At 42.6% G+C, this 57,671-nt stretch carries 50 protein-coding genes and 1 tRNA gene (2 of these 51 only partly in view); 29 read left to right on the forward strand and 22 right to left on the reverse strand.

The features are described 5' to 3' along the window. A protein-coding gene (locus tag FO440_RS20170; protein ID WP_144250103.1) for an arylsulfatase crosses the window boundary here: on the forward strand, positions 1 to 1,571 show its 3' portion. It extends 10 nt beyond the left edge of the window; 1,571 of the gene's 1,581 nt are visible here — the last part of the coding sequence; the start codon falls outside the window, past its left edge; its stop codon occupies positions 1,569 to 1,571. 36 nt (positions 1,572 to 1,607) lie between these two features. Here FO440_RS20170 and FO440_RS20175 read toward each other — a convergent pair whose 3' ends face one another. Next, complete coding sequence (locus FO440_RS20175; protein ID WP_262711498.1) at positions 1,608 to 2,696, reverse strand: acyltransferase family protein; 1,089 nt, start codon at positions 2,694 to 2,696, stop codon at positions 1,608 to 1,610. Between the two features lie 230 nt (positions 2,697 to 2,926). Here FO440_RS20175 and FO440_RS20180 point away from each other — a divergent pair, with 230 nt between their 5' ends. The 4 genes from FO440_RS20180 to FO440_RS20195 all read left to right on the forward strand — a co-directional run bounded on the left by FO440_RS20180 (position 2,927) and on the right by FO440_RS20195 (position 11,468). After that, on the forward strand, positions 2,927 to 4,087 hold the full coding sequence (locus FO440_RS20180; protein WP_144250105.1) for an acyltransferase family protein: 1,161 nt from the start codon (positions 2,927 to 2,929) through the stop codon (positions 4,085 to 4,087). A gap of 112 nt (positions 4,088 to 4,199) precedes the next feature. After that, on the forward strand, positions 4,200 to 6,422 hold the full coding sequence (locus FO440_RS20185) for a beta-N-acetylhexosaminidase (RefSeq protein ID WP_186292731.1): 2,223 nt from the start codon (positions 4,200 to 4,202) through the stop codon (positions 6,420 to 6,422). A 254-nt stretch (positions 6,423 to 6,676) separates the two neighbouring features. After that, positions 6,677 to 9,820: a SusC/RagA family TonB-linked outer membrane protein gene (locus tag FO440_RS20190; RefSeq protein ID WP_144250107.1), complete on the forward strand. Its 3,144-nt coding sequence runs from the start codon at positions 6,677 to 6,679 to the stop codon at positions 9,818 to 9,820. 37 nt (positions 9,821 to 9,857) lie between these two features. Next, complete coding sequence (locus FO440_RS20195; protein WP_186292732.1) at positions 9,858 to 11,468, forward strand: SusD/RagB family nutrient-binding outer membrane lipoprotein; 1,611 nt, start codon at positions 9,858 to 9,860, stop codon at positions 11,466 to 11,468. 361 nt (positions 11,469 to 11,829) lie between these two features. Here the strand turns inward: FO440_RS20195 and FO440_RS20200 are convergent. Then, positions 11,830 to 11,903 (reverse strand) — tRNA-Arg (locus tag FO440_RS20200). Between the two features lie 244 nt (positions 11,904 to 12,147). On the opposite strand from FO440_RS20200, the gene FO440_RS20205 reads away from it, so the two are divergent. Then, positions 12,148 to 13,005: an N-acetylglucosamine kinase gene (locus FO440_RS20205; protein ID WP_144250109.1), complete on the forward strand. Its 858-nt coding sequence runs from the start codon at positions 12,148 to 12,150 to the stop codon at positions 13,003 to 13,005. Between the two features lie 123 nt (positions 13,006 to 13,128). Here FO440_RS20205 and FO440_RS20210 read toward each other — a convergent pair whose 3' ends face one another. Then, positions 13,129 to 13,818 (reverse strand): NUDIX hydrolase, encoded by a 690-nt coding sequence (locus tag FO440_RS20210; RefSeq protein ID WP_144250110.1) that lies wholly within the window; start codon positions 13,816 to 13,818, stop codon positions 13,129 to 13,131. Positions 13,819 to 13,946: 128 nt separating this feature from the next. Between FO440_RS20210 and pfkA the strand changes: the two genes are divergently transcribed. From pfkA to FO440_RS20230, 4 genes are all read left to right on the forward strand, one after another. Then, on the forward strand, positions 13,947 to 14,933 hold the full coding sequence (gene pfkA / locus FO440_RS20215) for a 6-phosphofructokinase (RefSeq protein WP_144250111.1): 987 nt from the start codon (positions 13,947 to 13,949) through the stop codon (positions 14,931 to 14,933). Next, positions 14,933 to 15,781, forward strand: coding sequence for a hypothetical protein (locus tag FO440_RS20220; protein WP_144250112.1), 849 nt, complete (start codon positions 14,933 to 14,935; stop codon positions 15,779 to 15,781). Before pfkA ends, FO440_RS20220 begins: the two co-directional genes overlap by 1 nt. Before the next feature lie 6 nt (positions 15,782 to 15,787). Beyond that, the gene (gap, locus tag FO440_RS20225; RefSeq protein ID WP_144250113.1) at positions 15,788 to 16,783 is read left to right on the forward strand and encodes a type I glyceraldehyde-3-phosphate dehydrogenase; all 996 of its coding nucleotides are present in this window, start codon (positions 15,788 to 15,790) and stop codon (positions 16,781 to 16,783) included. A 186-nt stretch (positions 16,784 to 16,969) separates the two neighbouring features. Beyond that, on the forward strand, positions 16,970 to 18,049 hold the full coding sequence (locus FO440_RS20230; protein WP_144250114.1) for an alpha/beta fold hydrolase: 1,080 nt from the start codon (positions 16,970 to 16,972) through the stop codon (positions 18,047 to 18,049). A gap of 83 nt (positions 18,050 to 18,132) precedes the next feature. Here FO440_RS20230 and FO440_RS20235 read toward each other — a convergent pair whose 3' ends face one another. The 5 genes from FO440_RS20235 to FO440_RS20255 form a co-directional block, all read right to left on the reverse strand. Further along, complete coding sequence (locus tag FO440_RS20235) at positions 18,133 to 18,519, reverse strand: YtxH domain-containing protein (protein ID WP_144250115.1); 387 nt, start codon at positions 18,517 to 18,519, stop codon at positions 18,133 to 18,135. Between the two features lie 207 nt (positions 18,520 to 18,726). Beyond that, entirely contained in the window at positions 18,727 to 18,921 is a 195-nt protein-coding gene (locus tag FO440_RS20240; protein WP_091380246.1) for a cold-shock protein, read from the reverse strand. A gap of 95 nt (positions 18,922 to 19,016) precedes the next feature. After that, positions 19,017 to 20,177, reverse strand: coding sequence for a diaminopimelate decarboxylase (lysA, locus tag FO440_RS20245; protein WP_144250116.1), 1,161 nt, complete (start codon positions 20,175 to 20,177; stop codon positions 19,017 to 19,019). Between the two features lie 70 nt (positions 20,178 to 20,247). After that, positions 20,248 to 21,558, reverse strand: a complete 1,311-nt coding sequence (locus FO440_RS20250; RefSeq protein ID WP_144250117.1) for an aspartate kinase — start codon at positions 21,556 to 21,558, stop codon at positions 20,248 to 20,250. Between the two features lie 398 nt (positions 21,559 to 21,956). Next, a complete protein-coding gene (locus tag FO440_RS20255; RefSeq protein WP_144250118.1) occupies positions 21,957 to 22,463 on the reverse strand; it encodes a DUF892 family protein in 507 nt (168 codons plus the stop codon). A gap of 102 nt (positions 22,464 to 22,565) precedes the next feature. Here FO440_RS20255 and FO440_RS20260 point away from each other — a divergent pair, with 102 nt between their 5' ends. Further along, positions 22,566 to 23,510: a Smr/MutS family protein gene (locus tag FO440_RS20260; RefSeq protein ID WP_144250119.1), complete on the forward strand. Its 945-nt coding sequence runs from the start codon at positions 22,566 to 22,568 to the stop codon at positions 23,508 to 23,510. A gap of 85 nt (positions 23,511 to 23,595) precedes the next feature. Further along, positions 23,596 to 24,387 (forward strand): SGNH/GDSL hydrolase family protein, encoded by a 792-nt coding sequence (locus FO440_RS20265; protein ID WP_144250120.1) that lies wholly within the window; start codon positions 23,596 to 23,598, stop codon positions 24,385 to 24,387. 34 nt (positions 24,388 to 24,421) lie between these two features. Here the strand turns inward: FO440_RS20265 and FO440_RS20270 are convergent, their stop codons facing one another. Beyond that, entirely contained in the window at positions 24,422 to 25,444 is a 1,023-nt protein-coding gene (locus tag FO440_RS20270) for a glycosyltransferase family protein (RefSeq protein ID WP_144250121.1), read from the reverse strand. A 246-nt stretch (positions 25,445 to 25,690) separates the two neighbouring features. On the opposite strand from FO440_RS20270, the gene FO440_RS20275 reads away from it, so the two are divergent. The 5 genes from FO440_RS20275 (at position 25,691) to FO440_RS20295 (ending at position 32,082) form a co-directional block, all read left to right on the forward strand. Beyond that, positions 25,691 to 26,740 carry an acyltransferase gene (locus tag FO440_RS20275; protein WP_144250122.1) on the forward strand — a complete coding sequence of 350 codons (1,050 nt, stop codon included), beginning with the start codon at positions 25,691 to 25,693 and terminating at the stop codon, positions 26,738 to 26,740. Between the two features lie 257 nt (positions 26,741 to 26,997). Further along, positions 26,998 to 29,745 (forward strand): glycoside hydrolase family 2 TIM barrel-domain containing protein, encoded by a 2,748-nt coding sequence (locus FO440_RS20280; protein WP_144250123.1) that lies wholly within the window; start codon positions 26,998 to 27,000, stop codon positions 29,743 to 29,745. A gap of 208 nt (positions 29,746 to 29,953) precedes the next feature. After that, the gene (locus tag FO440_RS20285) at positions 29,954 to 30,736 is read left to right on the forward strand and encodes an ABC transporter ATP-binding protein (RefSeq protein WP_144250124.1); all 783 of its coding nucleotides are present in this window, start codon (positions 29,954 to 29,956) and stop codon (positions 30,734 to 30,736) included. Between the two features lie 9 nt (positions 30,737 to 30,745). Then, positions 30,746 to 31,495, forward strand: a complete 750-nt coding sequence (locus FO440_RS20290; RefSeq protein WP_144250125.1) for an ABC transporter permease — start codon at positions 30,746 to 30,748, stop codon at positions 31,493 to 31,495. Between the two features lie 284 nt (positions 31,496 to 31,779). Continuing rightward, entirely contained in the window at positions 31,780 to 32,082 is a 303-nt protein-coding gene (locus FO440_RS20295) for a hypothetical protein (protein WP_144250126.1), read from the forward strand. Between the two features lie 102 nt (positions 32,083 to 32,184). Here the strand turns inward: FO440_RS20295 and FO440_RS20300 are convergent, their stop codons facing one another. The 6 genes from FO440_RS20300 to FO440_RS20325 form a co-directional block, all read right to left on the reverse strand. Then, positions 32,185 to 33,816: an ArnT family glycosyltransferase gene (locus tag FO440_RS20300; protein WP_144250127.1), complete on the reverse strand. Its 1,632-nt coding sequence runs from the start codon at positions 33,814 to 33,816 to the stop codon at positions 32,185 to 32,187. A 78-nt stretch (positions 33,817 to 33,894) separates the two neighbouring features. Continuing rightward, the gene (locus tag FO440_RS20305) at positions 33,895 to 34,110 is read right to left on the reverse strand and encodes a hypothetical protein (RefSeq protein WP_144250128.1); all 216 of its coding nucleotides are present in this window, start codon (positions 34,108 to 34,110) and stop codon (positions 33,895 to 33,897) included. Positions 34,111 to 34,134: 24 nt separating this feature from the next. Then, complete coding sequence (locus FO440_RS20310; RefSeq protein ID WP_144250129.1) at positions 34,135 to 34,602, reverse strand: VOC family protein; 468 nt, start codon at positions 34,600 to 34,602, stop codon at positions 34,135 to 34,137. 110 nt (positions 34,603 to 34,712) lie between these two features. Continuing rightward, positions 34,713 to 35,237, reverse strand: coding sequence for a hypothetical protein (locus tag FO440_RS20315; protein ID WP_144250130.1), 525 nt, complete (start codon positions 35,235 to 35,237; stop codon positions 34,713 to 34,715). An 80-nt stretch (positions 35,238 to 35,317) separates the two neighbouring features. Next, positions 35,318 to 35,929: a DUF2238 domain-containing protein gene (locus FO440_RS20320; RefSeq protein ID WP_144250131.1), complete on the reverse strand. Its 612-nt coding sequence runs from the start codon at positions 35,927 to 35,929 to the stop codon at positions 35,318 to 35,320. Positions 35,930 to 35,970: 41 nt separating this feature from the next. After that, positions 35,971 to 36,207 (reverse strand): hypothetical protein, encoded by a 237-nt coding sequence (locus FO440_RS20325; RefSeq protein WP_144250132.1) that lies wholly within the window; start codon positions 36,205 to 36,207, stop codon positions 35,971 to 35,973. Between the two features lie 186 nt (positions 36,208 to 36,393). Between FO440_RS20325 and FO440_RS20330 the strand changes: the two genes are divergently transcribed. Beyond that, positions 36,394 to 38,898 carry a PAS domain S-box protein gene (locus FO440_RS20330; protein WP_144250133.1) on the forward strand — a complete coding sequence of 835 codons (2,505 nt, stop codon included), beginning with the start codon at positions 36,394 to 36,396 and terminating at the stop codon, positions 38,896 to 38,898. A gap of 9 nt (positions 38,899 to 38,907) precedes the next feature. On the opposite strand, the gene FO440_RS20335 is transcribed toward FO440_RS20330, so the two are convergent. Both FO440_RS20335 and FO440_RS20340 read right to left on the reverse strand, forming a co-directional pair. After that, a complete protein-coding gene (locus FO440_RS20335) occupies positions 38,908 to 40,110 on the reverse strand; it encodes a sensor histidine kinase (protein ID WP_144250134.1) in 1,203 nt (400 codons plus the stop codon). Between the two features lie 141 nt (positions 40,111 to 40,251). After that, positions 40,252 to 40,803, reverse strand: coding sequence for a ferritin (locus FO440_RS20340; RefSeq protein WP_144250135.1), 552 nt, complete (start codon positions 40,801 to 40,803; stop codon positions 40,252 to 40,254). A gap of 91 nt (positions 40,804 to 40,894) precedes the next feature. Here FO440_RS20340 and FO440_RS20345 point away from each other — a divergent pair, with 91 nt between their 5' ends. The 9 genes from FO440_RS20345 to FO440_RS20380 all read left to right on the forward strand — a co-directional run bounded on the left by FO440_RS20345 (position 40,895) and on the right by FO440_RS20380 (position 49,223). Next, complete coding sequence (locus FO440_RS20345) at positions 40,895 to 41,200, forward strand: DUF4342 domain-containing protein (protein ID WP_144250136.1); 306 nt, start codon at positions 40,895 to 40,897, stop codon at positions 41,198 to 41,200. A gap of 32 nt (positions 41,201 to 41,232) precedes the next feature. Beyond that, a complete protein-coding gene (locus FO440_RS20350; protein WP_144250137.1) occupies positions 41,233 to 41,874 on the forward strand; it encodes an SGNH/GDSL hydrolase family protein in 642 nt (213 codons plus the stop codon). A gap of 204 nt (positions 41,875 to 42,078) precedes the next feature. Beyond that, positions 42,079 to 43,620 (forward strand): carbohydrate-binding domain-containing protein, encoded by a 1,542-nt coding sequence (locus tag FO440_RS20355; protein WP_144250138.1) that lies wholly within the window; start codon positions 42,079 to 42,081, stop codon positions 43,618 to 43,620. 139 nt (positions 43,621 to 43,759) lie between these two features. Beyond that, positions 43,760 to 46,087 carry a S9 family peptidase gene (locus FO440_RS20360; RefSeq protein WP_144250139.1) on the forward strand — a complete coding sequence of 776 codons (2,328 nt, stop codon included), beginning with the start codon at positions 43,760 to 43,762 and terminating at the stop codon, positions 46,085 to 46,087. A gap of 454 nt (positions 46,088 to 46,541) precedes the next feature. Beyond that, positions 46,542 to 46,871: an ArsR/SmtB family transcription factor gene (locus FO440_RS20365; RefSeq protein WP_144250140.1), complete on the forward strand. Its 330-nt coding sequence runs from the start codon at positions 46,542 to 46,544 to the stop codon at positions 46,869 to 46,871. A 32-nt stretch (positions 46,872 to 46,903) separates the two neighbouring features. Beyond that, positions 46,904 to 47,482, forward strand: a complete 579-nt coding sequence (locus FO440_RS20370) for a DUF6428 family protein (RefSeq protein ID WP_246104282.1) — start codon at positions 46,904 to 46,906, stop codon at positions 47,480 to 47,482. Next, entirely contained in the window at positions 47,483 to 47,608 is a 126-nt protein-coding gene (locus FO440_RS25000; protein WP_262711500.1) for a hypothetical protein, read from the forward strand. Between the two features lie 10 nt (positions 47,609 to 47,618). Next, on the forward strand, positions 47,619 to 48,035 hold the full coding sequence (locus FO440_RS20375; RefSeq protein ID WP_144250220.1) for an arsenate reductase ArsC: 417 nt from the start codon (positions 47,619 to 47,621) through the stop codon (positions 48,033 to 48,035). Between the two features lie 54 nt (positions 48,036 to 48,089). Then, on the forward strand, positions 48,090 to 49,223 hold the full coding sequence (locus FO440_RS20380) for an acyltransferase family protein (protein WP_144250141.1): 1,134 nt from the start codon (positions 48,090 to 48,092) through the stop codon (positions 49,221 to 49,223). A 9-nt stretch (positions 49,224 to 49,232) separates the two neighbouring features. Here FO440_RS20380 and FO440_RS20385 read toward each other — a convergent pair whose 3' ends face one another. From FO440_RS20385 to FO440_RS20405, 5 genes are all read right to left on the reverse strand, one after another. Then, a complete protein-coding gene (locus FO440_RS20385; RefSeq protein ID WP_144250142.1) occupies positions 49,233 to 50,357 on the reverse strand; it encodes an FAD-dependent monooxygenase in 1,125 nt (374 codons plus the stop codon). Positions 50,358 to 50,417: 60 nt separating this feature from the next. Beyond that, entirely contained in the window at positions 50,418 to 51,236 is an 819-nt protein-coding gene (locus tag FO440_RS20390) for a helix-turn-helix domain-containing protein (RefSeq protein ID WP_144250143.1), read from the reverse strand. 56 nt (positions 51,237 to 51,292) lie between these two features. Further along, entirely contained in the window at positions 51,293 to 52,453 is a 1,161-nt protein-coding gene (locus tag FO440_RS20395) for an FAD-dependent oxidoreductase (RefSeq protein WP_144250144.1), read from the reverse strand. Positions 52,454 to 52,494: 41 nt separating this feature from the next. Continuing rightward, positions 52,495 to 53,313: an AraC family transcriptional regulator gene (locus FO440_RS20400; RefSeq protein WP_144250145.1), complete on the reverse strand. Its 819-nt coding sequence runs from the start codon at positions 53,311 to 53,313 to the stop codon at positions 52,495 to 52,497. A gap of 116 nt (positions 53,314 to 53,429) precedes the next feature. Then, complete coding sequence (locus tag FO440_RS20405; RefSeq protein ID WP_144250146.1) at positions 53,430 to 54,371, reverse strand: sugar phosphate isomerase/epimerase family protein; 942 nt, start codon at positions 54,369 to 54,371, stop codon at positions 53,430 to 53,432. Between the two features lie 296 nt (positions 54,372 to 54,667). Between FO440_RS20405 and FO440_RS20410 the strand changes: the two genes are divergently transcribed. Next, complete coding sequence (locus tag FO440_RS20410; RefSeq protein ID WP_144250147.1) at positions 54,668 to 55,456, forward strand: hypothetical protein; 789 nt, start codon at positions 54,668 to 54,670, stop codon at positions 55,454 to 55,456. 35 nt (positions 55,457 to 55,491) lie between these two features. Continuing rightward, positions 55,492 to 57,671 carry the 5' portion of a hypothetical protein gene (locus FO440_RS20415; protein WP_144250148.1) on the forward strand. It continues 91 nt past the right edge of the window, so the window shows 2,180 of its 2,271 coding nt (coding positions 1-2,180); it begins with the start codon at positions 55,492 to 55,494; the stop codon falls past the right edge of the window.

Raw genomic sequence — 57,671 nt, forward strand, 5'->3', positions numbered from 1 at the left:
CGTTCTGCATTTTTATTTTAAGCCTGATGTTGACGGCCAGTTTTTCGCTGGCGCAGACAGCTAAAACCAAACCTAACATCGTCATCATTTTGGCTGATGATATGGGCTTTGCCGATATAGGCAGTTTTGGGTCGGAAATACAGACTCCGAACATAGACCGCCTTGCCGCCAATGGGTTAAAAATGACCCAATTTTACAACGCTGGCAGGTGCTGCCCGTCGCGTACTGCTTTGCTTACCGGTTTGTACCCGCATCAGGCGGGTGTTGGTGATATGGTTGCCAACAAGGGTTTCCCGGCTTATCAGGGCTATTTAAACGAACATTGCGCCACCATAGCAGAATTGCTGAAAGCAGAAGCCGGGTACACCACTATCGTATCGGGTAAATGGCATGTAGGTTTGCAGCCATCGGCGCTGGCTTATAACAGGGGTTTTGATAAGTCGTTCACCATGCTAAATAATGGCAGCAGTTATTTTAACTCGAAGCCATTGTACAACGATGGCAGTAAAATAACCTTCATGCTGAATGATAAAGAGATAGTGCGCAATGACACTTCAAAATACTTAACCCAGGCCATTACTGATTTTGCTATCGGCTCGCTTGAGCAGATCAAGGATCAGAAAAATCCTTTTTTCTTATATGTTGCCTATAACGCGCCGCACTGGCCCATACAGGCGTTGCCACAGGACATTGCCAAATACAGAGGTAAGTACCTTAACGGCTGGGATGCTTTGCGATATGCGCGATATAAAAAGCTTTTAGCCGCAGGCATTATCAAAAAAGAATGGGCGCTTTCACCAAAATATGAAAGCGTACCTGACTGGGATAAACTTAGTGCAAATGAAAAAGATAAGTGGGATACCCGCATGGCCATCTACGCCGCTATGATAGACCGGATGGATATTTGTATCGGCGAGATCTTAGACAAGCTTAAACAAATAGGGAAGGATAAAAATACCATCATCCTTTTTGCGTCAGACAATGGCGGAAGTGCTGACGAAGTTAAATCGCTTTCAACCGTGATCCAAAAATCGGGTACTCCCGGCTCGGTTGAATCTATCGACAGTTATGAAAAGCCGTGGGCCAATGTGAGTAATACGCCTTTTAAATTATTTAAGCGCAATACTCATGAAGGCGGAATTTCTACACCGTTCATAGCTTATTTCCCAGGCGTGATTAAAGCCGGGTCGACCAATACGCAGGTAGGCCACTTTATAGATATTTTACCTACTTGCTTAGACCTGGCGGGTGTTACTTACCCTGAGCAATTTAGGGGTCGCAAGCTTACCCCGGTTGAGGGTAATAGCCTTGCAGGTTTGTTTAAAGGCAAACCTTATAAAGACCATGACGCAATTTACTGGGAGCATGAAGGCAGCAGGGCCATCAGGAAAGGAAAATGGAAACTGGTAGCAGAAAATAATACCCCATGGGAGCTTTACGATATGGAAAGCGACCGCTCTGAACTTAATAACCTGGCCGCGAAATATCCTGACAAGGTGAAACAACTGGAAACAACCTACTTAGCCTGGGCCAACAAAGTCGGCGTACAGGACTGGAATAAAATTAAGTGATCAATGAATTTAGATCGTTGTCAGCTTTAAAAAATATCAAGCCTCATCAGTTTTGGTGCTTTTTTGTGAGTGAGGTGCAGATTTAAGATTTAATTTCCGGCGAAAATATTGTCCGAGTTTAATGGACGGTAATTCTATGATCTTGTAATATAAGTAAGAAACAATAAAAATAATTACAAACGCCGGGATTGCTTTAACGAATGCCAGGTATGACTTAGGAGCCAAAATATTAAACCACAATAGCATTTTAAATAAAGGTGGTTCATGCAGTAAATAGATACTGTAACTGCACAAGCCTATCGCTATTAAAATTTTTAAGGTATAAGCTTTGGTGTTTATTTGTGCATGTAATACCCACTCAAAAAAAGCTAACCATGCTATTACCGAGATCAGGGCGCTTAAAGCAGGCGAAACGTAGAAACCGGCCAAAATTATCAGGACAAAACCGGCAAATGCAATTACTCCTCTGTGTTTTTTGAATAATATTTTGTTGTTAAAATATCGTTCGGCTAATAGTGCGCCCAATGCCCATATACCCCAATAGTTTAAAACAAAGTTTGACTGTGCAACCTTTGATCCGCTCATTATGAAATAAGTTATACCATAAGATACGGGCATGATCAACCAGATTATGAGCGTAGTTTTATTAATACCATATTTTTTCCGGAGCCATAATAACAATGGGTATAAAAGGTAGAGCTGCATCTCGAGCGCCAAACTCCAGTACACACCATTTATGGAGTAATAAAATCGGTCGAATAAATTATGGATTAAAAACAGGTGTGCAAACAGGTCCTTTAAACCTTCACGCGAGTGGGTATAATAATTTATTCCTGCCCCGGTAAAACAAAATATCAAAAGCGATAACAGGTATGGTGGATAGATTCGCCAAAATCGTTTACTGTAAAAAACAGAGAGATTAAATTGCTGATTGCCGGATAAAAATCCCAGGTGGATAACGAAACCGCTGACCAGCAAAAACAATTCAACTCCTGTCCAGCCGTAGGCTGTCGGCAGCAAATTTAATAATCCGGTTTTGCCGGTGTTATCGCCTAATTTGAACTTCGGAAAGAGGAACTCTTGCGCGTGAAATAGAAACACACATATAATTGCAATACCACGCAATATATCAACCCTGTCTATATGTTTTTTAGTTTCGATGACTGTGCAATTGGTAAGTGTGGCCTTATCAAAGATATTAATATTTGTGTTTTGTAAAAATGTACGATACTTAGGGCAGTCGAAGCTTCAGAACCTATTCTTAAATGACAAATAACGTTGCGTATCGATTATATTTTTTTATTAATTACATTTAAGTTTATTATAATGCTTAATTTAAGGTCATTAACTGATGTATGGAGAATCAAGCAAAAGGACAATCGTCCCGTTTATTATCACTCGATGTTTTGCGTGGTGCAACCATGGCTGGTATGATACTGGTGAATAACCCCGGCGACTGGGGCCATGTCTATCCCCCACTGGACCATGCTGAATGGAACGGCTGCACTCCAACAGATCTTATTTTTCCATCCTTTCTTTTTATGGTGGGCGTATCTATTGTATTCGCTATGGAGAAACGGCTTACACAAACCGCGGATCATGGCAAACTGATAGCACATGCTTTTAAACGTATGATCACTTTATTGCTGATCAATTATGGCGTTGATATTTTCTTTACATTTCTTGATGGTAATTTTAATATCCTTTCCATCCTGCACGATATCCGTATACCGGGGGTGCTGCCGCGCATTGCGGTGGTGTATTTTATTTGCACAGTTATTTATCTGAAGACCACGCCTAAAACACGTGTATGGCTATTTGCAGGCGCGCTGGTTGGTTACTTCATTATAATGACCTGCATACCGGTTCCGGGAGTAGGCTACGCTAATTTGCAGCCTGCCATTAACCTGGGCGCATGGTTAGACAGGTTGGTATTCGGCACCAACCACTTATGGAACCAGTCGCACGTATGGGATCCTGAAGGCATATTAGGTACCTTGCCGGCTATAGCTACCGGTTTGTTTGGTATAAGGGCAGGTACGTGGCTGAAGAGCAAAAATATTGAAGACAGTAAAAAAGTGGTCTGGATGCTGGTATATGGCTTGGGTGCTGTATTGATTGCTATTTTTTGGGATATATTCTTTCCTATCAACAAAAAATTATGGACAAGCTCTTTTGTTTTATATACCGGCGGCCTGGCTACAATTGCCCTGGGTACTTTATATTGGCTGATAGATGTAAATAATTATAAACGTGCCGCGCCATTTTTCGTGACTTTTGGTATGAACTCCATCACTGCTTATGTGCTGGCAGACCTTGTGCCGGGCATTATGGGCGCAATAAAATTTAATCATAACGGTAAGCCGGCAAACCTTTACGGATATATTTATCAAACGGTATTTGTGCCCTATTTTAATCCCTTTAATGCATCGCTGGCAGCAGCTATCGCATTAGTGCTTTTGTTGTGGTTGTTAATGTACCCTTTATATAAATACAAGGTCATTATAAAGGTATAGTTCAAAGAAAAGCAATCAGTTACGCTATGAAATGTCGATTCATTATATGAACAATCATAATCATCCTTTCAGATCAGATTGTTTGCTAAAACTATGCTTGACTACAGCATTAATGCTATTTTATTGCACGAGCGTTGTTGCCCAATTACATATTATCCCACAACCGGTAAGTGTTGTTGAACATAAGGGCCAATTTGTATTAAAAAATTCGGCCGTTATAGCTGTTACTTCCGAAAACGAGATCGTTGCAAACTATTTTCAACACTACCTTTTAACTACTTACGGGTTAAAATTAAGGGTAAAACTATATAAAGATGTCCCCGCCAATGCCGCTATCAGGATTTACGCTACTAATGACAGTGTTAAGAGTGCCTATAATTTACAGGTATCGCCAAAGGCAATAATAGTTAAAGGAAATGGTGCCGGCGCTTTTTATGGCATACAATCGCTTATACAATTGATCAACGGTAACCATGGCGAAAAATTAGTTATTCCTTTATGTGATATTAAAGATTATCCCCGTTTTGGTTGGCGTGGCCTAAGCCTTGATGTAAGCCGTCATTTTTTTACCGTTGATGAGGTGAAAAAATATATCGATATCATGGCTCATTATAAACTGGATGTACTGCACTGGCATTTAACCGACGATGAAGGCTGGCGGATACAGATCAAACAATACCCATTGCTGACAGAAGTAGGCTCAAAAATGGCCTATTACTCAAAGATCGGCAAATTCAGAAAGTTAGATAATTTAATAGACGAAGGGCGCGATGGTTTTTATACTCAGGACGATATCAGGTCGGTAGTGAAATACGCGCAGGATAGGTTCATTGACATATTACCTGAAATTGAAATGCCCGGCCATAGCGCGGCCGCAGCGTTTGCATACCCTGAATTACGCTGTAAAGATTCAACAGGACTACGCCCAACGACAAGCATGCTTGACCCGAGTGAATACACTTTTACATTTTATGAGCATGTTTTAGGCGAGGTAATGCAATTGTTCCCCAATAAATATATACACATAGGTGGCGATGAGGCCGAAATGACCGACTGGCTAAAAAGCCCTACGGCTATTGCTTTAATGAAGCGGGAACATTTTACCGATTTGCGCCAAATACAAAGTTATTTCATTAAAAGAATAGAGCGCTATCTGCTGGCGAATAAAAAAAAATTGATAGGGTGGGACGAGATCTTAAAAGGAGGGCTGGCACCATCCGCTACGGTAATGAGCTGGGAGGGCGAGGAAGGCGGGATAATAGCAGCTAAAATGCACCATGATGTTGTGATGACGCCCTTGCCGCAAATGTATTTTGATGCACCGCAGGCCAAAGACGAAAATGAACCTATTGGCTGGAACGACCCCGTAACCTGGCAAATGGTTTACAATTACGAGCCGCAATCTATTCGTTTATCACCGCAGGAAGCAACTTATATATTAGGTGCCCAGGCTAATATCTGGACTGAGAAAATTGGCACTTATAAGCATTTGGAATACATGATATATCCCCGGTTGCTGGCCGAGGCCGAATTGACCTGGTCGCCGGTTGCCGATAAAGATATTAACCGGTTTGAGCAGGCCATGTATGCGCATTATCGCTTATTTAAGTTATGGGGCGTTAACGCGCGTATCCCTGATGTATATGGGCTGGAAGGCGTGCTGACCAATAAAAGTATCTACACGCAAACCCTGACTTATCCTTTGCCCGGCGCCGCTATCCGATATAATCTTAATAGAAAGTTACCGGATACTAACGCCACAGCAAGCGCATTCCCGGTGGCGATCAAAACTCCTGTTGTTGATAGTTTGATCATCAAAGCCTATGTAACTTACCCCGGTCAGCAACGCATTATACAATCTGCTGCTTTAAAACACATCGATATTGCACCACCACTGTCTGTCAACACAGCTACGCTGAATTCGGGACTCAATTGTTTAATTTATAAAACAACGCTTAGTAATTTACCTGCGCTTGATACCGGGCGAAATTTCATAAATACGGTATTGACGGAAAACGGGCATATAAAGCCGTTTGTTGGCTTATACAACACCTGGGTTAAATTTAACGGCTATCTCAAGATCGATACCGAAGGGGATTATAAAATAACCTCGGGCTTTGAAATCAGCCCGATCATGTTCTTGGGCAAGGTCATTATTTTGAGTAATCAAAACAAATATGTAGAGCCGCAAGCTGTCATTTTACATCTGCAAAAAGGTCTGTACCCGCTTTTGGGATATTATTTGGCTGATGATACAAATAGCCGGCAATCATTAATTAACCTAACTACTGCCGATGGCAAATCATTAAACGCAGCCGGCTTCTTGTTCCATTGATCGAATAATGTTCCGGCCTCGTCATGTTTGATTTTTGCAGGATACCCCGGGGCTTTAGTTAATAGTATATTTTTTAATTAAAAAGTTAAATTTTAGTCTGTATTGAGTTTTCAATATTAATTTAATGTTGTAACTTACTATCGGATTCCAAAATCTGCCCCTGATACCTTTATTCTTTTGATGTTTTATCCTTAAAATATTCAAAAAATGTTTTTTTCCTATGGTTAAATTACTCTTTAATTAAAATTCAAAGTATGAAAAAACACCTTTACACAACAAAAGTTAATACCATTTTAAAAGCCGTCACGCTGAATTTAGTGGTCCTATTATTGTTAATTGGCAGGGCTGCTGCACAGGATGGTACACCCATCAGCATAACCGGAACGGTTACTGATGCCGTATCAAAGGAATCTGTGCCTGGTGTAACGGTTATGCCTAAAGGAGCCACTACCGGCGGGGTAGCCTCTGATGCGTCGGGTAAATACACCATCACAGCAAGCAGTACGTCGACCCTCGTTTTCTCGGCAATCGGCTATGAGAGTTACCAGGTTTCCGTGGCTGGCAAAACCCAGATCAACATAAAACTACAGCCATCTGTTCAGGAATTGAAAGAAGTAACGGTCGCGTTGGGGTTCTCTAAACAGCGGCAGGCTGTAGGATATTCTGTTTCACAAGTAAAGGGGGCATCAATTACCGAAGCGCGGGAGAATAGTTTCGTAAATAGCTTGGAAGGCCGCGTTGCCGGGGTAAATGTAAGCGGCGTCGCTTCGGGACCGAATGGCTCAACCAATGTAGTTATACGGGGCCTTACCAGCATGACCGGGAATAACCAGCCACTATACGTTTTAAATGGCATCCCATTGGTTAATAATAACTATGCGCAAACCGGCAACGATGGTTATGGCGGTAAAGATGGCGGTGATGGCATCGGCGATATTAACCCTGATGATATTGAAACCATATCAATACTAAAAGGCGCATCTGCAACGGCGCTGTATGGGTATCGCGGTGCAAATGGAGTGGTATTGATCACCACCAAAAAAGGCAGAGCGGGTACAGGCCTTGGGGTTGAAATAAATTCAAACTTTGTGCGTGAAAATATCATTGATGAAACTGATTTTCAAAATGTATACGGGCAGGGGTATAACGGGGTAGCACCTATCAGCCCGGCAGATGCTTTGGGTTCGATGGAAGCAAACTGGGGCGGCAAACTGGACGGGCATAACGCCTACCAGTTTGACGGAAAAATGAGACCCTATTCAGCTGTTGCCAATGGAAACCTTTCGCGCTTTTACCGTGCGGGCGGCACCTTTACCAATACTGTATCTTTCAGTAAAGGCTTTGGCGACGATGGAGCTACACGTTTTTCCGTAAGCGATCTGCACGACCAAAGTTATGTGCCTAACGCAGGGCTGCAACGTCTTACATTTGGCCAGAACACTAACCTGAAATTCGGGAAGCATTTAACGCTCGATCTTTTTTCACAATACGTATCTGAATATACTAAAAACCAACCCAATCTTTCTGACGCGGTGGGCAACTTAAACTGGGGGCCAATGTTTGTGCCGAGAAATATTAACATCACCACCTTGGCGGGCGTTAACGGAACCGGTACCCTGGCAGATGGCCGCACCGAATTAAATCCCTTTGCCGACCCATATACAACCAACCCATATTTTGCCGCTTATGAATTACAAGGGGCTATTCACCGTAATCGCTTTACAGGTTCGGCAAACGCCAAATATACATTTGACAGCGGCTATTTTATTGGTTTACAGGTTGCTGATGATTATAGCAGTGACCGGAATACAAACATTGAGCCGCCGGGTACAGGTTACCTGATAGATTCAGGAATAGCCGGCGACATGACCGAACAAAATGTAAAGCAAACCGAATTAAACATTGACCTTACAGCCGGAAAGAATTTTAAGTTCGGCGATGTTGGGATGAATATTTTACTGGGTGGTAACTACCGTAAATCCGCACAAGAATATCTTACAGCAGGCGGTAATACTTTCGCTATTCCCAACTTATATAATGTAGGTAACCTTGTCTATCCGTCAACGTCTTTGCAAACCAATAATGAAGAGTATCAATCGCTTTATGCAAGCGCCGACTTTAACTACAAAGACTTTTTGTACTTAACGGTAACCGGCCGTAATGATTGGTATTCAACTTTATCGCCAGGCACCATCAATTATCTTTATCCGTCGCTAAGCGGCTCATTCGTGTTTTCAAACTTGTTACATATTGAAAACATGGATCTGGGCAAATTAAGACTAAGCTATGCCCAGGTTGGTGGTGCGGCCGAATCGCCTTACCAAACCTACCAGTTGTATGGTATCAGCGGCACTTTTACACCTGGTAACGGCGGAATATTCCCGATAGGCACAGCAGGGAACGGAACGATACCGAACTCCTTATTAACACCTTCAAAAAGAAAAGAATTTGAGGTTGGTACGGAAATAGATATGTTTAAAAACAGGCTAAGGTTTGACCTGGCGGTTTATCATAAACAAGTAATAGACGATATAATCCCGGTAAGTATTGATTACACTTCGGGCTATAATTCGGCTTTGCTGAATGTCGGAACGATTACCTATAACGGCGTTGAACTTGCGGTTGGCGGTACGCCTGTTAAAACCAGTGATTTTAGCTGGGATATTGATTTGAACGGCACTTATACTAAAGGTAAGGTAGTTTCACTTGGCGGTCAGCCTAATATTAACTTGGGTTCAGAAGCATCTGATTGGGGATCAACAGCTTACCTGCAGGACATTGTCGGAAAAGAACCCCTGCAAATAATTGCAGAAGCACCCGCGCGTGATGCAAACGGAAAAGTTATCATTAACCCGCTGCTGGGTACGCCGGATCCGGCAGATTCGCAACCCCAAAGTTTTGGGTCGGGAGAAAACCCATGGTACGGCGGTATTACCAATGCTTTCAAATACAAACACTTTACCTTATCGTTCCTTGTGGACGGAAAATTCGGCGGACATGTGTTTTCTAACACTAATATCATAGCTTACCAAGATGGCCTTTCCAAACTTACCGTAAGTGGCAGGGAGCAATTTTACGGAAGTAACAAAGATCAGAACGCCCAAACTTACTACCGCAATCTGGCCTTCTCAAACCAGGGGCAATTTGTGTACAGCGATAGTTTTATCAAATTCAGGCAGGTGATATTCGGCTATGATTTCCCAACAACCATATTCCATGGCGCAATACATGGTTTACGTTTGAGTTTTGTGTGTCATAACGTATTTACGATCATGAAAAAGATACCAAATGTTGATCCTGAATCGGGTTACACCTCGTCTGTATTATCACAGGGGCTTGAAGCGCCTTCTGTTCCTTATTCCAGGACGCTTGGTTTAAACCTTAATGTCAAATTATAAGTAAATGCATGTGTATAAATATTATAAAAACTTCAGCATGAAAAATAAGACCTTATATATATTAGCAATATCAGCCGCTGTTATGATAGCTTTAGGTTCGTGTAAAAAGGACCTGGCAAAAACAAACATAGATCCTGACCATATTGATGGTGCCCAGGTAGATCCTAATTTCTTACTAACTACCGTTCAACTATCCTACACCGGATCTTCAACTCCGGGAGGGAGTTCATGGTCAACCAAATGGGGGGGAGTAGGCTGCTTTGTTCAGCACGTAGCATCAACAGGTGGTTTTTATTACGGCGATAAGTACCAGAATAATACTGGCGGGATGGGTGCGTTTTTTCAGGATAGTTATACCGTGACTGTTCAGCCGGCCGTAGAACTTTACCAACTTACGTTAAGTAAACCCCAGTACAAGAATCTGCATCAAATGGCCCGGATAATGAAAGCCATGATATTTGAGCAATTAACAGATCTTTACGGTGATATTCCCTATTCTCAGGCCGGGCTTGGTTATTATTCACACATATATACGCCCGTGTATGATAAGCAACAGGATATTTATAACGATTTGCTAAAAGAGGTGTCGCAAGCTACCGACAGCCTTGACGATGCCGCCGATCACCCTACCGGTGATGTGATTTATTCGCAGTCAGGCAACCAGATCGCTGAATGGAAAATGTTTGGTAATTCATTATTACTGCGCATGGCCATGCGTCTTACCAAAGTAGATCCCGCAACTGCTCAAAAATATGTAAAACAGGTTATTGGGAAAACAATGGCAAGTAATGATGATAACGGTATTATTCAACACATTCAAAGTTCTAATGCTTTGACAGCAAACCAGGACGCGGCACAAATTTTTAGCCAGGACAGTACGGATATCAGGTTGTCAAGCACCCTTGTGAGTAATATGAAAAAAAATGCTGATCCCCGCTTGCCTGTCGTCGCCTGGATTGCCTATGGCGTAACAGGCGATGATCCTGACAACCTGGTGTTCCCATCGTTTACGGACAGTACCGCGACCGCGCAAATTGGTTTGCCGCCCGGCTATATTATCGGTGGTTTAAGCCCGGCGACAAATTTATTGATCGTTGCTAAAGATTCCTTGCCTGATCAGGTGCTGGGCGGGTATTCACGCATCAGCAATAACTTGCTGTCGTTAAGCGCGCCAAGCCTGATCCTTACTTATGCTGAAACGGAACTCTTGTTGGCCGATGCTTCTTTGCGATGGGGGATTGGCGGCGATGCCCAAACCCATTTCAAAAATGGGGTAGAGGCTGCTATTAACCAGTACTCGGCTTATGGCGATTTTCCGACAATTAGTGACGACGCCGCTGATAATTATTATCAAAGCTTTGTAAATAACTATGGCAGCGTAAATCTTTCGCAGGTTAATATGCAATACTGGCTTGCCTCGCTTATGGATGAGTATGAAAGCTGGAGTAATTGGCGCCGCAGTGGCGACATGCCCCATTTAAAGCCAACTAACTATCCCGGTAATGTAACCGGCGGTACTATACCACGCAGGTTAAACTATCCGGTAAGTCAAAAAAATACCAATTTGGCTAACTACAATAAAGCCGTAGCTAACCTTACCGGTGGCGACAGGATAACCAGCCGGGTATGGTGGGATGTTGCAAAATAAACATAGCAAAAAGAGGCTGCATCAGTATGATCAGCCTCTTTTTAATTAAACTCTTAATTATGCGGTCTACCCTACATTTTACGCAACGTCTGTTTCACGCGAGTGTGTAACAGATGAAACACTTGAAACAAGATTTTTAATTAAATATTTGATAAATAGATATTTAATAAAATCCAGTGAAACAAAATGAAACAAAAAACTGACAATATAGCGCCACCAAAAATATCAGTAAAGTAGTTTAAAATGAGCGGTCTTTATAAGGCAAAAAAAAACGGCAAATGCCCGGATATATGCTTACAGGCGAATTACATAAAAAACAAAAAAGTCTCAAACCTTTCGATTCAAGACTTTTAGCTTTCTGTGATCCCATTTGGATTCGAACCAAAGACCTACAGATTAGAAATCTGTTGCTCTATCCAGCTGAGCTATAGGACCATCACTACCTTCTTTCATGATCATGTAATCATTAGGAAGGATTTAGCGGTGCAAAGATGCAAAAATATGGCTAAAAAATAAATTAGAAAATTACTTTTTATTATTACTAAAGCTGTGGTTATAATTAAAACCTTAACTTAATATTAATATAAAACGTATATCAGCGCATATTTTTTTTGATATAAAGTGCTGAATTACGAGAAGAAATTATACTTTTAGCGGACAATTTCAAAAACTCAAAGCTATGATCATAATTGCTGACGGCGGCTCGACTAAAACGAACTGGTGTTTACTAAACGAAGAGGGTGTAAAGGTGTACTTTAATACAGAAGGATATAACCCTTACTTTTCAAGTATTGCATATATTGTTAATTCACTAAATGAAAATTTACCTACTGATCTTGAAAAAGACAAGATCACCGAAGTGAATTATTATGGTGCAGGCTGTTCTACCGCCGAGAAGCGTAAGCAGGTTGAAGATGCTATGGCTGCTGTTTTTACCAATGCTAAAATAAACATAGGCCATGATCTGCTTGCAGCGGCCCGTGCGTTGCTGGGCAGAAATGCCGGTTTTGCGGCTATTTTGGGTACAGGTACAAATACCTGTATTTATGATGGTAAAGACATTGTTAATAATATTGATTCGGGTGCCTATATTTTGGGTGATGAAGGTAGCGGTTGCTACATCGGTAAAAAATTGTTAACCGACTATATCAGGGGATATATGCCTGAGGTTGTTCGTACGCTTTTCTGGGAAACTTTCCAGCTTACACCTGATGATGTGAACGAGCAGGTTTATACCAAACCTTTAGCTAACCGTTTCTGTGCGGGTTTCAGCAAGTTTGTATATGACAATAACGTTCATATTGAATATTCAAGGAATTTGGTTAGAACATCATTTGAAGATTTCTTTAAAAACCTGGTAACTCATTACCCTGATTATCAAAAATATACTTTTAACTGCATTGGTTCTGTTGGTTATAACTTCCGTAATGTCTTAGAAGAAGTTGCAAAAGAAAACGGAATGGTAGTGGGTAACATCATCCGCTCACCTATAGATAGCCTGGTTAAATTCCACCAGGAATTGGCTACAGAAGCATAATAGTGATTAGAGATTAGTGATATCTCAAGCTATACAAGTAAATAGAAAAGGCGATAAGTTTCAATACTTATCGCCTTTTCTATTTCGCCGTTGACAGGCCAATTTCTAATCTCTAATCACCAATTACGCCGTCAATTCATTCTGAAAGATCTTAGCGTACTTGCGCCTGTCAAATTTGTAAAGTTTTGCTGCGCGATAGGATACTCCTTTTTGTTTTTCAACCAGTTCCTTTAAGAATCCATAACTCAGCATTTTTTTGCGGAAATTACGTTTATCCAGCTTTTTATTCAGGATGGCCTCATATAAACCTTGCAGTTGTGTCAACGTAAATTTCTCGGGTAGCAGATCAAACGCGATAGGCTGGTGGTTTAACCTCCTGCGAATTTTGCCGAAACCATTGTTAAAGATCTCGGTATGATCAAACGCTAATTTGGGTAAATTATTAACCGGGTGCCAAATGGCTTTACGGGCGTATTGATTTATCGGCCTCAATTCCTTTTGTCCGTTAATACGGATCAAGGCATAGTATCCTACGGTAATTACACGGCCCTGCGGGTGGCGGTTTACCTCGCCAAAGGTGTGAAACTGCTTCATCTGCAGATCGCGCAGGCCCGTAAGCTCATATAATATGCGGTCTGCCGCATCGTCAAGGCTTTCATCTTGTTTTACAATATATCCGGGTAGGGCAAACCAGCCGCTAAAAGGCTCTTCATTACGTTCAATTAGCAATATTTTCAGCTCGCCGGCCTCATAGCCAAAAATTAAACAATCAATAGAGAATACGGACTCAAACGTGGGTAATTTCTCTTCCAAAGTAGCGTTATAATTAAGTTTGTAATTTATTAAGATAGATGCTTTCCTGCATCAAAAATAAATAAAAATAAATTTAACGGTGTAATTTTCACACCTTATATTCGTGCAAAATTTTTTGGGAGAAGAAGATGCGTAAAATTTCGAAAATTGGGGTACTTACATCAGGTGGCGATGCGCCGGGAATGAACCCGTGTATCAGGTCTGTTGTGCGTACGGCTATATACAACAACTTACACGTTGTGGGTATAAAGCAGGGGTATAAGGGCATGATCGAGAATGATATGTATGACATGGGCACCCGTTCTGTAAGTAACATATTAAATTTAGGTGGTACCATATTAAAGACAGCACGTTGCCTGCCTTTCCGTACAGATGAAGGTATGGAAACAGCTTATCAGAATATAAAAGCGCAGGGTATTGATGGTTTGGTAGTAATAGGCGGCGATGGTACATTTACCGGCGCGTTGCGCTTTTCACAAAAATATCCCGATGTATCTGTAATAGGTATACCGGGCACTATTGATAATGATCTTTACGGTTCAACCTATACTTTGGGTTTTGATACCGCTACAAACACGGTTATTGAGGCTATCGATAAGATCCGCGATACTGCGGATTCGCACGATCGTTTGTTTTTTGTTGAAGTGATGGGGCGCGATTCGGGCGCTATCGCGCTGCGTGCGGGTATTTCATGCGGCGCGGAAGCGATTTTATTGCCTGAAAAATCAACAGCTATTGATGAGTTGATCGCACAACTGAAAAGCGGAGAATCAAATAAAAAATCATCAAGTATAGTTATTGTTGCCGAAGGCGATAAAACCGGCGGCATTTATGACCTGGCCAAAGCAGTTCAGAAAGAAGTTACCAATTACGATATTAAGGTTACTGTACTGGGCCACCTGCAAAGGGGAGGAGCGCCAAGCAGCTTTGACCGTGTGTTAGGCAGCCGTTTAGGCTTTGCCGCAGTTAACGCGTTAATTGCAGGCCATAGCCAAAAAATGGTAGGTTTAGAAGCTAACCATATTAAACTTACACCGCTTGAAGAAGCGCTTAGCCATCATGACTTTAAATTAGAGGCAGACCTTTTACAAATGGTGGAGGTACTTTCCATATAATGATCGCGGTTGTATATAGCGGATCAAACCATGCAGACTGGCGTTTGTCAGATAAAGGAAAAACTATTGCTTCTTTTAAAACCAATGGTATCAATCCCTATTTTAACGATGAGAAACATATCGTACAACTGTTAAATAAAAATATTAACCTGATCCATCACGCTGAAGAAATGAAGCGGATCTATTTTTTTGGAGCAGGATCATCCTCTAAAGAATTACAAAGCATTGTTTGCAACGCATTTGCTACCTTCTTTAAGTTTGCTAAAATAAGTGTGGCGCATGATATTGAAGGCGCTGCCATTGCCTGTTGCCGCAATACGCCGGGTATTATAGGCATTTGCGGCAGCGGATCAAATGCGGCATGGTATGATGGCCGTAAGGTTAGGCCTAACAATTACGGATTAGGGTACATCCTGGCCGATGAAGGATCAGGTAACTGGTTAGGCAGGCAGTTGATAAAAGGATTTATGAACGAAACTTTGCCTGAAAATCTTCGCAAAAAATTTGCGCATAAATATGAGGCCGACCGCAAGACTTTACTTGAAAAAGTGTATCGCCAAAAACAAACCGCTTTGTATCTGAGCTCGTTCAGTGAGTTTTTTATAGAGAATAACGGCGATGAATATCTGAAAAGCGTCATAAAAGACGGATTTAATAGACTAATATCCACATACTTGTTACCTTTACATAAGCAACACCCGCAGGCACCTTTACATTTTGAAGGTTCGGTGGCTTTCGCGTTCCAGGATCACCTGCGCGAAGCAACTGCCGAAGCCGGGCTTGAAATTGCGGGCATTATAAAAGAACCTATAAATAATCTATTAACGTATTATTCAAATAAAAATTAAAAAATCATGAAAATAGGAATTAACGGTTTCGGCCGTATTGGACGCCTGGCATTCAGAGCTGCAATTGACAGACCAGATGTTGAAATTGTTGGTATTAATGACCTTGTTGAGCCTGATTACATGGCTTACATGTTAAAATACGATTCAACTCACGGTCAGTTTACCGGCACTATTGCTGTTGAAGGCGGCAATCTGGTTGTTAACGGTAAAACCATACGCGTAACTGCTGAAAAAGACCCTGCTAACCTTAAATGGAATGAAGTAGGTGCTGAGGTTGTTATCGAGTCAACCGGTTTATTCTTGACTTTAGAGAGCGCGCAAAAACACATTGACGCAGGTGCTAAAAAGGTTGTAATGAGCGCACCGGCAAAAGATGATACTCCTACATTTGTAATGGGTGTTAACCATAAATTATTAAGAGCTGATCAAAATATCGTATCAAACGCTTCATGTACTACAAACTGTTTAGCACCTATCGCTAAAGTATTGAATGATAAATTTGGTATCGAAGAAGGTTTGATGAGCACTATCCACGCGGTAACTGCAACTCAAAAAACAGTTGACGGCCCATCGGCTAAAGACTGGAGAGGTGGTCGCGGTGCTTACCAGAACATCATCCCTTCATCAACAGGTGCTGCTAAAGCAGTTGGTTTGGTATTGCCTGAATTGAAAGGTAAATTAACAGGTATGTCATTCCGTGTACCGGTTGCAGACGTATCTGTAGTTGATTTAACTGTACGCTTAAAAACTCCTGCTACTTATGAGGATGTTAAAGCAGCAATGAAAGAAGCGTCAGAAGGTGAACTGAAAGGTATTTTGGGTTACACTGAAGATGAAGTTGTATCTGAAGATTTTAAAGGTGATGCACGTACTTCAATTTTTGATGCAAAAGCAGGTATTGCTTTGAACAACAACTTTGTAAAAGTTGTATCATGGTATGATAACGAGTGGGGTTACTCAAACAAATTGATCGACCTTGTTCAGGAATTAGGTAAATTATAATTTTACACATGAATATAGAAAGCCTCCGATGTTCGGGGGCTTTTTTTGTGAAATTAAATAGGATGTCACCCTGAGGTTCTCGAAGGGTGAGCGTCGGCCTTTACCCGCATGCTTCGAGCGCCTCAGCATGACATCCGTCCCTCAAAAAGCGTATATTAGTCATATATATATATTAACTGAAGCCCAATGATTAAAAAAACGTTACTCATTCTGCTACTTGGCATTGCAATCAGTACTAAAGCCCAAATCAATTATCCAGAACCTGTAGAAAGTGACTACATAGCCAAAGATTTTACTTTCGAAAGCGGCGAGAAATTGCCCGAGCTACGTATCCATTGCATAACCGTAGGCAAACAACACAAAAATGTCAATGGACAAACCGACAACGCCGTGCTGATCATGCACGGCACGACCGGCGATTCAAAAGGATTGATCGGTATAGAACGTTTCTCAAACACACTGTTTAGCCCTGGGGCAGTGCTGGATGCTACCAAATATTATATTGTATTTATTGATGGTATTGGCCATGGTAAGTCAAGCAAGCCGAGCGACGGCCTGCATATGAAGTTCCCGAAATATACTTATAACGATATGGTGAAGGCACAATACCTGTTGGTTACACAGCATTTAGGTATTAACCATTTGCGTTTGGTAATGGGTACATCAATGGGGGCTATGCATACCTGGGTTTGGGGCTATACCTATCCTGATTTTATGGATGCGCTTATGCCATTGGCCAGTAACCCGGTAGAAATTGCCGGAAGAAACCGCATGATGCGCAAATTGGCTATTGATATGATAGAAAATGACCCGGCCTGGATGGGCGGCGAATATAAAGAACAACCTAAAGAGGGTTTGTTAGGCGCTACGGCAAGTTTGCTGTTTATGGGCAGCAGCTCTTTACAAATGCAAAAGGCCGCCCCAACCCGCGAGCAGGAAGATGCCCTGTTGCAAAAAATAGAAGAGCGGTACTATAAATCGTTAGATGCCAACGATGTGATCTACGCTTTCGACGCGTCGCGGTATTATAACCCGTCGCCATATCTTGAAAAGATCAAGGCACCCCTCTTCGCCATTAATTCGGCTGATGATGTGATAAACCCACCTGAATTGGGGCTGATAGACAAAGAAATTAAAAGAGTACCTAAGGGTAGGTATATTTTATTGCCGATCACCGATAAAACGTCGGGCCACGGCACACATTCAAACCCCACCATCTGGGGCGATTATCTAAAAGAGCTGATGGCGATATCAGAACCAAAATAAAAAATCAGCAACTGCGTTTAAATGCAGTTGCTGATTTTTTTTAATCTATCTCCAAAAGTTCCCCTTCAGGGGGCGGAGGGGGCTTAAGCTTGCTGAATAGAATCGTTCAGGTCGTCAGCAGCACTTTTTACTTTTGACTTTGCCTTATTAACATGATCCTGGGCAGCGTCGGCAACATCATCAGCTTTTGATCTGATCTCGTCGCTTACACCATCCCTGTAGTTATACAGGTCATTAACAGCATCACTGTATTTTGATTTAACTCGGTCTACCACGTCATTACCATAACCTCTGATATTGTCGCCGGCAGAACGGGCTTTGTCTTTTGCTTTACCAACAAGGTCATCAGCATACCCGGCTATACTTCCACGGGTTTCTTCGCCGCTGTCCGGTGCAAATAATAAACCTAATACCGCGCCTGCGGCTGCACCTACCAATAGTGCTGCTATGATTTTTGATTGATCTTTCATGTGTTTTTAGTTTTTTGTAGCTATTGTAAACAATACAACAACAGTGCCAAGCTAAAGGTAGTCAACTATTTGGTGGTAATTAAAGTTTATTTCCTGAAAAACAGACAATTCAAAAGGACAATTAGTTTTAGGCGGATAAGGGCAAAAAAAAACATCCGCCCATTGGGCGGATGTTTTTGAATACGTCTTAAAAATGATATATTATAATTAAATAACTTTTACATTTACCGCATTAAGGCCTTTTCTGCCGTTCTCTACTTCGAACTCAACTTTATCGTTTTCACGGATTTCGTCGATCAGACCTGTTGAATGAACAAATACATCCTGACCACCATTGCTTGGTGTAATAAATCCGAATCCTTTTGTTTCATTAAAAAATTTTACTGTTCCTTCTTTTTGCATTATTTTATTTATTAAAGCGCGCAAGGTACACATAATAATCTGTAACAAGTGCAATGTCAGCGTAATTATAATTGCGCCGGCTGTAAATGCGGGCTTTAAACCTCTGAATATACGCTTGGCGCCCTGTCACGCAAATTATAGCCTGATGCCATAACTTCGCCGTAAGCACCCGCTGTACGTACCGCTATCAGGTCACCACGGAATGATTCAGGCAGTTCAACATCCTTACGAAAACAATCGGTACTCTCACATATCGGTCCAACTACATCATAATGAGTGGCGCTTTCACTTTCTGACTTCCTGCTTAAATTTTCAATTTCATGATAGGCCTGGTACAGCATGGGGCGCATCAGTTCGGTCATGCCTGCATCCAATACCAGGAAGTTTTTTTTCTGCCCGTTTTTAACGTACAATACCCTTGATATGAGCGAAGCGCTTTGGGCAACCAACGCGCGGCCCAGTTCGAAGTGTACTTCCTGGCCAGGTTTTACATTTAAAAAGTCTTTAAAAACTTTAAAGTAGCTTTCAAAATCACTAATTGTATTAGTGTCCGGATTATAATAGTCGACACCTAAACCACCGCCGGTATTCAGAACTTTTACCTGCAGGCCATGATCTTCAAACCAGGTTTGTATTTCATTTACGCGGATACAAAGGCTTTTGTAAACCTCCATATCTGTTATCTGTGAGCCTATGTGGAAATGGATGCCTAAGAATTGCAGGTTTGGGCATGAGCGCAATGCTTCAACTACATCATTTAACTGCCAGGTGTTAATGCCGAATTTATTCTCATCCAGTCCGGTAGTTATAAAATGGTGGGTATGCGCGTCAACATTCGGGTTAATACGGATGGCTATGCCCGCTGTTTTATTTTTGGCTTTAGCCAGATCGTTAATAATATGCAGTTCCTGAACTGATTCAACATTAAAGCAAAAGATATCGGCATCAAGCCCCAAATTTATTTCCCTGTCTGATTTACCAACACCGGCAAATACCACTTTAGTTTTGCTGAAACCATGTTCTATAGCTGCTTTTACTTCGCCTCCGCTTACACAATCGGCGCCAAAACCAAACGATTGGATCATCTCTAACACTTTAGGGTTAAAGTTAGCCTTCATAGCATAATGCACATGAAAGCCATATTTTGCCGAAGCATTATGACAAGCCTCTAAAGTTTGGCGAAGCACCCCCATATCATAGTAATAAAAAGGGGTGTCTACAGATTGAAAACGGTTTATAGTATCTGGATTAAACATTGTGTAAAGTCAAAAATCAAAAGTAAAAAGTCAAAATCTATCCCGATAACTATCGGGACGGGATCTGATATTAAAATAATCTGCTGTGTAAACTTCTTAAAGCTTCTACCTTATCTTCTGTTTTAACAAGTACAGACAGGTTATGGTTACTGCCGCCATACGATATCATACGCAACGGCAAATGTTTCAAGGCCTCTAAAACGCGCGAACCGAATCCATGCTTATCCGCGGCAAAATCGCCTACCACACAAATAATGGTATGATCGGCATCCACCTCAACATCGCCAAAGGCTTTAAGTTCGCCCAGTATTTCAGCTAAGTGGGTTGTGTCATCAATAGTTAAGGATACTGCCACCTCTGATGTGGTGATCATATCTATCGACGTTTTATAACGTTCAAATACCTCAAACACACGGCGTAAAAAGCCATAGGCCAACAGCATGCGGCTTGAGTTTATTTTTACGGCAGTGATACCATCTTTAGCGGCTATGGATTTGATCTGGTTCTTTTCGCTGTCATTGGTGATCAGCGTGCCTTTGGCCTGCGGATCCATGGTGTTAAGCAGGCGTACTGGTATTTTATATTTCTGTGCCGGGAATACGCTTTGCGGATGCAGGATCTTAGCACCAAAATAGGCCAACTCTGCTGCTTCATCAAATGAGAGTTGCGCAATTGGTTTGGTACCCTGAACGATTCTTGGGTCGTTATTGTGCATCCCGTCGATATCTGTCCAGATCTGCACTTCTTCGCTGCGGATACCGGCACCAATTAATGACGCGGTATAATCGCTGCCACCACGACGCAAGTTGTCAATTTCGCCGAAGGCGTTGCGGCAAATGTATCCTTGGGTAATGAATAAATTATTATCAGGAGATTTTTCAAGCAAAGGGATAAGGTGCGATGTAATGTAATCTACTACCGGTTCATTATCCTCGTCGGTTTTCATAAAATCCAAAGCGGGTAGTAAAACAGATGGCACACCAATCTCTTTTAAATACACATGGTATAGCGTGGTCGATAATAGTTCGCCCTGCGCCAGTATGATCTTTTCTTCAACGGGTGTAAACAGATCGTTGGCTATACTACTTAATAATGAAAAATGGTAATCAATAACTTCTTTACCTTGTTCTAAAAATTCAGGCTTGGCAAATAAGTCCTTTATAAAGATTTCGTATTTGGCTTTTAAAGCGCTGATCAGCGAAGCGGCTTTAGTTTTATCTCCGACTAAGTAGGCTTGTCCAATTTCAACTAAACTGTTTGTTGTGCCCGATACGGCGGATAACACAACGACCTGCCTTTCTGAAGCATCAATAATGTCCAGCAAATTCTTCATTCGCTCCGGACTTCCTACTGACGTTCCGCCAAATTTTAAGACTTTCATTTTTGTTTATGTTTACACAATTGATCGATACGCTTGTATCAAAGATTGAGGCGCTAAAAATAGGGTTTTAGGCCCTATTTATTACATACAAAAATGACAAAAAATTAAATGACTTAAGAAGTTGTTATCGCAATGATATACTGGTTGAAAATCTAAAAATGCTTTGAGTTATGTTCAGTGTCCTAAAATAGCATTAAATTAAAATGTGACTATTAAACAGGTCAAAAAATGACGTATTGGTATGTTTTTCGTAATATTTCTGTTATTAAGTTGCTTGCAAGGAAAATATTATTTTACTTTACCTCAGGTTATTTTAATAGGGGTATTAAATAGCTATAAACGAGCCGCTTGTTTTTTACAAGCGGCTTACTTTTTTTAATACCCCGTACAAATCCTTCTTAATCAGCTTTGATGTATTCTTTTGCTATCAGTATAAAAAGCTCATCATTATCTATACATTCATCAAAACATTCGCGTAATAGTTGTTCAATATGGTCGTAATTAAGCTGGCGTGCAACCACTTTTAACAGGCTGTAGCATGCTATGTTGATATGCTCAAGCATTTGCATATATAAGATCAGGTCCATATCATTTAAGATATTGATCTCATGCTTTTCGTCTAAACAAAATTCGTCTTTGATAATTGCCTTTAAAGGGTTGCAATTTTTGTCAGATGGTATTTCGCCTATTATTTTATAGATCTTATCCATTCGGATAATCTGCTTCTTTACATCTTCCCAAAATTCATTCATCCCAAGTTTTAAGCCTTTAAAAGATGCTATATCTATCAGGTTTGCCATTTTTTTATCAAGGTAGCACTTGGCAAAATATATGCGATTCAAATTATGTACAAATACCTTGTATTGTAATTTCGGATCTAAAGGCTCGGGTTTGCTTATTTTCATGATATTGAAGTTTTAAATACGTTTAAAACAATAATAGTACAACAACAATTTAAACACATATTGTTTGCCGCAATGGCAATATATAAGGTAGCTTTGCACACTATGAAATATAAATTAGGCGACTTTGTACGGTTTGTTGACGAGAAGATGGAGGGTTTTATAACCCGCATTATTGATGAAGATATGATAGGGGTAACCGGGGAAGATGATTTTGAGATCCCTGTGCTTGCCGCTAAAGTAACCCTTGTACATGGCTACAAGCCTGCCGGATCTGAAACTACGGCCGCAGTTGCCGAGCCACAATTACTACAAGGTGAATTTAAAAACAAAGGGGTTTATTTAGGTGTGCTTACCGATGCGAAAGCAAATTCGGTTGTACATTTTAATTTGATCAATGATACTTCATTTCAATTACTGGCCACTTTAGCTACAGAAAAGCAAACCTTTAAAGGAGAATATGCCGGGATTGTAGCGCCCGGCTCGGCCACTAAAATATATTCGGCCCAACTGGCTGATCTGCAATTATGGCCTAAATTTTTGATAAACATATTATATTATACCACGCAGAACTTTGCAGTACCTGCGCCGCTATCAATTACTGAAAAGTTTAAGGCTAAAGATTTTGCCGGCAGTAAAAAGAACTTGCCCGTGCTTAACCAACCGGGATGGCTGATACAATTGGATGAACCGGATTTTGTAATAGATGTCCAGCAACTAAAAGAAAGCTTTTTTAAACCCGCTGAAGAAAAAGTGACCGTTGAAAAACCTAACAGGGAGGTGGACCTGCATATTGAGAAGCTGCGAGACGATTACCAGTTTTTAAGCAGCGCAGAGATCCAAAAAATACAGCTTGCACATTTTAATAAAGCGCTCGACTCGGCAATTGTGCACCAACTGCATGATGTTGTTTTTATCCACGGCGCAGGCAATGGTATTTTACGGCACGAAATTCATAAAGCCCTGAGCAAGCACCCCAAAGTACAAACGTTTATGGATGCCCTTAAAGAAAAGTTTGGTTACGGCGCTACCCGTGTGGTATTGAAATAAACTGAATTTTAGGTGATGCAGGGATAGTTAAGGACAGTTGGGTTTAATTAATGTAATACTTTGCAAATGCCAATCGTAATTAAATATGCCAAACAATCAAAGAAGAGTGTTTATTAAAAACATAGCGCTTTTAAGTGTTGCGAGTAGTGTGTTTACATCCGAAAAATTAATAGCTGCCGGTGAACCTACTAATCAAAACCAATCAAAATCTAAAGAACGCGACCTGGTTTTTTTATTCCAGGGTGATTCCATCACCGATGGAAACCGTACCCGTAATGATGATCTGAATAATAACACCGGCCACGGTTATGTGTTTAGTATTGCCAGCAGGGTAGGTGCTGATTTTCCGGACAGGAACCTTAAATTCATTAACAGGGGCAATTCGGGCAGTGATATTAATGGGATGTCTGACCGCTGGCAGCATGATACATTGGAAAATAAACCTGATGTGTTGAGCATAATGATCGGTATTAACGACAGCAACTATTACCTGCATGCCAAAAAGGAATCAAACTCTGTACAGGCATACGAAGCAACTTACCGTAGTATCCTTGACCAGGTAAAAGCAAGCAACCCGGATATTGTGCTGGTATTATGTGAATCTTTCACTTTACCATATACGTATACAAAAGAGCAACAAACACCACTACAAGCAGATGTAATGTTAAGGCAGGATGTAGTGAAAAAGCTTGCCGTGGATTATAACGCCATATTCGTCCCTTTCCAGGATGTATTTAACAAAGCATTAGAACGCGCGCCTGAGAAATACTGGATCTGGGATAACGTGCACCCTACGGTAGCCGGTCATGAATTACTGGCAAGAGAATGGCTAAAGTGCGTAAGCAAAAAGCTTAAATTCTTAAAAAAAGAAGTTTAATTGCGTATCAGCAAGATTGCAAAAAAGCAATAAATTAACGTGCAACCAACTCGGTTTTATAATAACTGGTGTCGGCAAACTGCTCAAATAGCAAGTCAATAATCTGTTGGGTATTGTCCGGGTAATTTACTTTGATCACTTGCCCGTTTTTTAGCCAATCCAGTATTTTTTCGTCATGCTTGGGTTTAAGGCTTTTAATAACGGGTACGCCCATTTCCTTTAACATCGCCGCGTTTAACTGCTGCTCGTACTGGTTTTTCATGGGTATCACCATCAGTTTCTTTTTCAGGAACAACGCTTCGGCTGGAGTTTCAAAGCCGCCACCACAAAGCACGCCTGCGCTTTGCGCCATACTTTTAACAAAGGCTTTATTGTCAATAGGCTGGATAGAAACGTTTTTGTGTGTAAAAACTTTCTTGTTATGCTTTGAAAAAACGTCCCATTGTATATCCTTAAATTCTGATAGGCGGCTTATCAATCGTTTATCATCATAAGCAGGCAGGTAAACGGTATAGTGCTCTTTGTTTGAAATTTCCTGCTCGCGCACCTGTTGGCGTATAACCGGGGTGTATATGTTTTTATCGATTGATTTGAAGTGAAAGCCAAACTGCGCGGTAACAGGCGCGTAGTTTTTTAATATTAGGCGGCCTATCATGTCGGTATCATCAGGTAGGGGCGCTTTGTCATGAAGTACTGCTGCCTGGTGGCTTAGCCCAATGCAGGGTTTGTTTTTTACATAGCAGGCCCAGGCAGACACCGGCTCAAAATCATTAATTACCAGGTCATATTTATCTATCGGCAGTGAATTAATTTCTTTAATGAATTTACGGAACCGCGATTTTAAAAATGATCGCCACAAATCAACACCACCTGCTTTACCGAATATAAAACCGAAGCCATGAAGTTTATATTTTATAGGAAATGGTAAGTTAAGATCGCCCTGTGTGCCGCTAACCAATACGTCAACATCGCCCATTTTTTTAAGCAGCGGTACTATATCCATCGACCGGCTTAAATGCCCGTTCCCTGTTCCTTGTATAGCGTATAAAATCCTCATGGTTATAGAAGTTGTTAAAATAGAAATGGTTTTAAATAAATAAAGAGAGCTTCAGGCTCTCTTTACTATTAACTGATCTTATTAGTTCAATGAAAAAAGAACGATTGGTTAGTACATCAAATGAATAATGCGACAAAAGTAAAGTCCTGATGTTAAGGCTTAATTAAATTTGTGTTAGTTGTACTTACATTTAATTTAACGCTGTTTTAGCAGAAATATAGTACTTTTAACAGACCGATTTTATTAATGACCGCAACAAAAGCCCAAAATTTAGATTGGATAAATAGTTTAAGATTAATAGCCTTATTTGCTGTTATCGTGCTGCACGTATCCGCCATTCCGTTGGCACAGTACGGGCAGGAACCGGTTTCAATTTGGCTGGTTTCTGATTTTTATAACATGCTTGTGCGTTTTGCAGTGCCGGTATTTGTTATGATAACCGGCTCGTTATTATTGCACCGCGAATACGAGTTTGTCCCTTTCCTGAAAAAGCGGCTAAGCAGGGTAGTAGTGCCCTTTTTGTTCTGGAGCCTGGTGTACATATGGTACTCATGGTATAACGAAGAGATGGTTTTTAACGGCACTACCTGGGTAAATGTTAAGCAGGTTTTGCACCAGTTAAAATACGGCAGCTCATACCATTTGTGGTATGTATATATGCTGATAGGGTTGTACTTTTTCATCCCGATCATCGGTAAGTTTGTGCGTAATGCCAGTAAGCGCGAGGTTGAATACTTTTTGGTGGTGTGGCTGATCGTAATGATACTTACGCAGCCAGTCATATCGTCAATTAACCCGCAGGTTGATGTTCATTACTTTACCGGTTATGCCGGGTATTTGGTTTTGGGCCATTACCTAACTTTTTATGTTAATTACAGCAAGCGCATTGTTTTAAAGATGTGGGCCTTGTTTTTGGTGCTGTTGATGATCGCGGTAACAGGTACTTACCTGCTTTACAAGCACAACACGTTCACTACATTGTTATATGAACCATTATCCCCTACAATAGTAATACTGTCATCAAGCGCATTTTTATTGGGGCGATTTATCAAAGTACAGCTGCCGGCATTCATCCTCAAAGCCAAGGACTTTGCCTGTGAGTATAACTTCGGGATCTATTTATGCCATGCGCTTATCCTTTATTTTTTAGATGAGCCTTTTGGCATCAGCTACAAGCTTTGTACACCGCTCGTCAGCATCCCGGTAACGGCAATTATATGTTTTATGTTGTCATTATTGTTGGTTTGGCTGTTAAGTAAAATACCATTTGCGGGTAAGTGGTTGGCAGGGATTTAACGGCGATGATTACTCACCCCGACTGCGCTCTGCTGGTCGACCCTCTCTTCGCCTTCGGCGGAAAGAGGGTAATAGTTCAATAATTAAAAACAAAACCTCTTTGCCGCTTGCGGAAGAGAGGATGGTCGAGCGAAGCAAAGACCGGGTGAGTGATCACTGCAACATACTTATTACGCAATCGTTTCCGTTGTTTATCTGTCTTAATACCATCTACTATCATTAGCTTAGCGGTAATTTAACCAATTTCAGCAGTTAATATGAAGCAATTTTTGGGTGCCTGTTTGGGGCTTGTCATCTCGCTAAATTCGTTCGCGCAATCAACAATTATAAAATATTTATCGGGTACGGATAAAGACCATACCGTACAATGGGACTTTTTTTGTACCGATGGCCGGTTAAGTGGCAAATGGACAAAAATTGCTGTGCCATCGTGCTGGGAACTGCAAGGTTTTGGCGGCTACAATTACGGCGGCGATAAGAATAAGTTTCACGAAAGCGGCCAGTACAAGCACGAGTTTACCGTAGGTCCTTGGACCGGTAAACGGGTCTTCATTGTATTTGAAGGCTCCATGACCGATACTAAAGTGATGATAAACGGTAAGCAGGCTGGCCCCATACACCAGGGCAGTTTTTACCGCTTTAAATATGATATTACCGACCTGGTAAAATTCAATGCGCAAAACTTACTGGAAGTTACGGTAGATAAAATGTCGGCAGAAGCGTCTGTAAATGATGCAGAGCGTAACCGCAGCGATTTCTGGGTGTTCGGCGGCATCTTCCGCCCGGTATATTTAGAGGTTGTACCTGCTACTTTTATAGCCCACACTGCCGTAAATGCCAAAGCCGACGGTTCATTTCAACTGGATGTTTATGCCCAAAACCTGCACAATGACGAAACCGTTACAGCACAGGTGCAGACACTAAGCGGGCAAAATGTGGAGGCGCCATTTTCTGTACCTGCAAGTGCAACAGCAGATCATCTTGAACTGAAACATAATTTTGACAAGCCCGCTTTATGGAGTTCAGAGTTTCCTAATTTGTACCAGGTTGTAGTAACCATCAACAACAAACAGGGTGTTGTGCATACCATTAAACAAAAATTCGGCTTCCGTACCATCGAAGTGCGCCCGCAGGATGGCATTTATGTAAATGGCGCCAAAACGGTTTTAAAAGGAACTTGTCGCCATAGCTTTTGGCCTGAAACCGGTCGCACACTGAGCCATAAGATCCAGGTGATGGATGTGAAGCTGATGAAGGAGATGAACAACAACGCGGTACGCATGTCGCATTACCCGCCTGATGCTGATTTTTTAGATGTGTGCGATTCGTTAGGTGTTTACGTGCTGGACGAGCTAACCGGCTGGCAGGCAAAATATGATACCATAGTCGGTCATAAATTGGTTAAAGAGATGGTTATTCGCGATGTTAACCACCCATCGGTTGTGTTTTGGGATAACGGTAACGAAGGTGGTTTCAACTTCCAGCTGGATAATGATTATAGTTTGTATGATCCGCAAAAACGTGTGGTGCTGCACCCGTGGTCAAACTTTGACAACGTGGACGCGCATCACTATCCCGATTATAATTACATCACGAAAACGGTAAACACCGGCAAGGATATTTTTATGCCTACCGAATTTATGCATGGCTTATATGATGGCGGGGCAGGCGCTGCGTTAGAAGATTTCTGGGATCAGATGGTGACCTATCCGCACCTGGGTGGCGGCTTTATATGGGCATTTTTGGATGAATCTGTTATCCGTACCGATAAAAATAACACCTATGATGGCACAGGAAACCGCGCGCCTGACGGCATATTAGGCCCACACCGCGAAAAGGAAGCCAGCTTTTATACCATCAAAGAGATCTGGTCGCCGGTATACATTAAACCCAAGCCTATCGATAAGACCTTTAACGGCAAAATAGAGGTGGAGAACCGCTATGTGTTTACCAAACTAAGCCAGTGTAAATTTAAATGGCAACTTGTTAAGTTACCATCGCCCCAAAGCAAAAGCACAAAGGCTATAGCAACCGCCACCGGCGCGCCATTGCCGTTAGAACTGGCTCCGGGAGAAAAAGGAACACTCGACTTGCATTTACCCGCAACATGGGCAAAAAACGATGCCCTGTATTTAACCGCGTATGGCCCTCATGGCGAAGAATTATTTACCTGGAGCTGGGCTATCAAATCGCCGGCAGGTATTGCCAAAGCGCCTGTAATTGCATCAAAAACTATCACAAAAACAGAGGGTGGTAATGATCTGGTGATTAACGCCAATGGTAACAAGTACTACTTCGATAAAACTACCGGGTACATTGAAAAAGTGGTTAAAGGCAAAACTACCATCTCGTTATCAGGCGGTCCTGTATTAGCGGGTGTTAACACCACTTTGAAAAAATTCACCTTTGCCGATACTCCAAAGGCATGGTTTGTTAACGCGGATTACGAAGGCGACGCTACCCTGCATGTAAAGTGGACCTTTGAAGTTGGCAAGCCCGTTAAACTGGATTACACCTACACCCAAACCGGCGATGCTGATTTTATGGGCATCACATTCAATTACCCTGAAGACAAGGTTACGGGCATGAAGTGGCTGGGCAGAGGTCCTTACCGGGTATGGAAAAACCGTGTGCCCGGCCAGCAATTTGGCGTATGGCACAAAGATTACAACAATACCATAACCGGCGAAAACTGGGGTTACCCCGAATTTAAAGGCTACCACGGCGAGGTTAACTGGGCGGTGATTGAAAATAAAGAAGCACCGTTTACAGTTTACAGCAATAATAAAAACATGTTCCTGCAAATGTACCGCCCGGCCAGGGAGCAGGATGCGCTGTCAAACAATAATGTGGAGCCATCGTTCCCTGATGGTAATATCGGGTTCCTGGATGCTATCAGCCCGATAGGTACCAAGTTCCAGGCAGCCAAATCCATGGGTCCGCAAAGCCAAAAGAACCATGCTACCGGGCAGCCGGTTAGTAATACGCTTTGGTTTGAGTTTTAAGGGTGTTAATTAAATAAAAGCAACAACCCTCTTTATCGCTTGCGAAAGAGAGGGTGGACGAGCGAAGCAAAGTCCGGGTGAGTCAACATAACATTAAAAGGACCTTAATGAGTTTACGCTATCAAACGTGCTTATTAAGGTTTTTTCATGTATAAAGATTTGCTATTATTGTAATATTGATCTGCCAATCTCAAAAAGCAATAATTACATGACCGTCACGCAGGATAAATATATTTTAAAGGTTGATGGCCTTGGTGTTACCTATGGTAACGTCGTAGCTGTAAAAAACGTCGGGTTTGGTGTGTTGCAGGGCGAGATATTCGGCCTGCTAGGGCCTAACGGCGCGGGCAAAACCAGCACGCTTAGCGCCATTGAAAGCCTGATAAAATTCAAGACCGGAACTATCGAGGTGGACGGTTACGATGTGCAGCAAAAGCCGCTGCATGCCAGGGCATCAATGGGGGTACAGTTGCAGTCAACCAGCTTTCAGTCCGAGTTGAATGTGATCCAGATCCTGCAGCTTTTCTCGGGTATCTACGGAGTGCCTATGACAAAGGATAAGATCAACCAGGTACTTGACGAAATAGGACTGGCAGATGCGGGCAAGAAGAAATTCGGGCAGCTCTCCGGCGGGCAGCAGCAGCGGGTGTCCCTGGTTATCGCTACCATTCATAACCCTAAACTGGTATTGCTTGACGAGCCTACTACAGGTCTCGATCCGCAATCACGCCGTCAGCTTTGGGAACGTATTGAGGCTATACGCGATAAGGGCCACTCGGTATTACTCACCACGCATTCCATGGAGGAGGCCGAAGCTGTTTGCGACCGCATTGCCATTATCGATCATGGGACTGTTGTGGCAGTGGATACCCCGGAGGCCTTGATCAACAGGCATAAGGATGATCCGGAAGTAATAGCCGTATCGCGCCGCGGAAAAGTAACTTTAGAAGATGTGTTTATAGCCCTTACCGGTAAAACCGTAAGAGCCTAACCAAATATTATGGAAACTATAGTACCTAAATCATCAACTGTATTTGCCACACTGTTTCGGGCTGATCTAGCTACCGCTGTCAGCAACCGCCGTTCGGTTGTTATATCGTTATTAGTGCCGATGATCATATTAATAACCTGGAAAGGTTTGATCAAGCTGATAGGCGGGCCAGCTGTACTGGCTACATCTATCACCATCGGTCTTATTGCCATCGGCTTAATGAGCTATACTTTATCCATCGCCCGCGACAGGGATAAAGGCATCTTCCAGCGGTTAAGGGTTGCACCGGTGCCCACCTGGGCAATCATGGCCAGCCGTATCAGCATCCAGATGGTAATGATCATGGTATTAACCTTGGGGACGTTTATTATAGGATACCAGTATGATGGCATTTCATTAAATGCGCAGGGCTATATACTGACCTTTGCCGTGGCTATTTTAGGCGGCGCGGTATATCTTAGCCTGGGGCAGCTGATAGTGGGCCTGATCAAGAACTTTGAAACCATCAATGCCACCACCCGCATCACCTACTTCCTGTTTATTATGGTGGGTATGGTAGGTGGTATTGATTCAATGAACGCCACTGTAAAGAAGCTTGTCAACTTCTCGCCTTACGGATGTGTGAAGATGATGCTGGCAGGCAGCATGGAGGCATCCAAATGGACCTCTGACACCTCTACTGCTGTTATTGTATCCATCGCCTACATTGTAGTGTTTGGCGGTATTGGTATCAGCAAGTTTAAGTGGAATACTAAGTAAACGTGCCCTAAGTGTAACAGGTGTACCAAACTGAATGTGTCCCAGTGATACACTTTGATATACCAATTTTTGTAATTGATTGATATTTAGTAAATTGATTTTATAAAATTGACCTCGTGATACAGTTTGGCACACAAATCCTGACACCATTTTGCTGAATACTATTATTTAGAGCTTTCAAAAACGAATTTTCTCGGTAATAATTTCTTGACAGGTTTTTCAGTTGTGCATAATAAACAACTGCAATATTTCTTTGGCGTAACATTTGCTTACAATCGTAAGCTATGACACCACAACTACAAGTACAGGAGTTTTTGAACAAACCTTTTCGGTCAAGAAATTCATATTTTGAATTTAATTTTTACTTTAAAGATGACTACAAAGGATTGATGGAAATTGTTTATCTGCTAAAAGAACAGACTGAATTTCTAAAATTTGAAATAGATTATATTGGTGAAAAACCTATAATGAAGTTCAACGATGTTCAAATTATTTTGCCTACCGGGGATAAGATCAAAGGATTTGATAAACCGGTAAGTGACGCTCTGTACTTTTTAACACACGAAATTTCTTATATATCAAACTAAAAAAAGGCTAATCAGAAACGGTTAGCCTTTTCTTTTTTTAAATGTGAACGCTTCTTTCCATTAATTGATCGCATAAATACTACGATGTCTTTAATTTATCTTCTACTTCCCAAACGGAACCAAGCCATTTAACTGGCGATACAAAGGATAATCCGGCAATGGTTTAGCCGACTGATGAAAATTCTTACAATAATAAACCTGCAGGTGTTCTTCAACTACGCCGCCGCGGATGATCGGGATATCGGGTAATTGGGTAATGCTGTCAAAAAATGGCGTGCCGTCGGCTTTAATGGTTTCATCATATGCGTGTGCCTCGCCAATGATCACGCAATCTTTACCCACCAGCGTTTTCGGGTCTACCAAAAAGGCAAGGTTGCGCGGGTCGCGGTTAAAGGCTACAATGTCTTTTTTACCCCTAAGCGCCCAATCTACCTTGCCGGCCAGCCACCAGCGGGTGCTGCCTGCAAAAACGTTGGGGTTTTTTATCCAGCCTTCTTTTTCAAAGCGGGTCATTACATCATCATAGTCAACACCCTGTATGGTGGGATCAATTTTACCGCCGCCAAGGCTGGCCACCCATTTGGGGCCATAGCTTTGCCAAAAACCGGTAACTAAATGCAGGCCCAGCACAATTATGGTAATGGTTGTAAAGCAGATAGAGAAATTTAGCCACCTGCGGGTTAAACGCCGGCGTTCATCGTCGCGACTGTTTAAAGCTTTATCTATGGCAAAACCCAATGGCATAAACAGCATCATGTAACCGGGGGCCTGCCAGTGAAAATGGTATTGCAGATCGGCCCACAGCGTTAGTACGGTAAAAAATACAATAGGCAATACCGACATCCAGAAGTTAAAGCCATATTCGGCCTTTACGCGCTCTTTGTAGGCAATAAACATTTGCCTGATGGTAGGGAACCAGATCCATGGCAATAACCATGCAGCCTGCCCGGCTATACTACGGAAAAACCAGTCGAAATGGATCTTAAATGCCTCGTCGCGCGTGCCTGCCCTTGAGCCTTGCCACACAAACGATACCCAGTTGTTTTTATAGTTCCACCAAATTACCGGTGTGGCCATGATAATGGTGATGACAATAGCCAAATAAGGGCCGGGGTGTGTAAGCCAATGCCGCTGTTTTTTATTGGTGAGGATAAACATAAACACACCCGCGAATAAAAACAACACATGGTACTTGCTTAAAGTTGCCAGGCCCATGCAAATGCCTATTACTATCCACAACCAATAAACTTTGCCTTTATCGGCTTTGGGATCAAGCGGTTTTTCTTCGCCAATACCCAATACCTTAACAATATACCAGGTGCTTAACAGCCAAAAGAACATCAGTGGCGCGTCGGGCTGGTACCAGCAGGCAACGCCTACGGTAAACAGCGCGCTTAAATTCATTACGGTAACGGCCCAAAATCCTGCCGCGGCATTAAATAGTTTACGCGATAAGGCGAACAACAGCCAGCTTGTACCGGCAAACATTAATACATCCGGAAAACGGAGGCCAAAATTAGTTAAACCAAACAGCCTGATACTCGCCCCGCCTATCCAAAAGAACAGTGGTGGCTGGTCAAAATAACTCCAGTCTAAATGTATAGCACCCCTGAAATAATATGATTCGCCGTTACCCAGGCCGGTGTAGGCAGCAATCAGTAAGCGGACAAAAAAAGTAACAATAATTAATACCAGCGTATATTTTGCGGCGTTTTGTTCTGTTATTTTCTTCATCGCGTATTTAATGGCAGATAATTTTTACCGCGACAAATCTCTAAAAAAAATACGAGTATTAAGAATAAGCACAAAGAGTTAGTCAGCCTTGCGCAATTTGATCATTTTTTGCACCAGTATAACAACCATCGCTACAAAAAATACCGAACCAACTGCAGAGCTAAGGATCCGCCAGAATACATGCGTTTGCAAAGCACGCAGAAGTGTGCAAACAGCATATACTGACATAGCCAAATTAATAAAAATTGATGTTTTTACCTGCTTAAGCTGATCTGTAGGTGTTGGAGATTGCATGCTCAAAGCTATAAAATAAATTAATTATTCACCTGCTTTTTCCAGCGCGGCTATATCAAGCTTATCCATAGCAAGCATGGTCTGCATTACCTTATTTGCTTTTTCAGGGTCGCTGTTATGCAACAAGCTGCCCAGGTTTTTAGGTACTACCTGCCATGAAAGGCCAAACTTATCCTTAAGCCAGCCGCAACGGCTTTCTTTGCCGCCATCTGTCAGTTTTTCCCAGTAATAATCAATTTCTTCCTGGTTTTCGCAGGCTATAAACAAGGATATAGCTTCGGTAAATTTAAACATTGGGCCACCATTTAGCCCCATGAATTTTTGTCCTTCCAGCTCAAATGTGGCGGTCATAACAGTGCCCTTCGGGCCGGGGCCGTTTTCGCCGTATTTTACTTCGTAAAGTAATTTTGAGTTTTTAAAAATTGACGCGTAAAATTTTATGGCTTCGTCAAGATTGTTATCGAACCATAAAAACGGGGTTATCTTGCTCATGGTGTTTTGCTTTGGCTGTTTAAATTTTTAACAAATTTAACCGGCCCGGGTTTTAAAGCTAAGGGCTAAGCGAGACATTTATAGGGTTTATTGGAGACAAAATTTAATACTTAACTAAGTTTTACTTCACCGTCGGGAGTTTGCGTGGTTTTCTTTTTGGATCTTAGTTTTATCAATTGATAGATCACCCCGACAACAAAAGTCAGAGTTAATACCAGCAATCCTTTTTGGATCAACGGATCATTTGGGCCGCTTGCCAATGGATTGGAAATAGGCAGCCTGGTTAGCGTTTCAACAATCGCCGGTATGCAAGAAAGAAACAGCGTCATAGACATGACCACTACCTGCACATATCTTGCTATCTTACTAACCAGTGGGATTGATTTGGCATAAATGCCGATAGGCAGCAGTACAAGTACCACCACTCCAAGGCCGTGCGCACCGGTAAAATGCCCGGTTTTCATGATGGGGAAAGAGGTAAGACAAGTAATAATAGTTAATATGATATATAACCGGCCCTGTTTGTTTTCGGGCACTATTTTTCCGTCACTAAATAAACAATAAGCTCCGGCAAATAAGGCAAGTACACTAATGGCGGTGTGGATGATTCCAAGGATCGAAAGATGGTTCGGCATGGCTGTGATGGTTAATGTTAAAGGATATTTAATGTTAAGGAAAATCAGCCATAAATCAAAGTAAAATATTGAATGTCAGATTATTTTGCTGTTACAGTAAACTGCTTTATTACCGCGTTATGCACTTTAGCAAATAGCGTTACCATACAAATGGCGCCTATGGTGGCAAAAAGCATATCAGATTGTGTGTCCCAGATATCGCCTTGCGTACCCAGGAACGAGTCGCCCGAGCTGCCTGAAGTAACAGATACAAACCACTCTAAAAATTCATACAACATACTTATCCCCATACAAACAGAAACGGTTAAAACGGCTATCCATCCTTTCTTTTGGATCACATTCTGGCGGATAAATATTTCGCGCGTGATCATCGCCGGTACAAAACCCTGCGTAAAATGCCCCAGCTTGTCATAGTTATTACGCGATTGATGAAATACATCCTTAACCCAGTTAAACAACGGTACCTGCGCGTAAGTATAGTGCCCGCCTATAAATAGCACGAAACAATGTAATAGAATAAACACGTAGGTCAGCGTTGTGAAACTGAACCGCCTGAAAGTAAAAATTAAAACAAAAAAGCCTATGATAGCCGGAAAAACTTCAAGTATCCAGGTAAAATAATCATGTGGATGTATAGCCGAAACCAGTAAGCCGGCGAAGAACAGAAGGATAAGGATACAGTATTTTTTCACAGCTTAAATGTAAGTTAAACTAAGCTATAAAAAATACGGCGTTAAATATTATATCCTTCCAGTTGTTCGGCTATCAGGTGCAGCGTGTCCTCGGGCAGTATGCCCGGGTTTTTGCAGATGTGCAGGATCTTGTGATGATCGGGTTCAAAGCCTGCAATAAATTGGCCGTCTTTATAGATCTCGTATTTGCATTTTTCGCCATCGTGGTGCATATAATCCCTGATCTCAAAATGCTGGTTCTCATTTTCAATAAGTACAGATATTTCAAACTTTTCCATGGTTGCAAATTAGTCTATAGTTAACAAACTATAAGGGGCAATTGTTGTTATAAAACAAAGCGGTAATTGAGGGATAAATTCTTTGCCTTTTTTGGTATTTTTAATGTCGTAAATATTTTTATTATTGTATTATAAAATAAAGCAAACCAACCCCGGACGCCCTAATTTCAACCCGTACAAAAATATATGACAGAGAATATCCAGGCCGATATTGACGCGGTTAACCACATCCCCATGGTATCGACCCTGTTAGAGGTGATCTGCCGTACAACAGGTATGGGATTTGCCGCCATAGCGCGTGTGACAGATACAAAGTGGGTGGCTTGTGTTGTAAGGGATGAGATCAATTTTGGTTTAGTGCCCGGCGGCGAATTGAAACTGGAAACTACTATCTGCGACGAGATCCGCCAAAGCGGCGAGCCGGTAATAATTGATCATGTTTTACAGGATGTGCAATTTCAAAACCATCATACGCCGGCTATGTATGGTTTTCAGAGTTATATCTCGGTGCCTATCTTCCTGAAAAATGGCAGCTTTTTCGGGACCCTATGTGCTATCGACCCCCGCCCGGCTAAAGTGAATACGCCCGAAGTGATAGGTATGTTCAGGCTTTTTACAGATCTGATAGCCATGCACCTGAATACTTTCGAAAAATTAGCACAATCAGAAAACTATCTTTTAAAAGAACAAAAGCTTTCTAAACTGCAGGGGCAATACAACAGGGAGCTATCTGACGCCAATGCCAAACTGCAGCAGGCTATTGAGGCGGGCAAGATGGGTACCTGGAGCATAGACCCGGTTACGTACCGGGTAACCATGTCTGATTTTATTAAAGAGCTGTTTGGTTTCCCGTTAAATGAGGAGATAGCTATCGAGCGTATTGTCGAAGCTATGGACCCTGAGTATCAGCAAACTTTAACTGATATTTTAACCGATGCTATCCGGAATCATAAAGACAGTGATATTGAATACCCAATAACCAATATCATCACCAAAGAGCAGAAATGGGTACGCGCCACCGGTAAACTCTTTTTTAATGAAGACGGTTCGGCAAGCGAATATTCAGGGATGTTGATGGACATTACCGAGCGTAAACTGGATGAAGAAAAACAAGCCATGCTGGCGGCTATTATCGAATCATCAGAAGATGCCATCATCAGTAAGACGCTGAACGGTATAATTACCAGTTGGAACCAGTCGGCAGAAAAATTATTCGGATACCTTGAAAGCGAAACTATCGGTAAACATATTTCTATCATTATACCTGAGCAGCGACTAAAAGAAGAAGAACTGATCATTGGCAAGGTGAGGAATAACCAGCGTATAGATCATTTTGAAACTATCCGTAAAACAAAATCGGGCAGGGAGATTTCTTTGTCATTGACGGTTTCGCCTATCCGGAATGAGCAGGGGAAGGTAATAGGCGCGTCAAAAATAGCACGTGATATCAGCGAGAGAAAATTGTCTGAAGAACGGTTGAAGAATTATGCCGAGCACATGGAAATAATCAACACCATTGGCCAGGTAATCTCTGCCGACCTGGATACGCAAGGCATCCTGCAAAAAGTTACCGACGCTACCACGCAGTTAACCGGCGCGGCGTTCGGCGCATTTTTTCATAACCAAATTAATGAAAAGGGCGAATCTTATATGCTGTATACCTTATCCGGCGCGCCGCGCGAGGCATTTGAAAAATTCAGTATGCCACGCAATACGGATGTTTTTGCACCGACATTTAATGGTGATGGCATTGTTAGGGTTGATGATATTACCAAAGACCCGCGATATGGCAAAAACTCGCCGCACAAAGGGATGCCGGCGGGACATTTGCCTGTAGTGAGCTATCTTGCCGTGCCGGTTAAGGCCAAAACAGGCGAGGTGATAGGCGGATTGTTTTTCGGCCATCCACAGCCGGGCATTTTTAAACAGGAGCATGAACAACTGGTGGCCGGTGTTGCCGCGCAGGCTTCGGTAGCTTTAGAAAATGCCAAACTGTATGACGAGATCAGGGTTTTAAACGCCAGGAAAGACGAATTTATAGGCCTGGCAAGCCATGAGTTAAAAACTCCGCTTACCAGTATCAGCGGCTATCTGCAAATCATTGAGCGCGGGCTTGCACCCGAAGACCGCAACAAGAACTTTATTGGCAAAGCACTCGCACAGGTAAATAAATTAACTACGCTGATATCTGACCTGCTTGACGTATCTAAGATACAAACGGGCAAACTGCCATTGTCTTATACCAAGTTTAACCTTACAGAACTGGTAAAGGATGTTGCAGAAATGATGCAGCCCAACTATGCCAGCCATAAAATTGAATTACAATATCCCGAAATGCCGGTCATGCTTAATGCCGATCATCAGCGCGTGGAGCAGGTGGTTATCAATTTGATTACTAACGCCATCAAGTACTCGCCGGGCGCTGACAAGATCACCATAACTGTAACAAGCGACAATGAAAAGGCCCGGGTTTCTGTGAAGGATTTTGGAATTGGCATTGATAAAGATCAGCAGGAAAGAATTTTCTCAAGATTTTATCGGGTAGAAAATCTTGCGTCGCATATGTCAGGCCTGGGCATTGGCTTGTACATTTGCCACGAGATCATAGAAAGGCATAAAGGCGAAATGTGGGTGAGCAGCGAATTGGGCAAAGGCTCAATATTTGCCTTTGAACTCCCGGTAAATGCCTGATCTTACAGCTTATTTTTTTAAGGAGAGGAAAAATGTAGTCCCCTCATCTAAAACAGACTTAACGTAAATATTTCCATTTAAAGCATTGATCAGGTCTTTTACAGTTGATAAGCCGATACCCGATCCTTTTTTATTATACCGGTCGGTGATTTTTAGCGTGAAGTTGTTCGAGAAGATCTTTTCATGGTATTGTTCGGCAATACCAATGCCATTGTCGGTTACTTCAAACCTATAAAATTCGTCATCTTCTGCAAACCTTACTTTAACAATACCCTTTTCTTTATTGTTATACCTGATGGCATTGCTTAACAGGTTAATAAAGATCTGCTCGAAAGCTATCAGCGACAAATGGAGCTCGGTTTTTATTTCGGGCAGTTCAACGCTGATGTTTTCAGGAACTGTTAACATGGCCAGTATTTTCTGAAAAATAGCGTCGGGGTTAAACCGCTGTCTTTTAGCGATCAGCAACGATGGCTCTTTTGAGTAGGCCAGCATGTCTTCAACCAAAACCATTAAGTTTTTTGTAGAGGTGATATTCAGGTCTACCAGCCTGATACAGCCTGCGTCCTGTATTTTTTCCTGCCGTATTTTGAGCGCCTGCGATGTCAGCAAGATACTGCTCAATGGGTTTTTGATATCATGCGCCGCCATCGATGCAAATTTTTGGATAAGCACGTTAGAGTTTAGCAACTCCTGGTTTGCGGCTTCAAGGTGCATTATTTTTCGTCGCAACTCCAGCTTATCCATTACTTGTTTGGCCAAAATTTTAAGGCTGGTGGTTTGTTGTGCGGTAAGTGTGCGTTTATTGGTATCAATAACGCAAAGCGTGCCTAAAGCGTGACCGTCTTCTGTTATTAGGGGGACGCCCGCATAAAATGTAATATTGGTTTCGCCTGTTACTAAAGCGTTATCGGCAAAGCGTTCGTCGGCCTTAGCATCTTCAACAATCATGATATCATCAAAAGAAGCAATAGCGTGGGCGCAGAAAGAAACGTTTCTGTGGGTCTCGGTAACATCAACCCCGGTGTGCGATTTAAACCACTGCCGCTCGGCATCAACCAGGCTGATCAGGGCTACAGGTGTCTGGCAAATGGCTGATGCCAGTTCTGTCAGTTCGTCAAAGTCTTTCTCTTCGGCGGTATCCAAAATATGATAAGACCTTAAAGCGTCAAGCCTGTCCGTCTCATTTATATCTTTTGTCAATAAGGGCATCAATATTTAACTGGGATTATTTACTGAAGGTACAATAATGTTTCTATGTTGGAATGATTATTAGATAGTTATACTCGCAAATAAAAAGCGAATGCTCAACAAAGTCATTCGCTTTTTATGAATATTACGCAATAAATTTAATTACGGTTTTTCTACTGTTACATCCTGTGCCAGTACCGCGTCGTCAGGGGTTTTACCAAGGTCAAGATCCAGCGCGTATAAAGCATCGTTATTTGCATTGGCACCGCCGGCAACTTTAATTTTGCTAAGCAGATCCATAGCAAGGGTCTCTTCTTCTGTTTGTTCTTTCACAAACCATTGCATAAAGTTCCAGGTTGCCCAGTCCCTTTCTGCCATACTCATATCAACAATGCCGTAGATCTTGGTTGTATTTTCTACCTCCGACTGAAAAACCTTTTCAAAGCAATCGTTCACATTCAACGGGTCCGGTCCTGGATCAGGTATGGCCGATACCACCACTTTACCTCCGCGCTTTAAAATGTATTCCAGGAACTTCATCATGTGGTTACGCTCTTCATTAGCGTGCCTGAAAAGAAAATTTGCAATACCGTCATAACCGTTATCGCTTGCCCATGAGGCATAAGCAAGATAGATCTGCGCGTTGTGCGCTTCGTTGGTCATTTGGTCGTTTAATGCTTGAGCAAGCGTAGGCGATAATCTGTTGGTTTCCATAAAAGCAGAACCAACTATTTGGGTAATAGTTTTGTACAAACTAAAATTATTTATAAATAACTACCTTCAAATAAAATTAAGGACAGGGCATATGGCAAACAAAGAATTTTTCTCGATAAACGGCGAAAGCCTGCTCAAAAAAGTTAAAGAGCTGATAGCAGAGGGTAACGTAACCCGTATAACCATTGCCGACAAGGCCGGTAAAGAAATAGCAAGCTTTCCGTTAACGCTGGGTTTGGTAGGTGTGGTACTGTTACCTATGTTTGCGGCAATAGGAGCATTGACCGCATTGGTTGGCGAGTGTACCATTATTGTTGAACGACATGATACCGATGAACCTAAAACAGAAGATATAACCAACCAGGATACTTTACGAAACTTAAATCCATCATTATAAGCCTTACCGTTTTTTTGTTGTTTGCTACCGCGATGCCTTTACGGGCGCAGGATAAACAACCCGTCAGAGAAGATATTGAGTGGATAGACGTTTACATGCCCAACACAAACGACCATGCACTGCCGAGGATACTGCTGATAGGTAATTCCATCTCGCGCGGGTATTACCCCGAGGTAGTAAAACAACTGGAGGGTAAGGCTTATGTGGCGCGGTTATCTACCTCAAAAAGTACTTGCGATCCGGCATTGAACAAAGAGATAGCTTTGATCATGAGCTATTATAAATTTGATATCGTCCATTTTAATAATGGGCTGCACGGCTTTGGCTATACCGAGGATGAATATAAAAAGGCGTTTCCCGGTTTTGTTAAAGTTATCCGCAAGGGCGCGCCAAATGCCAGGCTGATGTGGGCCTCATCTACTCCCATGCATACCACTGCTGATGCCAAAATTTTAGACCCAAAATCAGACAGGGTAAAAGAACGCAATAAAATAGCGCTCGACTATATATCCACCCAAAAAGACATTATGGTAGATGATCTGTGGGGATTTGCGATAGACCATCCCGAATACTACCAGGGTGGTGACGGTACGCACCCCATACCTTCAGGCTTTGCCGCGCTCGGACAAAAAGTAGCTGCCGAATTGACTACGCTGCTTAATAGTATCAAGTAATATTTTTAATACAAAAGCATCTTGAGGGTTGTAAAATCTTCGTTTTTAAGTATCCAACTAAAACGTTACACACAGGGATAGTAATTAGGCCTAATTTTATTGGAAATAATGAATAATAGCTATGAGCAAGTACATATTAAAACTTGGGCTTTAGCGTTTATTTATTGTTTTAAAAACATCGACCAATTACCTTAAATTCTTGAAATGAAAAACAAATTTACCCCCTTAAGCAGTTTTGCTTTGCAACTGCTATTTGTTTCATTTGTAATATTAGCCGGTTGCTCAAAAAAGAATGCACCTGGCAATAATGCACCAACCGGTCCCGGCACAACGAAAATTGACAGTACGGCAGTTACCAGCGGCCCGCCCGAAGGATCCACAGAGACAGGCGCAAACACCGATGATCTTGTTGAAAATTCAACATTTACCAGCACAATTGCTATTGCTTTTGACGCTACCGGTGCCACAATTACACCCGCTACAACAAGTGGCGTTACTATTACACAAACTAATGGCGATGTTATTATAACTGCTACGGCCAGCGGTATAGCCTATACCGTATCAGGTACAACAACTAACGGGTCTGTTAAGATTTACAGCGATAAGAAATTTGAACTTACCTTGAACGGCGCCAACATTACCAACCTTGATGGGCCGGCTATCAACATACAATCAAAAAAGACTGCATTTGTTATTCTGGCCGATGGCACAACAAATGCACTTGCTGATGCGCCGGGCTATGTGGCTTTTGGTACCGAAGATCAGAAAGGGACATTCTTTTCTGAAGGCCAGCTGGTGTTTAGCGGTACAGGTGGCTTAACCGTAGCAGGCAATTACAAACATGCTATTGTAAGCGACGATTATATCCGTATCCGTTCGGGTAATATCACTGTAACCAATTCATTAAGCGACGGGATCCACGCTAACGACGCCGTTTATGTAGATGGAGGCACTATAAAAATTACATCAGGGAGTGATGGAATTGAAGCCGAAGAAGGATATATTATTGTTAACGATGGTAATATTAACATCAACTCGATGGGTAAAGGTATTACTGCTTCGTACGATGCCGGCGATACCACCATTATGCCTTATATAAATATCAATGGCGGCACAATAAATATAAAATCATTAGCTGACAAAGGTATTTCAAGCAAAAGTGTGCTTACTGTAAATAAAGGCAATATATTATGCAACAGCAGCGACGACGCTTTTAGCGCGGCTACAGCCATGTACATTAACGGCGGTAACATTTACGCCAATAGCTCAGATAATGATGCCATGGACTCGAACGGTACCTTTACCCTTACCGGTGGCAAGGTAGTGGCGGTTGGTTTTAACACCGGCGAATCGGGTGTTGATTGCGGTACACGCTCGTTTAAAATAACCGGCGGCCAGTTAATAGGCATTGGTGCAACAACAAGCGCGCCTAATACTACCACATCAACCCAGCATTCGGCAATTTTGGGTGCAGGTACGGCCCAGATCATCCACATAGAAGCCGCCGACGGAACGGAAGCTTTAACTTTCCAGGCCCTAATGGCTTATACTACTTTGGTGTTTACAAGTGCTAAATTAAAAGCAAATACTACTTACAATGTTTATACAGGCGGCAGTGTTGCATCGGGTGTAAACTTTAACGGTTTGTACAGCAGCGGTACTTATACTAAGGGTACCAAAACAGCGGCTACCTTTACCACCGGCACATTGCTTAGTCAGATAGGCGGAACGCTTAATACGCAATAATAACTGATCTCATTATTTTTATAACAGGCGGGCAATTATAAATTGCCCGCTTTTTTTATATAAAACCATAAATAGTACTGCTTGAAAAAACTGGTAATAGCCGTATATTGTCGCTCTAAAATTAACTGTTTTATACGCAATGAATAAGTTCTTACTCACCGCTATTCCGCTGGCAATGGCAATAACCGTACATGCCCAGCAGGGAGCGGTTTTAACAGCCAAAGATTACGAGCATGCAGAACGTATGCTGGGCTACAATACCGAACCTTTAGTGAAACGCGACGGCATCCACCCAACCTGGCTGCCTGATGATCGTTTTTATTACCGTACCCCGGTTGCTGCAGGTAACCAGTTCATGCTGGTTAACCCTGCGAAGGGAACCAAGGCCACACCGGCTTTTGATCATCAGAAACTGGCCGCCGGGCTATCCACAGCTACAGGCAAACAATATACCGCGAACGAATTGCCCTTTAAGTCTTTTAATTTTTCGGCAGATGGAAAAGGTGTTATTTTTTCGGTAGATGGTAAGCAATGGAAGTTTGAGAATAACCTGGTTACAGAAGATGCCAGCGCTGTTAAAACAGCATCAACCACCGGTGCGCACAGCCGCCGCGGGGCTAAGCCTGTCGGTAACCCTAACGAGGTATTGTCGCCTAACGGACAAAAGGCTGCCTATATCAAAGATTTTAACTTATGGGTTCGCGATGTAAACACCAACCAGGAAACTCAGTTAACCACAGATGGTGTGAAGGACGATGGCTATGCCACAGATAACGCCGGTTGGGCGCAGGGTGAAGCGCCGATACTGCTTTGGTCGCCCGACTCTAAGAAGATAGCCACCTTTCAACAGGATGAGCGTAAGGTGAATAATATGTACCTGGTGCCTACAGCCGTTGGCGCGCCAAAATTACAGCAATGGAAATATCCGTTCCCTGGCGATAAAGAGATCCCGATGCTGAGCCGGGTAATTATTGATGTGGATAATCCCAAAGTAATTAAGCTGCAGGTTGACCCTGATCCGCACAGGTCGACCCTGAGCGATGATATTAAAGACGGCGACAAATGGGCCGACGTATACTGGAGCGATGATGCCACCAAACTGGTTTTTGTATCAACCAACCGCGATCATAAACAAGCTAAAGTACGCATTGCCGACGCCGCTACCGGCACGGTTCGTGAGGTGTTTGAAGAAACCGTAAAAACTCAGTTCGAATCGGGCTGGGACGCGGTTAACTGGCGCTACCTGAGCAAAACAAACGAGATCCTTTGGTTCTCTGAGCGTGATAACTGGGGACACTTGTATTTATATGACGCTGCCACCGGCAAGCTAAAGAACCAGGTAACCAAAGGCAACTGGGTGCTTACCAACGTAGTTAAAGTTGACGAAAAGAACCGTGTAATATATTTTACTGCCGATGGCCTGGAAGACGAAAATCCCTACTTTACGCAGTTATGTAAAATAGGGCTGGATGGCAAAGGCTTTACCGTGCTAACGCCGGGTGCAGGTAATCATACTGCAAGTTTCTCGCCGAAGGGTAATTTTATTGTTGATACCTATTCAAAACCTGATGTGCCGCCGGTAACCGTGTTGCGCAATTTACAGGGCAAACAAATTATGGAGCTGGAAAAGGTTGATGTCAGCCAGCTTGCTGCTACAGGATGGAAGCCTGTAGTGCCGTTTTCTGTTAAGGCGCATGATGGTAAAACAGACATCTACGGATTAATGTATGTGCCGCAAAACCTTGACCCGAACAAAAAGTACCCGATCATCGACTATATCTATCCTGGTCCGCAGGGTGGTAGCGTCGGCAGTTGGTCCTTTTATAGCGCGAGGGGCGACAATGGCGCTTTAGCTGCGCTGGGTTTTGTGGTGGTTGAGATTGAGGGTACCAGTAACCCGCTGCGCTCTAAAAGCTACCACGATATGAGCTACGGCAACATGGCCGATAATACGCTGGCCGACCAGGTGACCGGCATACAACAACTGGCCGCTAGATACCCGTATATGGATCTGAACAAAGTAGGTATCTGGGGGCACTCGGGTGGTGGTTTTGCTACCGCAGGGGCCATGTTCCGCTACCCCGATTTCTTTAAGGTGGGCATAGCAGAATCAGGCAATCATGAAAACCGCAACTACGAGGATAACTGGGGCGAGCGTTACAATGGTTTGGTTGAGAACAGTGACTACGAGGCGCAGGCCAACCAAAACCTGGCTAAGAACCTTAAAGGCAAGCTTATGCTGGCCCACGGCTTAATGGACGATAACGTACCGCCGCAAAATACCTTACTGGTAGTTGAAGCCTTAGAGAAAGCCAACAAGAGTTTCGACCTGGTGGTGTTCCCTAATAAACCTCACGGTTATGGCGAGTACTCTTACTACATGATGCGCCGTCGCTGGGATTACTTTGTAAAGAATCTGATGGGTGCAGAACCGCCTGTTAATTATAAGATCGGGCAGAAAAAATAAACAGTGCTGAACTAATATTAAAGTGGGTGGCCGGATGGTTATCCGCTTTTTTATTTACACGGGTATAGATATTAATACCGGTAGTAATAGTTGCCGTTTTTCGGGCATCGGGGCTTTTGCCGGTAGTAATATTTGCCGTTTTTCAGGTATCGGGTGTTATGCCGGTAGTAATTTTAACCGTTTTTCGGGTATCAGGCTTTATGCCGGCAGTAGGTTTTATTAATAAATAATTGTAAATGAGGTTTTTAGGTGATTTTCAAAGAGCGGTGCCTCGTTTTTATGCAATCAACAGCTATAATTTTTCGCTCGTTTAATTTGGGCGGGTTATAGTTTGAGGTGATAGCAAGATGCAAAAAACTTGTCGAAATAATGGTGGCGATAGTTTGTCGGCGAGTTTATTGTTAAATAAAATGATAGACTTCAATTATTAATCGTAATATTGCGATATAATAAAATGGGAACTACCAAATCAGAAATATTTACCGACCGTCAGAATGAGCTGGCCGTGTTGTTAAAGGCAATAGCTCATCCCGCCAGGATAGCCATATTGCAGCACATTATGGCTGCAAACGCTTGTATTTGCGGCGATCTGGTAGACGAATTAGGTTTGGCGCAGGCAACGATATCCCAACATTTAAAAGAACTAAAAAACGCGGGCATCATACAGGGGACGATAGAAGGCGTTAAGGTGTGTTATTGTATCGAACCCAAAACATGGAAGCTTTTACAAACACAACTGGCAGATCTTTTTGGCGCATATCAAGGCCAAAATACTTGCTGTTAAAAAAATTTGAGCAAATCAATCGTAATATTACAATGGATAAAATAGATACTACAACCGTAATGAACTGGCAGGATTTCAAAGCAAACCTGCTGTTACATCCTGAATTAACCCTGCAATTTCAATATGCAGCGGATATGTGGGTTGATGCCTCTTATCATATCACCGAGATCAAACAGGCGCCTATCGTATCAGTTGATTGCGGCGGAAAAATGAACAGCTGGACTGAAATTATTGTACAATTATGGGAGCCTTCCGGGAAAAACAATGCCTCTGCAATGGCAGTGGGCAAAGCCTTGTCAATTATTGAACTGGTTGAAAAAACCTTACCGCTAAACCCACTGGGGCAGGTAAAGATCGAGTTCGGTAATTCGCAATTTGATACCAGGCAAATGTACCCGGGCGAAATAGCTATTGAAGGCACAAACCTAATAGTAATGCTTAACCCTGATATCACGCAATGTAAGGCAATAGGACGGGGGCAAAGCTGCGGTACCACTGCAACCGGCGAAACTTGTTGTGAACCGGCTACCGATGAAACTAAACCTAAGATCCAATTAAAAAATCTTGCGGTAGCAGATCCATGCTGCACGCCTGGTGCAGGCTGTTGTTAAATGTTTAAGTTATTAATTAAATATAAAAAGCCGGTAATTATTACCGCAGCCGTATTGGTTTTGCAACTGATATTTGGTTGGGATGCCAAATTCTGTATCATTAACCTGATCTGGCTGTTTGTTTAAAATTAGAATGATGAAAAAAGTATTGGTGCTTTGCACCGGGAACAGTTGCCGCAGCCAAATGGCAGAAGGTTATTTGCGGCATTTTGCAGGCTATAAGGCTATGATTTATAGCGCTGGTATTGAAACGCATGGTGTTAACCCAAAAGCCATCGAAGCGATGAAAAGAGACAGTATAGATATCTCTGCCCATACATCAAACAATATTAATAAGTACATGGATATAGATTTTGATTTTGTGATAACCGTATGCGATAATGCTAAAGAAAGCTGCCCATATTTCCCCACAAAAGCCGTTAAGCTGCACCATAATTTCCCCGACCCGGCAAAAGCCACCGGTAATGATGAAGAAGTGATGCAACAATTTTGCGAGGTTAGAGACATGATAAAAGAATACGCCCGGAAATTTGTCGCGGATTATCTTGATTAAACAAAAAAGCAATGTCTTTTACCTAAATTACACGGCAAACCCTTTAAACATTTCATGCCGCCTGTTAATACACCTACTGCAAACATTTCAGATAAACATAAACTATTAGGGTTAGACCATCTCCGGGCGTTTGCCATATGTTATGTGGTGCTGTTTCATTACCGGCAATTTGGCCACCCGGATTGGGTGAATAAAGTGGGCGACTTTGGCTGGACGGGTGTCGACCTGTTTTTTGTTCTGAGCGGATTCCTTATCGCCGGGCAGCTATTTGCAACAATTGCAAAAGGCGGGGCTATTTCAATGAAGGAGTTTTTTACCAAAAGATTTTTCAGGATAATTCCGCCTTACCTGGTAATGATTTGCCTGTATGTTAGTTTCCCATTTTTGCGTGAAAGGGAACACATGGCCGCTTTATGGCGATACCTTACCTTTACTACAAACTTCGGCCTTGATGTTTCTCAAACCGGCACCTTTACCCATTCATGGTCTTTATGCGTTGAGGAACAGTTTTATTTAATATTGCCGCTTTGTGTTTTACTTTTTAGCTATTTAAAAATAGGCAAAAAATCGGCCTACCTTATCCTTACCTTATTCTTAGCCGGTTTTGCTATACGGTACCTGAATTGGCAGATCTGGATGCAACCTAACTTAAACAGCGATAATTTTGGAGCGCTTTTTAATGAGTTTATCTATTATCCTACCTACAACCGCTTAGACGCGCTGCTGGCCGGTGTAAGCGTCGCGGGCATCTACACATTTTACCCGGAGATAAAAGACCGGATCAGCAAAAGAAGTAACCTGATCATGCAGGCCGGCGTAGTCTTGCTGATCCCTACATATTTTATCTGTACACCCCAGCCGACTTTTAGTACTACGGTATGGGGTTACCCGTTAATTGCTATCAGTTATGGGCTGATCGTGGCCTCGGTTGTTTGTCCCGGAAATATACTGTACAGCGTAAAATCATGGCTAACATCGCAAATAGCGACGTTGTCTTACGGTATTTATCTTACCCATAAGTTAGTTATCCATCTCACTCAAAATCTTCTTGAAAAAGCCGGGGCAGACCGAAACAGCAACCTGGTAATGCTTTGCTGTATATTAAGCTGTATAACCGGCGCGCTGTTGCTTCGGTACCTTGTTGAAAAACCGTCATTAAGATTAAGAAATAAAATACTCAGCAGATAACGGCAAACACTAAAACGATGTCTGCGTATTTCTTCTTCGGATAGCTTCTTCTGTTCTTGGGATAAAATTTTCTCTTACATTTAATTCGGCGGTGGCCTGTACCTTTTCAATAAAGGGGCGAAGCGTATTATTATAATCGCGGAAAGCCGGTTCAAGATCCCCGTTATGTTTTTGCAGCGCGTCTGCCAAAGCCGTAGCGCCTATAACAGACAGCGATGCACCCATGCCGGCAGCCGGCGAAGCGCAATACCCCGCATCGCCAACTAATGCCACGCGGCCTTTGGTCCACGCGGGCATTTTTACCTGGCAAAATTTGTCGAAGTAAAAATTACCGGAATGTTCCACTTCTTCCAGCAATTCGGTGGTTCGCCATTTCAGGCCAGTAAACTGTTCAGCAATGATCTTTCTTTGCTGATCGGTATCGCGGTAATCATAATCAATTTCTTTGTCTGAATTAAAGCAGAAAATAATATCGGTTTTATTTTGGTAAGCATTCAGCATAATGGCTTTATCGGGCTCGCCATACAGGTGCATGGTTTTTTGTTTAACCAATAGTTTGTTTACAATGGTTAGCGAAAAATACGCCCCTAAAAAATGTACGTATTCGGCCTCATGGCCAAACCAGATCTTTCTTACACCCGAATGCAAACCGTCGCAGCCGATCACCAGGTCGAAAGCGCGTTGCTGGCCATCTTTAAAAGTAGCTTGTATATGGTCCGCGGTTTCGTTTAACGCGGTAATGCTGTTGTTAAACATAAATTCAACATCATTTTTCAGGCCATCATAAACAATCCCCATAAATTTATCCCTTTCGATCTCGATCTCATCGTCGGGGAGTTCATTGCTTCCATCATTCAGTGATATCGAGCCTGCTGTAGTATCGTCGGCATTTTTAAACGCGATCATTTCTACGTTCAGGCGGTTGGCTATTAACTGTTCAAAGATGCCCATGCGTTTAACAGCATCTACGGCAGATTCTTTAATGTCAACAGCGGCGCCGGCAGTGCGGAGCTGGCCTGCAATTTCAACAACAGTTACCCGGTAACCTAATTTGTTCATCCAGTAAGCGGTTGACAACCCGGCTATGCTGGCACCCGAGATAAGTATATTTTTAATTTTATTTAGCGATTCCATTTTTATGTGCATTTACTCAAATGAATAATTAATAGCACAAAATTGAAGAATGTCGCAGTTTCAGGATAGGACAAATGCGACAAGATCAGCGCTTACAGCCTCTTTGCCCGCCTTTGCTTTACGCGCGAATGCCGCCGCGGTGGTGCCGCTGTAACGTTTAAATTCCCTGTTCAGGTGAGATTGATCGGCATATCCCAGTTCATGGGCCAGGCCTGCGATATTGGCATCGGGGTAGCACCATAATTGGTTACGCGCCTGTTCAAAGCGCATCAGCCCCGATACATCTTTAACCGTATGCCCCGATGATTTTTTGAAGTTTCTTTCCAACGTGCGGACAGTTGAATGAACAGCTTCTGCTATCCGGCTAACCGGCAGGGTACCATTTGCCTTTCGCATAGCCGCGCCCGCTTTATGTAACAAGGTGTTGGCCGCAACACCCGATCGCGCATCAAGGAAATATTGTTTAACCAGTTCAAGCGCGTCATCAATCTTTCCATCCAGTATAAAAGTATTTAAAGCGGATTGCAAACGGGCTATTGGATGTTCAAATGCGTGTACCCGTTCTTTCCCGGAAGGTAGCCCCAACAAATCAAAAACCGCCCAGGGCAGGCATTTGATCCCGATGATTTCTAAACGGTCCTCCGGGTAAAAAACAACAGGTTCATTAAGCAGACCTACCATAAAAGGGGATGGCAGTGGCTGCAAAGAGCCGTTATGCAGGATACTGCATCCGCTGCCGAAATGAAAAATGATCTCGGCATGCCCGTCTGGCATTACCTCAAAACCGTCTTTTGATTCTTCGCCATCCCACCTTACGTACCAAAAGCCCTGGATAGCATCCTGTAGTTCTTCAGGAGATTCAATGTCTTGATGATGCATATTGAAAGATAGGTTTAATTTTCGTAGCGATGGGTTTTAAACCCATCGCTATGGGGTTATTTTATCCCAAAAACGGCCAGCATTTTTTCAAGCGCGTCATCGCTGTGCATGCGTTCACCATTTTCAAGCGATCGTTTTGCCGCGGCTGATGCTCTTTTGCACATACTTTTTTCATAAAAAGCAATGGCATCTTTTAAAGTATTGTATTTGCCGGATGTTAAACATTCACTTAGTTCCAACGCGTCAAACATAGATGTGTTTGCGCCTTCGCCCGCGAAGGGCGGCATTACATGCGCGGCATCGCCAAGTAAAGTTAAATTGGGCAGGCTTTCCCAGGTTTGATCTAAAGGCATACAATATATCGGCCGCGGAATAGCTGGCATGGTGGCGTTTTCAAACAGTTCATACCAGGCGCTGCTCCATCCTGCATATTCTTTTTTAAACCATGCCAGTACTTCTGCTTTATCCATGTAATCTAAACCACTGTTTGCAGCCCAGTTTTCATCCGGTTTAAAACTTGCATAAAAGCCCAGGCCACCCGTGCCTTTCTGCCCTCCCAATAAACATTTACCATTGCCGAAAGCCATTATCTTTCCGCCGTTCAATAGCTTGTAAATATTGGGTGCAGTTTTCTCTGCATCATCAATATTGATCTCGACCATGGTGACTCCCGAATAAAAACCTTTAATCGGGGTAACATACGGGCGGATCTTAGAGTTGGCACCATCTGCAGCAATAACCAAATCGGCGTAGGCAGATGTGCCATTTTTGAAATGCAATAACCAGCCATCGTTTTGCGCTTGCATCGATAAAAAATGGCTATCCCATACAACTGTATCCGGTTGTAATGATTCCAGGAATATTTTTCTTAACGCACCGCGATCTATTTCGGGCCGGGCAGGTTCACTGCCTTCGCTTTCAACCGGGTTAGTTTTGTGGTCGCTGAAAATGATCTCTGCGCGTTCATTTACAATCACTTTTTTATCTGCGCCCTTACGAACATTCTTTTTAAACACATCTATCAGATCTGCTTCGCGTAAAGCCGCCCAACCAGATCCTTCGTGCATATCAAGCGGCGAACCCTGTACACGGGCATCTTTGTTAAGATCCCTTTCGTAAACTTTTACATTTAAGCCTTTAAGCTGTAATAGCCGTGCTAATGTTAACCCGCCCGGGCCTGCGCCTATAATAGCGATCTGTTTATTTTGTAACAACATACCTTCATGTTTAGATTACAAAATTCAGCAATGCCGATGCGTCAGGCTTGTATAAATGCGACAAAATCTGCGCCCAATTCTTGCCTTTCTTTTTTCGCTTTCCTGGCGAACGCGGCAGGGGCGGAACCGCTATAACGCTTAAATTCCCTGCTTAAATGGGCCTGGTCCGTATAGCCCAATTCATGGGCCAAACCGGCAAGATTGATACCCGGGTTGGCCCATAATTGGTTGCGCACCTGTTCAAACCGTATCAGCCCGGATACGTCTTTTACACTATAGCCCGAAGATTGCTTGAAGTTTCGCTCCAATGTGCGAATGGTTGAATGGGCCGCTGCCGCTACCTGGCCTACAGGCAAGGTGCCGTTTGCTTGCCGCATGGCTATGCCGGCTTTAGCTAACAGGCTATTGGCAGCTATATTCGATTGCGCATCAAGAAAATATTGTTTGATAAGGGCCACTGCTTCATTTATTTCCCCTGCGCGGATCAAATTCTTTAATAATGACTGAAGCTGTGCAATTGGGTGCTCGAAAATGCGTACGCCATCTTTATCGGGTCGCAGGCCAAGCAGATCAAACACGGTCCAGGGGAAGCATCTGATACCAAGAATCTCTAAGCGGTTTTTGGTATGGAAATTAACCGGCTGATTAAGCAAGCCCATCATAAATGGTGATGGCAATGGTTGTAAATTTCCATTGTTGGAAATGCTTAGATCTGCACTGAAATGAAAAATAATTTCGGCATAGCCATCAGGCTGCACCTCGAAACCTGGTTGTAGCTCACCCGATTCTCTTCTGTTGTACCAAAAGCATTTTATGGTATCCCGCAATTCTTCAGGAGATTCAAATTCTTGGTGATGCATGTTTGAAGGTAGCACATTTGCGGAGTATAAAAAATAAAAACCCTCTTTGCCGTTTACGGCAGAGAGGGTGGTCGAGCGAAGTCCCGATAGTTATCGGGATCGGGGTGAGTCCCGCGTTACGCTTTTAAAGCCTTAACCGCAAAATCACGGCATTTTTTAACTTCGGTTACCGCGTCTGATCCGTTTGGAACATCGTACTCAAACTCGATAGTAACCGGAAATTTATATTTTTTGTCTCTTACCACATGTAAGATATCTGCCAGCGGGGTATCGCCCTCGCCCCATGGTTCGTTAGGCCCGTCATGGAACTTACGGTCCTTCAGGTGCATGCTTACTATCTTGTCGTGGTATTTTTCAATAAACGGCACAGGGCTGCTGCTGGTGCCCGACGCATAATGACCCGCATCCAGGTTAATGCAATTGTATTCAGACTGGCTTAGCGCTGTATCCCATAAAGTAGGGGTAGCCTGTGTGTGGGCATGGTAACCTATTTTAAATTTGTGTGCGGTTGCCAGGTCGCCAAGGCGTTTGGTTTGTGCCGCGCTGCCCAGCTCGACAGTAACATGGCTTGCGCCAAGTGCCTGCCCCGCGTTAAAGGCGTAAATTACTTCGTCGTCGGTATTATGATCGTCAAGTGCGCTTGGTTTCCACGCATAGATAGATACACCTGCATCGTTATACATTTTACGGATCTCTTTAAATTTATCCATAGGTACAGATGCGCGCCATTGAGCCACAGCTTTACGATGGTCGTCGTTTGACTGGCCCGACTCATGTTTAGGGATGCCGGCATACTCTTCGGCAGCTTCGCCCATCAGTTCAATAGCGTTGATATTGCAGGCAATACAATATTTTAACATATCCTGGATAGATCCCGGCAGGCTCCTGAAAGAGTAAGTAATTACACCTATCTGCACACCGTTAACAACCGAGTTTGGTTTTTTATCGCTGCTTAATATAGCATGGGCAAATGATGATTTTGACAGGAGCAGAGTTCCTGTAGCGGCAAGCGCTCCGGTGCCAATAAATCGGCGTCTTGATACTTGATTGGTCTTCATGAATGGTACTAATTTAATTTTAGCGTTTAAATGGTAATGCCAAATTTAAAAATTAATATGGTTTGGCCTAACCTGTAGTAAAACTGTTACGATGTGAAATAAAGATATAAACTTCTGTTTGAAGGTAATATTGCAGAATTTGTTTTTGGATAAGCAGAAATGTTTTCATTATAGTTTATTTAAATAATTGTTATCTTGTATTGCCAATTAAAAACTATTACTGATTACATATTGCCGGCTTTTCCCCTGTAAGCCTTGTAGCCTATTACCAATTTTTAAACCATATACACATCGTTATGAAAAACAATTACTACGCCGGCTTATTAGTCGCAATTATGCTGTGTGCTTTTGCCTGCAAAAAAAGCGATAAAGCAAATGGCACAACACCAACCGCCTCTAAACCAAAGTATTTAGTTAAAACTACTGTTGTTGAGACCGGGCCAGCCAGGCTTGGCAGCGTAGTAACAACTTCATTTATTACCTACACTTATGACAACAAGAAAAGACTAAGCACTATAAAAAGCGGAACCACCATTACAACATACGTTTATAGAGATGACGGCAACCTGTTTTCTATTACTACTTCACCGGGCTCGGATGCGAACAGGAGTTATAAAGAATTTACCTATGATAATAGCGGAAAATTATTATCATATAGATTACAGGCATACCAAAATAATGTGTTAAAAAATGAGATTACCTATACCTATGTATATGCAGGTGGCGATAAACCCACAGAACTGCACTATGATATTTATTACGAGAAATTTACCTATGATGCTAATGGTAACCTTGCAAGCATATTTTATTATGGTGATCCCTCATATACTGTAACTTATACCTACGATAACAAAAAAGGCATGTTTGTTAACGCGCCCATGAAGTATCCAATGCCTGGCGATAATCAGCGGGTATCGCCAAACAATATGATCTCTAACACAACGCAGGGACTTAATCCAAATCTTACCGTCACAAATAACTACGTTTATGATACCGATGGCTATCCGACAGCCGGCTCACAAAGTATTAATTATGAATACAGCAGCAGTTATAAATATACTTACGAGTATAGTACGCTTGAATAATTATTTATATAATTATAATTCTAAAAAAAAGAAACATGCTGCTAAAAAACAAAGCTGTCTTAATAGTATTGTTAAGTGCTTCGGTTGCAGGCCGGGCGCAAACCAATCCAAAACCTGCAATCCCGAATACCGAAAAAACAACTTTTCAAACCGGCGGAACGTGGAAGCCGACTACCGACCTGCGCGCTGACGTAGCCATTGTATATGGCGATGGCGGCAAGCCGGGGCAGTTTGAGCAACGCGTAAAATCATTCAAAGACCATGGTTACCAGCTGGCTTTTATGACCGGCATGGCCTGGGGCGGGTACCAGGATTATTTTATGGGCAAATGGGATGGCAAGCAGCATTTTGACGAAGGCCAGAAAATGATGAACGACGACACCGTTTGGCACGGGCACAATACCCCATACGTAGTGCCAACCATGAACTTTTTGAAATACTATAAAGAGCAGGTCATTAAAAAAGCTATTGACGCGGGTGTAGATGCCATTTACCTGGAAGAGCCGGAGTTTTGGGCTAAATCAGGCTATAGCGAGGCTTTTAAACGCGAGTGGAAGGAATATTATGGTTTCGACTGGCGGCCGCAGCATGAGTCGGCAGAGAATACCTATCTGTCAAATAAGCTAAAATACTATTTGTTTTACAGGGCTTTGAAAGAGTCGTTTACCTATGCCAAGGAATATGGAAAAAGCAAGGGTATGAATGTGCGCTGTTATGTGCCTACGCATTCGCTTATTAATTATTCCATGTGGCAAATTGTAAGCCCCGAAGCGAGTTTAGCTTCGCTTGATTGTGTGGATGGCTATATTGTACAATCATGGACAGGCACCGCGCGTGAGCCTAATTATTTTAACGGGGTGGCTAAAGAGCGCTCGTTCGAGACCGCTTACCTTGAATACTGCTGCATGAAATCAATGACCGCCCCAACCGGCCGTAAGCTGTTCTTTGAGAATGACCCGGTTGAAGATACCCGTCGTGATTGGAGCGATTATAAAAAGAATTACCAGACCACTTTTACTGCCGAACTGTTCTTCCCCGATATTAACAATTATGAGGTTATGCCATGGCCCGACCGCATTTTCGATGGTAAATATTTTGTGAGCCAAGCCAGCAACGAGCGTGCAGGTATGCCCAAAAGCTATTCTACCCAAATGATGGTGATGATCAACTCGCTGAATGATATGCCGGTGTCTGCCAATAAAACTTCGGGATCGCAGGGCATCAGTGTGTTGATGGCCAACTCAATGATGTTTCAGCGCCTGCCCACGCATGATGATGGCAAGGCCTGGGCAGATCCTTACTTCTCAAACTTTTATGAAACATCGGGCATGTTTAACCGCGTGCCTACTGATAATAAGCTGATGGATCCGCAATTGTCAAACTTTTTTGGCGAGGCTTTGCCTTTTCTGAAAAGGGGAGTACCGGTAGATATTGTACATGCCGAGAACCTGGGTTTTGAAAAAGCGCTGAAAGACACCAAAGTGCTGCTGATGTCATATTCGAACATGAAGCCGCTTGCCGAAGATGTTCATAAGCAATTAGCTAAATGGGTTAAGGATGGCGGCGTAGTTGTTTATTCGGGCCGTGATGATGACGCTTTTCAGAAAGTGCAGGAGTGGTGGAACAAAGACGGTAAAAAATACAACTGCCCGGCTGATGACCTGTTTGATAAATTAGGCATCGGCACAAACCCTAAAGCCGGAACTTATAATGTGGGTAAAGGCAAGGTTTGTATTATTCGCCGTGATCCTAAAGAATATGTAATGGAAACTGACCGAGACAATGAACTGCGCGATCATGTAGAACCGCTGTATCAGCAAGCTGCCGGTAAAAGTATCGGATACAAAAACAGCTTTTACCTGGCCCGTGGCCCGTATGATATTGTATCGGTGATGGATGAAGGCGTAAATAACGATGCTTATACCATCAAAGGTAAACTGATAGATCTGTATGACCCTACCTTGCCGGTTATCAGCGAAAAGCAGATCAAACCAGGCGAACAAGGCTATTTTTATAATGTCGACAGAGTTGCCAATAAGCAAAAGCCGCAGGTGCTGGCAACCGCCGCCAGGATCTATGATGAAAAAGTTAGCAAAAGTAAATATGCGTTCACGGCTATCAGCCCGCTAAATACCATTAATGCCATGCGGGTATTAACACCGGCAAAGCCGAAAAAAGTTGTGGTTACTGATGCAAAGGGCAAAACTTTAACCGA

It is taken from the genome of Mucilaginibacter corticis, from assembly GCF_007558865.1.
GTDB lineage: Bacteria > Bacteroidota > Bacteroidia > Sphingobacteriales > Sphingobacteriaceae > Mucilaginibacter > Mucilaginibacter corticis.

Coding starts and splice junctions, on each gene's coding strand:
- FO440_RS20220 (WP_144250112.1), top strand. CDS start 14,933: ATGATCGCGGTTGTATATAGCGGATCAAACCATGCAGACTGGCGTTTG.
- FO440_RS20240 (WP_091380246.1), bottom strand. CDS start 18,921: ATGCAAAAAGAAGGAACAGTAAAATTTTTTAATGAAACAAAAGGATTC.
- FO440_RS20410 (WP_144250147.1), top strand. CDS start 54,668: ATGAAAAACAATTACTACGCCGGCTTATTAGTCGCAATTATGCTGTGT.
- FO440_RS20350 (WP_144250137.1), top strand. CDS start 41,233: ATGCCTTTACGGGCGCAGGATAAACAACCCGTCAGAGAAGATATTGAG.
- FO440_RS20380 (WP_144250141.1), top strand. CDS start 48,090: ATGCCGCCTGTTAATACACCTACTGCAAACATTTCAGATAAACATAAA.
- FO440_RS20360 (WP_144250139.1), top strand. CDS start 43,760: ATGAATAAGTTCTTACTCACCGCTATTCCGCTGGCAATGGCAATAACC.
- FO440_RS20400 (WP_144250145.1), bottom strand. CDS start 53,313: ATGCATCACCAAGAATTTGAATCTCCTGAAGAATTGCGGGATACCATA.
- FO440_RS20370 (WP_246104282.1), top strand. CDS start 46,904: ATGGATAAAATAGATACTACAACCGTAATGAACTGGCAGGATTTCAAA.
- FO440_RS20255 (WP_144250118.1), bottom strand. CDS start 22,463: ATGAAAATAAGCAAACCCGAGCCTTTAGATCCGAAATTACAATACAAG.
- FO440_RS20355 (WP_144250138.1), top strand. CDS start 42,079: ATGAAAAACAAATTTACCCCCTTAAGCAGTTTTGCTTTGCAACTGCTA.
- FO440_RS20405 (WP_144250146.1), bottom strand. CDS start 54,371: ATGAAGACCAATCAAGTATCAAGACGCCGATTTATTGGCACCGGAGCG.
- FO440_RS20345 (WP_144250136.1), top strand. CDS start 40,895: ATGGCAAACAAAGAATTTTTCTCGATAAACGGCGAAAGCCTGCTCAAA.
- FO440_RS20395 (WP_144250144.1), bottom strand. CDS start 52,453: ATGTTGTTACAAAATAAACAGATCGCTATTATAGGCGCAGGCCCGGGC.
- FO440_RS20260 (WP_144250119.1), top strand. CDS start 22,566: ATGAAATATAAATTAGGCGACTTTGTACGGTTTGTTGACGAGAAGATG.
- FO440_RS25000 (WP_262711500.1), top strand. CDS start 47,483: ATGTTTAAGTTATTAATTAAATATAAAAAGCCGGTAATTATTACCGCA.
- FO440_RS20315 (WP_144250130.1), bottom strand. CDS start 35,237: ATGCCGAACCATCTTTCGATCCTTGGAATCATCCACACCGCCATTAGT.
- FO440_RS20195 (WP_186292732.1), top strand. CDS start 9,858: ATGAAAAATAAGACCTTATATATATTAGCAATATCAGCCGCTGTTATG.
- pfkA (WP_144250111.1), top strand. CDS start 13,947: ATGCGTAAAATTTCGAAAATTGGGGTACTTACATCAGGTGGCGATGCG.
- FO440_RS20190 (WP_144250107.1), top strand. CDS start 6,677: ATGAAAAAACACCTTTACACAACAAAAGTTAATACCATTTTAAAAGCC.
- FO440_RS20290 (WP_144250125.1), top strand. CDS start 30,746: ATGGAAACTATAGTACCTAAATCATCAACTGTATTTGCCACACTGTTT.
- FO440_RS20325 (WP_144250132.1), bottom strand. CDS start 36,207: ATGGAAAAGTTTGAAATATCTGTACTTATTGAAAATGAGAACCAGCAT.
- FO440_RS20305 (WP_144250128.1), bottom strand. CDS start 34,110: ATGCAATCTCCAACACCTACAGATCAGCTTAAGCAGGTAAAAACATCA.
- gap (WP_144250113.1), top strand. CDS start 15,788: ATGAAAATAGGAATTAACGGTTTCGGCCGTATTGGACGCCTGGCATTC.
- FO440_RS20270 (WP_144250121.1), bottom strand. CDS start 25,444: ATGAGGATTTTATACGCTATACAAGGAACAGGGAACGGGCATTTAAGC.
- FO440_RS20335 (WP_144250134.1), bottom strand. CDS start 40,110: ATGCCCTTATTGACAAAAGATATAAATGAGACGGACAGGCTTGACGCT.
- FO440_RS20280 (WP_144250123.1), top strand. CDS start 26,998: ATGAAGCAATTTTTGGGTGCCTGTTTGGGGCTTGTCATCTCGCTAAAT.
- FO440_RS20185 (WP_186292731.1), top strand. CDS start 4,200: ATGCTATTTTATTGCACGAGCGTTGTTGCCCAATTACATATTATCCCA.
- FO440_RS20235 (WP_144250115.1), bottom strand. CDS start 18,519: ATGAAAGATCAATCAAAAATCATAGCAGCACTATTGGTAGGTGCAGCC.
- FO440_RS20275 (WP_144250122.1), top strand. CDS start 25,691: ATGACCGCAACAAAAGCCCAAAATTTAGATTGGATAAATAGTTTAAGA.
- FO440_RS20330 (WP_144250133.1), top strand. CDS start 36,394: ATGACAGAGAATATCCAGGCCGATATTGACGCGGTTAACCACATCCCC.
- FO440_RS20180 (WP_144250105.1), top strand. CDS start 2,927: ATGGAGAATCAAGCAAAAGGACAATCGTCCCGTTTATTATCACTCGAT.
- FO440_RS20340 (WP_144250135.1), bottom strand. CDS start 40,803: ATGGAAACCAACAGATTATCGCCTACGCTTGCTCAAGCATTAAACGAC.
- FO440_RS20265 (WP_144250120.1), top strand. CDS start 23,596: ATGCCAAACAATCAAAGAAGAGTGTTTATTAAAAACATAGCGCTTTTA.
- FO440_RS20205 (WP_144250109.1), top strand. CDS start 12,148: ATGATCATAATTGCTGACGGCGGCTCGACTAAAACGAACTGGTGTTTA.
- FO440_RS20310 (WP_144250129.1), bottom strand. CDS start 34,602: ATGAGCAAGATAACCCCGTTTTTATGGTTCGATAACAATCTTGACGAA.
- lysA (WP_144250116.1), bottom strand. CDS start 20,177: ATGTTTAATCCAGATACTATAAACCGTTTTCAATCTGTAGACACCCCT.
- FO440_RS20385 (WP_144250142.1), bottom strand. CDS start 50,357: ATGGAATCGCTAAATAAAATTAAAAATATACTTATCTCGGGTGCCAGC.
- FO440_RS20230 (WP_144250114.1), top strand. CDS start 16,970: ATGATTAAAAAAACGTTACTCATTCTGCTACTTGGCATTGCAATCAGT.
- FO440_RS20285 (WP_144250124.1), top strand. CDS start 29,954: ATGACCGTCACGCAGGATAAATATATTTTAAAGGTTGATGGCCTTGGT.
- FO440_RS20295 (WP_144250126.1), top strand. CDS start 31,780: ATGACACCACAACTACAAGTACAGGAGTTTTTGAACAAACCTTTTCGG.
- FO440_RS20300 (WP_144250127.1), bottom strand. CDS start 33,816: ATGAAGAAAATAACAGAACAAAACGCCGCAAAATATACGCTGGTATTA.
- FO440_RS20375 (WP_144250220.1), top strand. CDS start 47,619: ATGAAAAAAGTATTGGTGCTTTGCACCGGGAACAGTTGCCGCAGCCAA.
- FO440_RS20390 (WP_144250143.1), bottom strand. CDS start 51,236: ATGCATCATCAAGACATTGAATCTCCTGAAGAACTACAGGATGCTATC.
- FO440_RS20365 (WP_144250140.1), top strand. CDS start 46,542: ATGGGAACTACCAAATCAGAAATATTTACCGACCGTCAGAATGAGCTG.
- FO440_RS20250 (WP_144250117.1), bottom strand. CDS start 21,558: ATGAAAGTCTTAAAATTTGGCGGAACGTCAGTAGGAAGTCCGGAGCGA.